Genomic DNA, 57671 nt, shown 5'->3' with positions numbered 1-57671 from the left:
AGTGAGGTGCTTGAAATGGACGGTTTTGATAAAACAATGAAGTTTAGCATTCAAGATGAAAAGCAGAGTGTCCATGTAAATGATGTACTTTTAACTGTGTATAATGCACTTCAAGAAAAAGGTTATAATCCGATTAACCAAATCGTCGGTTATTTATTAAGTGGAGATCCAGCATACATACCTCGCCATAAAGATGCACGAAGTATCATTCGCAAGCTTGAACGTGATGAGTTAATTGAAGAGCTTGTGAAGTCTTACTTGAAACATCATCGTGAGGAGTAGTTTATGCGAATATTAGGTTTAGATGTTGGTACTAAAACAGTCGGTGTTGCAATGAGCGATGAAATGGGCTGGACAGCACAAGGACTGGAAACAATCAGGATTAACGAAGAACGAGGCCACTTTGGTTTTGATCGTATTTCTGAGTTGGTAAAACAGTACAATGTGGACAAAATAGTAGTAGGTTTACCTAAAAATATGAATGGTACAATTGGCCCGCGTGGTGAAGCGTGCCAACAATTTGCAGAAAACCTGCGAAATCTGTTACAATTAGAAGTTGTAATGTGGGACGAGCGTTTGTCGACGATGGCAGCGGAACGTCTGCTCATTTCAGCTGATGTGAGCCGTAAGAAGCGAAAGCAAGTAATCGATAAGATGGCTGCAGTCGTAATCTTACAAGGATTTCTAGATAGTAAATAAGAGGTGACCAAAATGGAAGAAAATCAAATTACAATTGTAGACGAAAAAGGAAACGAACATTTATGTGAAATTATTTTCACTTTTGATGCTGAAAAATTCGGCAAAAAATCTTATGTAGTCTTCTCTCCAATCGGTGAAGTAGACGAAGATGGAGACCAAATCTTCGATGCAATGGCATACGAGCAAAGTGAAGAAGAGGGCGGAACATTACTTTCAATTGAATCTGAAGAAGAGTGGGAAATGGTACAAGAAATGTTTAACACTCTTGCTGATGAGCAAGACGAAGAGTAGTAATGTATAAAAAGGCGGACTGTGTATACAGTTCGCCTTTTTTGTATTCATATGCAAAATGACAGATTTTTTGTCGAAACTACTTAATTGTTTATAGTATAATAAGACGGGTTGTATGAAATGAGGCTTTAAATGAGTAGCTGTCACCAATTATTTAGAAATGATTGGTTTTGCTTTATGTTTGTAGGGCATTGTATAGAGGAAGTGTATATGGTCTACAATTAAATAAGGAGGAAGAATTTTGGTAGAGAATCAAGTGAAGAAGAAGCGTAGGCGCATTTTTTTAATTTCGATTATCGCACTGCTTTTAGTTTGTGGATCAGTCTATGCGTATATTTCATCTGCATTAGGACCAGTTGATAGTGGAAATAAAAAAGAGATTGAAGTAGAGATTCCAAAGGGGTCATCTACAAGTAAAATCGGTGAGATTTTAGAAGAAAAAGGTGCTGTGAACAGCGGTACAGTTTTTAGTTTTTATACGAAAGTTAAGTCGAAAAGCTTACAAGCAGGTACATATTTATTAAATCCTTCGATGAATGCTAACGATGTCATTGAACAAATGTCATCTGGCAACGTACATCGTCCGGCTCTTTATAAAGTGACGATTAAAGAAGGAGCGCAAGTAACTGAAATTGCTGAAGTGATTGCGACAGAATTAAAGTGGAATAAAGATGATGTTGTGCGTCAATTAAACGATAAAGCATTTATTCAAAAAATGCAGCAAAAGTATCCGAAGCTATTAACGGATAAAATTTTTGATAGTAACATTAAATATCCACTAGAAGGATACTTATATCCAGCAACGTATTCTTTCTATAAAAAGGATACGAAATTAGAAGAAATTGTAATCCCGATGCTTGAGAAAACAAATGCAATTATTGTTCAAAATGAGGCGAAAATGAAAGCGAAGAACTGGGATGTTCATCAACTTCTCACGTTGTCTTCACTTATTGAAGAAGAGGCCACTGGCTTTACAGATCGCCAGAAAATCTCTAGTGTTTTCTATAATCGTTTAGCGAAAGGTATGCCGCTTCAAACGGATCCGACGGTACTATACGCGCTTGGAAAGCATAAACAACGTGTATTATACGAAGACTTGAAAGTAAACTCACCGTACAATACGTATGTTGTGAAAGGGTTGCCAGTTGGACCGATTGCAAACTCTGGTAAACATTCAGTGGAAGCAGCGTTAGATCCTGCGCAAACAGATTATTATTATTTCTTAGCTGCACCAAGTGGTGAAGTGTATTATGCGAAAACATTAGAAGAACATAATGCATTAAAGCAAAAATACATTACGAAAAAACAATGAAATCGGGAGGGGTAGCGAAAAAGGTCGCACATCCCTCTTTTTTGTGGTAAAATATATCGGGTTAAAAACTGGCAGAAGAATCGTTTTTAATATCAAAACGGGACGTACAAGCTAAGGGTGAAACTGGCTTGTATTTTTATTGCATTCTATGTGTGAAAAGACAAAGGTTGACGCGTCATAGAGGCACTTCTCCATGTAAATAAGGAGGACCAATTATGGAGGATGCAGTTAACGAGTACCTATTATCATTTATTGATCCAAAAGATAAATTAATTCTTGAAATGGAAGAGTATGCAACTGAAAACCATGTGCCGATTATGGATCGACTTGGAATGGAGTTTATGCTGCAATTTTTACGTTTAATTGGACCGGAAAGTATTTTAGAACTTGGAACAGCAATCGGTTATTCTAGTATTCGTATGATGCAAGCTATTCCGAACTCTCGCATTGTGACAGTAGAGCGCAATCGTGAACGATATGAAAAGGCACTTGAATATATAGAATGTTCCTCGGTAACAGAACGTATTTCTGTTATTTACGGTGATGCTTTAGAAACGGGCGAACAAGTGAAAGAACATGGAACATTTGATGTTATTTTTATTGATGCAGCGAAAGGGCAGTACCGTCGCTTTTTTGACTTATACGAACCGTTATTAAATCCTGGTGGCGTTATTATTTCAGATAACGTTATGTACCATGGTCTTGTGACGACAAAAGAGAAAATTGAAAATAGACGTACGCGTGGTTTGATTCGTCGTATTAAGACGTACAATGAATGGCTTATGAACCATGAAGGATATGATACAACGATTTTCCCAATTGGCGATGGAGTGGCTGTAAGTAAAAAGAGAGGGTGACAAAAGTATGAAGAAACCTGAATTGTTAGTAACGCCTAGAGCGGTGGCGGATATTGAACCTCTTGTGAAAGCAGGGGCAGATGCAGTAATGGTTGGTGAACAAAAGTTTGGTTTACGTTTGGCAGGAGAGTTTTCACGTGAAGATGTGAAACAAGCTGTAAACATTGCACATGAAAATGGTGTGAAAGTATACGTTGCAATGAATGCGATGTTCCATAATGATAAAGTGGAAGAATTAACGGACTACGTTGCCTTTTTAAATGAGGTAAATGTAGATGCGATTGTTTTCGGAGATCCAGCGGTATTAATGGCTGTTCGTGAAGTTGCACCAAACATGCAACTTCACTGGAATACAGAAACGACAGCGACAAACTGGTTTACTTGTAACTATTGGGGGCAAAGAGGCGCGAAACGCGCTGTATTAGCTCGTGAGCTTAGCTTAGATGAAATTGCTGAATTAAAAGAAAATGCTGAAGTGGAACTTGAAGTACAAATTCACGGTATGACTTGCATGTTCCAATCGAAGCGTTCACTAGTAGGAAACTACTTTGAGTATCAAGGGCGTAATCTCGACATCGAAAAGAAAAAGTATGAAGAGAATATGTTCTTATACGACCCAGAACGTAATAACAAATATCCAATTTATGAAGATGAAAACGGTACTCACATTATGAGTCCAAATGATATTTGTTTCATCGATGAGTTAGAGGAACTAATCGATGCTGAAGTCGATAGCTTAAAAATTGATGGTGTCCTAAAAAGTTCTGAATACATTATTGAAGTAACGAAGAAATATCGTAAGGCGATTGATTTATGTGTAGAAGATCGTGATGCGTATTATGACGTGAAAGATGATTTATTGAAAGAGATAGAAGAAATACAACCGGTAAATCGTCCGTTAGATACAGGATTCTTCTTTAAAGAAACGGTTTACTAAACGAGGAGGGTGTAGGAAATGACTGTACAAGAAATTTCACGGGTGATCGATGGCAAACGCGTTATTGTGAAAAAACCTGAACTGTTAATCCCTGCGGGTAACTTAGAAAAATTAAAAGTAGCTATCCATTATGGGGCAGATGCTGTATATTTAGGTGGACAAGAATTTGGTCTTCGTTCTAATGCAGGTAACTTTACGCTGGAAGACATGGCAGAAGGCGTTGAATTTGCAAAGAAATATGGAGCAAAAATATACGTAACAACAAATATTTTTGCACATAATGAAAATATGGATGGGCTAGAGGAATATTTAAAAGGGATTGAAAAAGCTGGCGTAACGGGAATTATCGTTGCCGATCCGCTTATTATTGAGACATGTAAACGTGTAGCGCCTTCTGTTGAGGTGCATTTAAGTACACAACAATCACTATCCAACTGGAAAGCAGCACAGTATTGGAAAGAAGAAGGTTTACATCGTCTTGTATTAGCTCGTGAAGCAAGCTATGAAGAAATGAAAGAAATTAAAGAAAAAGTTGATATTGAAATTGAAGCATTCGTCCATGGTGCAATGTGTATCGCGTATTCAGGGAGATGTACATTAAGTAACCATATGACAGCGCGTGACTCTAACCGTGGTGGTTGTTGTCAATCTTGCCGCTGGGATTATGATTTAGTTCAAACGGTATCACAACATAAAGATGCAAAAGAGCTTCCTCTATTCCAAGAAGAAGATGCTCACTTTGCGATGAGCCCAAAAGATTTAAATTTAATCTTATCCATTCCGAAAATGATTGAAATTGGAATTGATAGCTTAAAAGTTGAAGGACGTATGAAATCTATCCATTACGTAGCGACTGTAGCAACTGTATATCGTAAAGTAATTGATGCGTATTGTGCGGATCCGGATAACTTTGAGTTTAAACAAGAATGGTTAGATGAACTTGATAAATGTGCAAATCGTGATACAGCTCCTGCATTCTTTGAAGGGGTTCCAGGACATCAAGAGCAAATGTTTGGAAATCATAGTAAGAAAACAACGTATGATTTTGCTGGTTTAGTGTTAGATTATAATGAAGAAACGGGCATCGTAACGCTTGAGCAACGTAATCACTTCAAACCAGGACATGAAGTGGAGTTCTTTGGGCCAGAAATAGAAAACTTTACGCAGACGGTGGAGAAAATTTGGGATGAGGATGGAAACGAATTAGATGCAGCGAGACATCCGTTGCAAATCGTGAAATTCAAAGTGGATCAACCAGTGTATGTGAATAATATGATGCGCAAAAACATACTTCAATAAGAAAGAGTGGTAGTCGAATGGGGACGAATAAGCCTGTTGTAATTGGAATCGCTGGTGGTTCAGGATCAGGAAAAACAAGTGTAACGAAAGCGATTTTTGACCATTTTAAAGGTCATTCCATTTTAATCTTGGAGCAAGATTATTATTACAAAGATCAAAGCCATTTACCAATGGAAGAACGTTTAAAAACAAATTACGATCATCCGTTAGCGTTTGATAATGATTTGTTAATTGACCATTTGCAGCAGTTGCTTGCATATGAGCAAGTGGAAAAGCCTATATATGACTATACATTGCATACGCGTTCAGAAAAAATTATTCCAGTTGAGCCGAAAGATGTAATTATTTTAGAAGGAATTCTTATTTTAGAAGACCCACGTCTTTGTGAGTTAATGGATATTAAGGTGTTCGTTGATACAGATGCGGACCTTCGTATTTTACGCCGCATGCAGCGCGATATTGAAGAGCGCGGTCGTACAATGGATTCAGTTATTGACCAATACGTAAACGTTGTACGACCAATGCATAATCAATTTATTGAGCCTTCTAAGAAATTTGCGGATATTATTATCCCTGAAGGTGGACAAAACCATGTTGCAATTGATATTATGGTTACAAAAATTGCAACAATTCTTGAACAAAAAGTAAATTTGTAATAGCATAGTAAAAGATATACGTTAGGAAGGGATTTTTTCCCTTCTTATCGAATACAATGAAACATGAAACCTCACCTACCAATAGGTGAGGGCATATTTATATCAACTTTCCATACATACCTTCTTTATATAAGGAAGAATTGGAGAATAAGGGGTTGTATGTGACAACTCCACTAGTGCACGTGTGCTAGAAACCTCCGCTATATATAAGCGGAGGAGTTTTCATATGGAACTCCTCTTTTTTTCAGGGGATTGGTATATAAAAGGAGTGGAAAACATGGCAACAGAAAAAACATACCCTATGACGCAAGAGGGTAAGCAAAAACTAGAGAACGAAGTTGAACAATTAAAAACAGTAAGACGTAAAGAAGTTGTAGAGCGTATTAAGATCGCACGTAGCTTCGGAGATCTTTCTGAGAACTCTGAGTATGATGCAGCGAAAGATGAGCAAGCATTCGTAGAAGGACGCATTACACAACTTGAAAATATGATCCGTAATGCGGTTATCATTGAAGACAATGGTGAAGAGTCTACAGTTGTAACATTAGGTAAAACAGTAACATTTAAAGAGTTACCAGGTGGAGACGAAGAATCGTACACAATCGTAGGTAGCGCAGAAGCTGATCCATTTGAAGGAAGAATTTCTAACGATTCTCCAATCGCAAAAAGCTTATTAGGTAAGCAAATTGGTGAGAAGGTAGCAATCCAAACACCAGGTGGAGAAATGCAAGTAGAGATTATCTCTGTAAAATAACGTAAAAATCACTCGTGTGAAAACGAGTGATTTTTTATTTGTATAAAAGGTGAAACACCTCGTCTAAACTACAATAGACGAGGTGTTTTTTATGAAAATGAAACGGAGAATTATAATTGTTTTAATTTGTTTTATGGGTGTGATTTTTTTATTACTTTGTCGTTTAATCCAAATACAGATTATTGATACGGAATCCTTTACTGATCGAAATATCAATTTGATTGAAAAAAGTGTTACGCAACGAACACAATCACTTACAGTAGATAATGGAAGAGGGCATTTTACAGATCGAAATGGTAAGGAAATTGGTGAAGAGAAATATCCAGTCTTAATTGTTTTTCCATTTTTACAAATAAAAAATGACATGTTAGAGAAAATTGCGCATATCATTGGTGTGTCGAGACAAGAAATAAGACTGCAAATGAAAAATAAGAATCAAGCATTTATATTACGAAGGGGGAATATCCCATTTCAATTAACGCTCGAGCAGATGGAGAAGGTAAATCAATTAGATATTTTAGGTATTGTAGCAGCAGAAGTTCGACTGAAGCAAACGGGAGAGGCAAGTCATTTAATTGGTGATGTGGGAGAGAATGAGCAGGAATTTCAAAAGCGTTATGGAGAAATGAAAAAAACTTCGAAACAAACGCCAATTGGTATTTCTGGATTGCAACAATCATTTGATGAATTTTTACTGACTGATGGAGAAGCGAAAGTACTATATCAAGTGGATCGACAGGGAGAACCGATTTTCGGGAAACAGGCGAAATACACTTCACCAGGAAATCCGTTTTATCCAGTTACTATTCAAACAACAATACATAAAACGTTGCAACGACGAGCAGAGAGGATTATAGATGAAAATGGAATAAAAAAAGGTGGGTTAGTATTACTAGACATAAAGAATAGTGAAGTTTTAGCAATGGTAAGTAGGCCTTCTTTACAGATGAATGATAGGAGGATATATAAAGCTACACTTGAAAATCAAATGTTAACTCCTCATTTTCCGGGGTCTGTTTTTAAAACAGTAGTTGCAGCAGCGGTAATTGATGAGAATTTGGTGCGGTTTAATCGTACATTTAACTGCAATACGGATTTATACGGTGAAAATCTTCCACAAGTTATGATGGGGTCATTAAACTTTAAGGAAAGCTTTGCTAGAAGCTGTAATCGAACGTTTGCCGTATTAGGTGATGAACTAATGCAAAAGGATAGGGATGTGTTAGAAACGTATTTAGAGGCCTTAGGAGCAAGTAAGAAGGTAGGGTGGAAAGGTTCGGTATTTCATACACCAGAATTTGAGCAATTGCCAGAAGAAAAGAGTGCTGTTATTTGGGGGAGCGAAGAAAATAAAGATAGTAGAAAAGCGATTGCTCAAACGATGGTCGGACAAAAAGATGTACGTGTGTCACCTCTAGCTATAGCGAATATGATGGCGACAATTGCTAGAGGTGGAGAGAAGATGGAAGTGAAAGCTGTGAAAAAAATAGTGTATAAAAATGGAACCGACTTTTTTATATTTGAAAATCATAAATTAAATGGGAAACAGCTTTCTTATGAAACGATGAAAAAATTACAACAGTTGTTAAGAGGCGTTGTAACGATGGAGAAAGGAACGGGAACCGCATTCCGTTCGTTGCAACTAACTGTCGCTGGAAAATCTGGGACGGCACAAACAGGAAAAGGAGAGAAGGTGAATCGCTGGTTTGCAGGTTATTTTCCATATGAAAACCCAAGATATGCTTTAGTTGTAGTTGATATAGAAACAGATAACGTAAATGTAGTTACACCAGCTTTTGCAGAAATGGTAGAAGCAATTCATCAATTAGAAATTGAAAAGTAATCTTGCAATTATTTATGAAATGTTTTCATTTCGTGAAAATATTATTGTAAATGTTCAACCTTTCTGGATTTAATGTTACAATAGCAAGTATGAAAAACTGCATGGAGGTTTGAAGAATGGCAGGAGGATCTAGATTTCAACAGAAACAACAAAAACGTCGTCAAAACGGTGTTTTAAATATTGCGATTGCTATTGTATTAGTAGCAGTAGCTATTGTAGCATATCAATTGTTTGTTCCTGGTACAAAAGAGCAAGCGTCTTCTAGTGATAAAAAAGTAACTCAGCAAACAACAAAAGAGAATAAAGTTGAGAAAGCTAAAGGTAAAGAAGAGACGAAGAAGAACGAGCAAGAGAAAGCAGAGGCTAAGAAGAAGGAAGAAGAGAAGCTAAAGGCTGAAGAAGAAAAGAAAAAAGCTGAAGAAGAAAAGAAAAAAGCTGAAGAAGAAGCGAAAGCTAACGAGAAAGAACCAGCTGAAAAAACACAGCCAAAGGCAACAGATGCGTATACGAAATCCTCTTGGAAGCCAGTAGGTACGCAGCAAGGTGGAACACCTGCGATGACGTTTAAAAAAGGTACAGCAGATTGGAATGAAATGAATCAAGCGATTTCCACTGCAATTGACGTTCCAGTAGAGCAATTAGTTATTCATAGAATCGGAAATAACGGTAAGAATAAAGCGTACGGTAATGTCCAAGATAAGCAATCAGGTAAAAAATATTATGTAAATATTGATTGGGTAGAAAATGAGGGCTGGAAACCGGTACTCGTTCAAACTCTAAACTAAAAAAGAGAGGCTCTTATGAGCCTCTCTTTTTTAGTTAGCGTAATTTCTTTAATTTAAAATGAACAACCGCACTATAATAAGGTCTTTTTCTTTCAGGATCCATAACCATTTGATGCGAGATGTGATGTACTTCGAGCATAAGTGCTTTATTATTATCAATTTGCTCACTAATTTTTTTTTCTAAAGAAGCTAAGTCCGCCGCTTCAAAAAACTCTACTTTATCTTCTAACATTTCAAAGGTAAATGACACGAAGACGACCCCTCTCCTATGTAATCACCTATAGTGTAACAAAGAAAAGAAGGAAATACTACGTACATTTCAATTGACATTTTTAGAAAGAGGGCATATTATACTGATAAAACCGATAAGAAAAAGGGGAATTTTTATGGGAACAGAATTTAATGGTTTATTTGATGAATGGGCTCATACGTACGACTCATTTGTACAAGGCGAAGATATACAATATAAAGAAGTTTTCGCCCATTATGAGGACATTTTAGAGGATGTAGTTAACAAGTCATTTGGCAACGTATTAGAATTTGGTGTTGGTACTGGCAACTTAACAAATAAATTATTACTTGCTGGTCGCACAGTTTACGGTATAGAACCGTCACGCGAAATGCGTACAATTGCAAAAGAGAAATTACCAAAAGAATTTTCAATTACAGAAGGTGATTTTCTATCATTTGAAGTCCCGAATTCAATCGATACTATCGTGAGCACTTACGCATTTCATCATTTAACAGATGATGAAAAAGACGTAGCGATTGCGAAGTATAGTCAATTGCTAAACAAAGGTGGTAAAATAGTGTTTGCTGATACGATATTTGCAGATCAAGATGCATATGATAAGACTGTTGAAACAGCAAAACAAAGAGGTTTCCATCAGTTAGCAAACGATTTGCAAACAGAATACTATACACGTATTCCGATCATGCAATCTATTTTTGAAAACAATGGCTTCCATGTAACGTTTACGAGATTAAATCATTTCGTTTGGGTAATGGAGGCAACTAAGCAATAGAAAGAGGGATTAGATTGAGAATTGCTGTAATTGGAGCAATGGAAGAAGAAGTACGTATTTTACGTGACAAATTAGAACAAGCAGAAACAGAAACTGTTGCAGGTTGTGAATTTACGAAAGGGCTATTGGCAGGACATGAAGTAATCTTGTTAAAGTCTGGTATTGGTAAAGTAAATGCAGCGATGTCAACGACAATTTTATTAGAAAAATATAAGCCTGAAAAAGTAATCAACACTGGTTCAGCTGGTGGATTCCATCATTCTCTAAATGTTGGAGATGTAGTTATTTCAACAGAAGTTCGTCACCATGACGTAGATGTAACTGCATTTAATTACGAATATGGTCAAGTACCTGGAATGCCACCTGGATTTAAAGCTGATGAGGCATTAGTTGCATTAGCTGAAAAATGTATGCAATCAGAAGAAAGTATTCAAGTTGTAAAAGGTATGATTGCAACAGGCGATTCATTTATGAGTGATCCGAACCGCGTTGCAGCCATTCGTGATAAATTTGAAGATCTTTATGCAGTAGAAATGGAAGCAGCAGCTGTTGCACAAGTATGCCACCAATATGAAGTTCCGTTTGTTATTATTCGTGCACTTTCTGATATTGCTGGTAAAGAATCAAATGTTTCATTTGATCAATTTTTAGATCAAGCAGCTCTTCATTCTACAAACTTTATCGTAAAAGTGCTAGAAGAGTTAAAGTAATGTAACAAAAAGGCAACTGTCTCATATAAAGAAAATACATACAGTTGCCTTTTCTTTATTGGCAAATAAGGGGGAGAACACGATGAATGTATATCGTGGAGTTCATGAGTTGATTGGCCATACACCAATCGTAGAAATTACTCGTTTTTCACTTCCGAAAGGAGTCCGTTTATTTGCAAAGCTTGAATTTTACAACCCAGGCGGAAGCGTTAAGGATCGTTTAGGAAGAGAATTAATCGAAGATGCGTTAGAAAAAGGGCTTGTTGCAGAGGGCGGAACAATCATTGAACCGACGGCTGGAAATACCGGCATTGGACTGGCACTTGCAGCGTTAGAACATGATTTACGCGTCATTGTTTGTGTACCAGAGAAATTTAGTATTGAAAAACAAGAATTAATGAAAGCGCTAGGTGCAAAGGTCGTGCATACACCGACTGAGCAAGGAATGACCGGCGCAATTGCAAAGGCAAAAGAATTAGTAAAGGAAATACCAAATTCATACTCTCCAAGTCAGTTTGCTAATGAAGCAAACCCTCGTGCTTATTTCAAAACACTAGGTCCTGAACTTTGGGACGCACTGAATGGAGAGATTAACATATTTGTTGCGGGTGCAGGAACTGGCGGTACGTTTATGGGAACTGCGTCTTATTTAAAAGAAAAAAATATTGATATTAAAACGGTTATTGTAGAACCAGAAGGATCTATTTTAAATGGCGGCAAAGCTGGTTCACATGAAACAGAAGGTATTGGTCTTGAATTCATTCCACCATTTTTAAAAACATCTTATTTTGATGAAATTCATACAATTTCTGATCGAAATGCATTTTTACGAGTGAAAGAATTAGCGAAAAAGGAAGGCCTTCTCGTTGGGAGCTCTTCAGGAGCAGCATTTCATGCAAGCTTACTTGAGGCAGAGAAAGCAGCACCAGGTACAAATATTGTAACGATTTTTCCTGATAGTAGTGAGCGCTATTTAAGTAAAGACATATACAAAGGATGGGAATAAAAAATGAGAGCAAAGACAAAGTTAATTCATGGTATTCGCATAGGAGAACCTTCAACTGGATCTGTAAACGTACCGATCTATCAAACGAGTACGTACAAACAAGAAGCAGTTGGTAAGCATCAAGGATATGAATATTCACGTACAGGTAACCCAACACGTGCAGCTCTAGAAGAAATGATTGCCGTATTAGAAAATGGTCATGCTGGATTTGCATTTGGTTCAGGAATGGCTGCTATTACAGCGACAATTATGTTGTTCTCAAAAGGTGATCATGTCATTTTAACAGATGATGTTTATGGCGGAACGTACCGTGTTATTACGAAAGTATTAAACCGCTTCGGTATTGAGCATACATTTGTAGATACAACAAACCTAGAGGAAGTTGTAGAAGCGATTCGTCCAAATACGAAAGCGATTTATGTGGAAACACCAACGAACCCATTACTAAAAATTACTGATATTAAGAAAATATCTACTCTTGCTAAAGAGAAAGATGTATTAACAATTATTGATAACACATTCATGACGCCATATTGGCAGTCGCCAATCTCTTTAGGAGCAGACATTGTACTTCATAGTGCAACGAAATATTTAGGAGGACATAGTGACGTAATTGCAGGCCTAGTAGTTGTAAATAGCCCGCAATTAGCAGAAGACCTTCACTTTGTACAAAACTCAACAGGAGGTATTCTTGGCCCACAAGATAGCTTCTTACTACTTCGCGGTTTAAAAACATTAGGAATTCGTATGGAAGAACATGAAACGAATTCACGCGCCATTGCTGAGTTTTTAAATAACCATCCAAAAGTAAATAAAGTATATTACCCAGGTCTTGCATCACATCAAAATCATGAATTAGCAACAGAACAAGCAAATGGATTTGGGGCTATTATTTCATTTGATGTAGATAGTGAAGAAACATTAAATAAAGTACTTGAGAAATTACAATACTTTACACTTGCTGAAAGCTTAGGAGCAGTAGAAAGTTTAATTTCTATCCCATCTCAAATGACACATGCATCAATCCCAGCAGATCGCCGCAAAGAGTTAGGAATTACAGATACATTAATTCGTATTTCAGTCGGTATTGAAGATGGTGAAGATTTAATTGAAGATTTAGCACAAGCGCTAGCATAGTAAAAATGCACTGCTAATATAGAGCAGTGCATTTTTATTACATCATTTTGTGAAATGTTTCACAAAATAGACATACACAAATGAAATAATTTCATGTATATTGAATTCATGAAATGTTACTCACGAACAAACTTGTGAAATGTTTCACAAACAATGAAATTCATGTAGGCAGGCAACTCTATTTTTTTTGCGATAATTGGGACTTATTTTGACCTATAGGGACATATAAGGACCGGAATAGTAGAATAGGAGGAAATTTACATGGTAGTCAAAGAGAAAGTTGTAAATGAAATGCAGGAAGTAAAAGAGATGATTGATTCGTTAGTAGATAACGGTCAAAAAGCTTTACAAGCATTAGAAGGTTTTACACAAGAGCAAATTGACAACATTGTTCATAAAATGGCACTAGCAGGTGTTGATCAACATATGCCGCTTGCGAAATTGGCTGTTGAAGAAACGGGTCGTGGTGTATATGAAGATAAATGCATTAAAAATATTTTTGCCACTGAATACATTTGGCATAGTATAAAGAAAGACAAGACGGTAGGAATTATTCATGAAGATCCTCATGAAGAAGTAATAGAAATTGCGGAACCGGTTGGTGTAGTAGCTGGAGTAACGCCAGTAACCAACCCAACGTCGACAACGATGTTTAAAGCATTAATCGCGATAAAAACGAGAAATCCACTTATTTTCGCATTCCATCCTTCTGCACAAAAATGTTCTATTGCAGCAGCGAAAACAGTATACGATGCTGCAGTGAAGGCTGGTGCACCAAAGCACTGCATTCAATGGATTGACAGACCTTCTGTCGAAGCAACGAAACAATTAATGAATCATGAAGGTGTTGCGCTCGTTCTAGCAACTGGAGGGGCTGGTATGGTGAAATCAGCTTATTCTACTGGAAAACCAGCGCTAGGTGTAGGTCCCGGTAATGTACCGTGTTATATAGAGAAATCAGCGCATATAAAACGAGCTGTTAATGATTTGATTTTATCGAAAACATTTGATAACGGTATGATTTGTGCATCGGAACAAGCAATCATTGCCGATAAGGAAATCTATGATGATGTTAAAACAGAAATGATTGCGAATAATTGTTACTTTGTAACAGAAGAAGAGAGAAGAAAATTAGAAAAGCTTGTTATTAATGAAAATACATGTGCAGTAAATAGTGATATTGTTGGGAAATCAGCACAGTATATTGCCGAATTAGTAGGGATTACTGTTCCGAAAAATACAAAAATGCTTGTAGCTGAAATTAAAGGAATCGGAGCAGCATATCCTTTATCTCGTGAGAAACTGAGTCCAGTATTAGCTTGTGTAAAAGCAAATTCATTAGAAGAAGGATTTACATATTGCGAAGAAATGTTGAACCTTGGTGGTTTAGGACATTCAGCAGTCATCCATTCTACAAACAAAGAAGTGCAAAAGCAATTTGGATTACACATGAAAGCTTGCCGTCTCATTGTAAATGCACCTTCATCACAAGGTGGAATAGGGGATATATATAATGGATTTATTCCATCCCTTACGCTTGGTTGTGGTTCCTACGGGAAAAACTCAGTTTCCCAAAACGTAACAGCGACTCATTTATTAAATATAAAAAGGCTGGCAAATAGAAAAAAGAATATGCAGTGGTTCAAATTACCGCCAAAAATTTATTTTGAAAAACATGCTACAGCATATTTAGCAAACATGCCTAACATTTCACGTGCATTTATTGTAACGGATCCAGGGATGGTTGAGCATGGATATGTAGATACGGTCACGCACTATTTACGTAAACATGCAAATGATGTGAAAGTTGAAGTTTTCTTCGAGGTTGAGCCAGATCCATCAGATGAAACTGTTTTTAAAGGTGCGGACATGATGAAAAGCTTTAAGCCAGATGTAATTATCGCACTTGGCGGTGGTTCAGCTATGGATGCAGCAAAAGGGATGTGGCTATTTTATGAGCACCCAGAAACAACATTCTATGGAATTAAACAGAAGTTTTTAGATATAAGAAAACGTACATGTAAGTATCCTAAATTAGGAAATAAAGCGCAATTTGTTGCCATTCCAACAACATCAGGGACGGGTTCAGAAGTGACACCATTTGCGGTTATTACAGATAAAAAAAATAATATAAAATATCCGCTTGCTGATTATGAATTAACACCAGATGTAGCGATTGTTGATCCACAATTTGTAATGACAGTACCACCTCATGTAACAGCAGATACTGGCATGGACGTATTAACACATGCAATTGAGGCATATGTGTCTGTTATGGCAAATGACTATACGGATGGTTTAGCGTTAAAAGCAATTGATCTCGTATTTAAATATTTACCGAGGGCATATAAAGATGGAAATGATGAAGAGGCGCGAGAAAAAATGCATAACGCTTCTGCGATTGCAGGGATGGCATTTGCTAATGCTTTCCTTGGTATTAATCACAGTTTAGCACATAAACTTGGACCAGAATTCCATATTCCACACGGACGCGCAAATGCAATTCTTATGCCGCATGTAGTTCGCTATAATGCTATTAAGCCAAGGAAACACGCATTGTTCCCAAAATATGAGCACTTTGTGGCAGATGAACGCTATGCACATATTGCGAGGATGCTCGGGCTTCCAGCAAGTTCAGCGGCAGAAGGTGTGGAATCACTCGTCCAAGCGATTATTGCGCTTGGAAAAAGCTTAAATATCAATATGAGTATCGCGGAACAAGGAGTTGCTAAAGAACAATTTGAAGCTGTTGTGGAAATGTTAGCAGAAAGAGCGTTTGAAGATCAGTGTACAACAGCTAATCCAAAATTGCCGCTCATTTCAGAGCTAAAAGAAGTCTATATGGAAGCGTATAAAGGCGTATAATAGATAAAAAAGAGCCGCATTTAAGTGGCTCTTTTTTACTTTGGAAAACATCTCCCAGTTTGGTTCTATTTACTTGTCTTTAAGCTTAATAGAATGTGATAAAGTGAGGATGGGAGTGATAAAGAGATGAAAGAATTACAAGGAAAAATAGCAGATTATACCCGTTTCGGACAAGTACTTTTGTCTATAAGTACATTTTTAATGATCGGTTTATTAATTCCAAGCGGAGTCAAAGATATGGTGCAGTCTTTTGTTATGATGGGGAGTATTGTTGTATTTTTAGTTCTTGCTTTTTTCTTCTTTAAGTGTGTTAGAACGATGCGTGACCAATTAGAGGAGAGCGAATATGAAGAAAATTGTTAAATAGAGCGCTACGAAAAGAAAAAATCTTTTTGTAGCGTTTTTTCGTTTTTGAAGAAAATGTATGCGGTTTATATTGACAATGATAATCTATATCAATTAAAGTATAATAGTAGTTAATGATTATCATTATCAATTAGAGGTGAAAGAATGAAAAAATCCATTACGCTGTTCACAGCGATCTTATCTATTTTTTTCTTATTACTAGGTTGCAGTGCAAAAGAAAACGAAAAAGCATCCGCCACAAAAACAGATAAAGGAACAGACAAAATCGAAATTACCGATCTCTCAGACAGAAAGATAACATTCAATAAAGTTCCTGAAAGTTTTGCGACGTTAAGTATGGGTGACATGAATGTTATCCACGCTTTAGGAGGAAAAATCGTCGGGCGTCCAGATGCAAAAATTCCCCTTCCAGAAGATTTGCAAAAAACACAAGTAATTGGAAATGCACATCAGCCAAACTTTGAACAAATTGCTAGTTTAAAGCCAGACGTACTTGTTGCTAATAATGGATTCCAAAAAAATATTCCAACGGTTGAAGGGCAAGGAACAAAAGTAATCATTTCTTCAGCCAACTCTGTAAAAGATATTCAAAAGAGTATTGAAATGTATGGAACAGTAATGAAGAAAGAAGATAAAGCAAAAGAGCTTAACCAAAAAATTAATGATCAAATGAAGAAATATGAGAAAAAGAGTGACGTTAAAGCATTGCTAGTGTATGGGGCACCAGGCACTTATTTAGCAGCATTACCAACATCTCTATCAGGGGATATTTTAGAAAAAACGGGCGGGAAAAATATCGCAGCTGGTTTTCCAGAAATGAAAGAATATCCGCAATATGCACAGCTAAGTGTAGAACGTATTATTGAAGCAAATCCAGATGTGATTTATTTAATTACACATGGAGATCCCAATAGTGTGAAAAAAGCATTTGAAGGCGAAATGATGAAAAATGAAGCATGGAAAAATTTAGATGCAGTAAAACAAAATCGTGTAGTTATTTTGCCACCAGATTTATTTGGATCAAATCCTGGGACAAAAGTTACAGAAGCGATGGAATTCATGTATAAAAGTATACAAGATGTAAGGAAATGATAAGTATGGAGAGTAGTGAAATAGTAAGAGAAAAGGAACATCCTTTTGCAAAGAAAAGATGGATAATAGCAGTTACTTTAGTCGTATTAACATTTCTAAGTCTTTTTTACGGTCTTTTCGCAGGAAGTTTATCTTTTTCTTTACGAGACATTCTAACAGGGATACAAGATGAAAGTTCGACAGTTCATCGGATTGTATGGGATCTTCGCATACCGAGAGTGCTCGTTGGGTTTATAGTAGGAACGTGTTTAGCTACATCTGGAGCATTACTGCAGGGGGTTATGAGAAACCCTCTTGCAGACCCTGGAATTATCGGGGTTTCATCTGGAGCGGGTCTTGTAGCAATTGTAATTATGATTCTATTTCCTCAGCACATGGCTTTTTTACCGCTAGGAGCGTTTTTAGGAGCTTTCATAACAGCGATGGTCATTTATGCTTTATCGTGGCAAAAAGGGGCACCGCCTTCAAGAATCGTCTTAGTAGGTGTGTCAATCAATGCATTAATTGGTGCAGCAACGTCAGCATTAATGTTATTACATAGTGACAAAGTACAATCCGTGTTACCGTGGTTAGCTGGCGGTATTGGTGGTGTGAGCTGGGCACATTTAAATATGATTATTTACTATGCAATATTCGCTATTATATTAGCTTTCTTCGGTATTAAACACATTCGAGTATTAATGCTTGGGGATGAAATGGTGAAATTATTAGGGCATAACGTGGAAAGAAGTCGGTTTTATTTAATAGTAGTAAGTACAATGTTAGCTGGAATTGCGGTTAGTGTTTCTGGTTTAATTGGATTTGTAGGTCTTGTTGTACCACATATGTTACGTTTATTAGTTGGAAATGACTATAAATATTTACTGCCATTATCATGCCTTGGCGGAGGGATATTACTTGTTTTCGCGGATGCGATAGCTCGAAGTTGGTTCGATCCAATCGAATTGCCTGTTGGTATTTTATTGTCCTTCTTAGGTGGTCCGTTCTTCTTATATTTAATTCATAGAGGAGGAAAACAACGTGATTTCCGTTAACAAAGTGTTTTACGCACATTCTGAAAGATTTCAAATGCAAAATATGAATGTACATATTAAAGCTGGAGAAATCGTTAGTTTAATCGGTCCGAATGGATCCGGGAAATCTACTTTGCTGCGTTTAATAGCACGGCTACTTAAACAAAGCGAAGGAGATATCATTTTAGATGGGACAAATATTCATACGATGAAGAGTGAGGATGTAGCGAAGCAATTAGCGATGTTACCACAAATGCATGATCATCAATTAGATTTAACAGTGAAAGAACTAATAGAGTTCGGAAGAGGTCCTCATAAATCATGGAGTAGTCGCTTAAACAAAGAAGATGAAGAAATTGTTGATTGGGCATTGTCTGTTACAAATCTTGAAGGGTATGAATATCGTCTTTTACAATCCTTATCAGGAGGAGAAAGACAACGTGCTTGGATTGCGATGACGCTAGCACAACGTACAAATGTCTTATTATTAGATGAACCAACAACCTTTTTGGATATCGTTCACCAGTTGGAAGTAATGGAACTTGTGAAACGATTAAACGAGGAGTTTGGTATGACAATTATAATGGTCTTACATGACATTAACCAAGCGGCTCAATATAGTGATCGTTTACTCGTATTAAAGCGAGGAAAGATTCAGTATGACGGTGTACCAGAAGAAGTATTATGTCAACAAATGTTTCAACATGTATTTGGCATAGAAGTAGATATTTTTCAAGGAAGCGACAAGCCATTTTTTACACCGAAACGAATTTCTAAAAAAGGAGCAGAGCGATGCAAACAGAAGAACGTATTACCACTGAATTAGTAAGAGAATTTGTTATGGCAGCTCACGGAGATTTAGAAAAAGTACAGGAACTATTGGCAGAATCGCCAAGCTTACTTCATGCCTCTTATAATTGGGGCGGCTCAGATTGGGAAAGTGCCTTAGGAGCAGCGGCCCATGTAGGACGTAAAGATATTGCACTTTATTTACTGGCAAAGGGCGCTCGGATGGATATTTTTGCAGCGGCTATGCTTGGTGAACTTGAAGTCGTACAAGCTATTTTAGTAGTACAACCAGAAGCATTATTTGCACCTGGCCCGCATGGCATTTCGCTACTTCAACATGCACGAATGGGTGGAGAAAAAGCTCAGCGTGTATTTGAATACTTAACAGTGCTTTCTTAATGACCGCAAAGTTCTTATGTGCGGTAAACTTTCCACTCAAAAGATTGGAAGGTTTACCGCCCGTTAGAACGGGATAAGTATCTAGTATATATGAAAATCCTACACCCCCTCAATTGTAGTGTTCTTAATACTAGTTATGATATGGATGCAGTAGACACTCTTTTGTCTACTGCTTTTTTTTGATATAATACATTTTTATAAGACTGAATTTTCTTTCTTTTCAGTGGCGTCTTGATAAAAATTATTTAACATTTAAGTAGTTTGAAATATATAGTTATGTAATGAGGTTCAAAATGATGGGAGTGAATAAAAGAGTGTTTCATACAGATCGTTTACAATTTCGCAAATATACAATGGATGATTTACCGTTTTATGCTTCTTTATGGGGGGATGAGAAGGTAATGCGCTATATTGGAAATGGAATGTTAAAAACATTTATGCAATGTAAAAAAAGTTTGGAGGAGAGGGTACTTCCAAATTATAAAAACGGTCTCGGTTTATTTGTAATGATTGAAAAGGAAACAGGGATACGAATTGGTCATGCAGGACTTGTCAAGCAGAAGGTAGATGGAAAAGAGGAAATTGAGATTGGCTATTGGTTACTTCCTAAGTATTGGGGGAAAGGGTATGCGAAAGAGGCTGCGGCGGCATTTCGAGACTATGGTTTTCAAGCATTACAAATGAATAAATTAATTTCACTTATTAATCCGAACCACCCAGCTTCAATATTTGTTGCTAGAAAAACAGGGCTTAGTTATGAGAAAACAACTTCATTTCATGAGATGGATGTTCTCGTTTATTCCATTAAGCGGGTTGGATGAAAAAAGGTGAATTGCATTTTTTGGAGAATGGTATATAAAAATAAAGGGGGGATTACATGTATATTTACCATAATGGACTTATTATTCGTGAGGGAACGAACGGTGTACCAGCATATGCAATTAAAACTTTATTTGAAGATGCCGGTTGGAGTAATGATAATATCCCTTCTTGGCAAATTGAAAAATTTACGATAGCATTTGAAAATTCCACATGGGCTTTCACAATTTGGGATGAAGAAGAAATGGTCGCGATGGTTAGAGTGATTTCTGATCAAATCATGGTTGCTAACATAGTAAATTTAGTTGTGAAGTGTGAGTATAGGGGAAAAGGGTTAGGTAAGAAACTTGTAGCTCTTTGTTTACAAAAGCTTCCGCATGGCGATTGGTTTGCGCATACATCCGCTAACAATTTTGATTTTTATAGAAGCTGTGGTTTTGAAGTAAGAGAGTTATCAAGAAATGGAACATGTGCGTATTATGGGTATCAAGTGGCAAAAAAGGATGGGCATCGATAAAATTATAAGGTAGTGAAGAAAAAGGATCGCTATTTTAATAATATAAACTGAACTGAGACTTATTTTGTGATAAAATAAAAGAAAATTCAGTTTATTAAACGGGGGATAAAAATGAATGTAAAAGTTGGGGATGTATTTAAATATGAAAGAAGGTTTACCGAGGAAGAAGTTTTTGAATTTGCAAATATTACAGGCGATAAAGGTAGACATCATATGGAATATGATGAGAATGGACAATTAATGGTTCATGGTCTATTGACTGCCAGCATTGGTACGAAAGTAGGAGAAGAGTTACATTACATAGCGAGGGAATTAGTAAGTGAATTTATTAGGCCAGTTTTTACAGGTGATACGATTACTTGTGAATTAACATTAACAAATATTGAGCAAATGGAAGGATATAAAAAAGTTTCAATTGAGTCCGTTTATCGCAATCAACATGAAAAGACTGTACTAGTTGGGACGAGTTATGGAATTATAAGGGAATAAAAAAGAAGCCTGTTATGAAACAGGCTTCTTTTTTATCAATTAGTAAACTCGTTTTCGATTTTCAGCATGACTAGAGATAAGTAATAACGCAGATTCTTCACCTATATTACGAACAATATGGGGAACGCACGCATTCCAGGAGAAAGAATCACCTTCTTCTACAATTGCAATATCTTCACCATGTTGAACTTCCAGTTTTCCGCGTAATACAAGATGACACTCTTCGCCTTCATGAGCATTTGGTGAGTTTTCTTTCGGGAATCCGGCAGAAATTTCTACTAAAGATAGGCGGAGACCACCTTGCTCCGCAACATGCTCAATTCTTTGTTCATCTTTACCGTATACGCTGTATTTCCGTTCTTCTTTTTTTATAATTTTCATTCGATCCTTTTGTTCTAACAGTAAATAAGGAAGGGGAACATTTAAAAAAATGGAGATTGTTTCTAAAGTTGAGATAGATGGTGATGTTTTATTATTTTCAACCTGACTCATAAAACCTTTAGAAAGACCTGTCCCTTCACAAATTTGTGCAATTGTTATGCCTTTACGTTGACGAATTTCACGAATCGCAGAACCAATATTCATAAAATCAAGCTCCTTTTTGTAAACAACTATTTGTATCATAGCAAAAAAAATATATATTTTCCCACTGAAAATGAATTGACGAATAAAAAAAAATAGTGTATGTTTTGTAATGTAAATAAAAGTTTTGTATAACAAAACACTAAAGGAGAGAAAGAAATGAATCAACATATTGGTAACTTAATTATTCGTATCGTGTTAGGGGTAACATTCTTTATGCACGGTTTAACAAAATTCCAATCAGGAATTGACAATATTGCAGGGTGGTTCACAAGCATTGGTTTACCAGGAGGACTTGCATACGGTGTAGCAACAGTTGAATTAGTTGGAGGTCTATTGTTAATTCTAGGTTTAGGTGTAAGATATATTGGATTATTATTTGCACTTGTTATGGTTGGAGCAATTGTAAAAGTGAAATGGTCAGCTGGTTTATTAGGAGATGGGAAAAATCCTGGCTTCGAATTAGAACTTGCATTATTAGCAATGGGTGCTTATTTATTTGTTGCGAAAGCTGATGGTTTTGTAGATAATTTCTTAAAAGAGAAAATGTCAAAGAAGAACTAATTTAAATGGGGGTATAACAAGATGAGCTTTCAACTTCATCCCGAAACAACACTTGGTGTTGTTCATCTATACGTATCAAATATAAAGAAATCACTAGAGTTTTATACAGAAGTATTAAGTATGAAAGTGCTAAAAGAAGAGAAAACAGTCGTTACATTTGGGAATGAAAATGAAGAACCACTCCTTATCATTGAAGAAAAGAAAGAAGCTTTACCAAAGCAAAGAGGGAGAACAGGGTTATATCATTACGCAATTTTATTACCAACCAGACAGGACTTAGCGAACATTCTTCGTCATCTTGTAGAGATGGTATATCCACTGCACGGTGGAGCCGATCATTACTTTAGTGAAGCTCTTTATTTAGCTGATCCAGATGGAAACGGGATTGAAATTTATCATGATCGCCAAAAAGAAGTTTGGCGTGATGAGAATGGAGAGCTACCATTTGTTAGTAACCCATTAGCCGGTGAAGAATTATTGCAGCAAGGAAGTGCATGGAATGGGTTCCCGGCTGGTACTGTGATGGGGCATATTCATTTACATGTAGCTGACTTAGAAGAAGCGAAACGTTTCTACGTTGATGGTCTTGGCTTTGAAGTAACAATCCCAGCTCGTAATGGAGCGTTGTTCGTATCCGCAGGTGGTTATCATCATCATATCGGTTTAAATACGTGGCAAGGTGAAGGGATACCACCACAAATGCCAAATTCCGTTGGCTTGAAATATTTCACAATTGTACTAGCGGATGAAAAACAAAAAGAGCAAGTATGTGAAAGCTTAAAAAACATTGGCAAAATTGCTACGTACAAAGATGGAATATTACAGGCCAAGGATCCATTTGGACATTGTATACATTTCAAAATAAAAGGAGAAGCCTAAAAAAGGCTTCTCTTTTTTACTTTCTTATAATTGCTTTTTCGTTTTGTAAAAATAGTTGGTCAAATTGCTTTGCAAGGTCAAAATCTAGTTTGGTTAAACCTTTTGCATTCCATGATGACAAAGTAATAATGACTGCTTTATACTGGATAAGGATAAATGGGTGGTGATTATGTTCTTCTGATAGTTTGGCGGCTTCAGAGACAAATTCGACTCCTTTTAAGTAGTCGGAAAACATATATTTTCTTTCAATCCATTTTTCATCTTTCACTGTCCATTTATCCAGCTTAACTAATTCTTCTTGTACCTCTTCATTAGTTAGTCGTAGCATCATTTTTCACATCCTTTACCTGTAGTAACGCAAGACCGTTGTTAATAAGACGTGTTACAGATTCGTCAGTTGTGAAAGTAGAAAGTTGTTGCAATAATGCCGCTGATGCTTCGTGGCCTTTATTATGTTCTAAAAGCAATTCTAAAATTTCAAGACGAAGCAACCATTCTTTCGGATGAAATTTATTTAATACTTCTTGAATAGCTATTAATTGATCAGTATGAGTATCGTGTAAAATACTATCGTTACGTATATCCCGAACTGTTTGATACATACGTTCAAGCTCATTCAGTACAAGTGGATCAGGAGTTTCTTGTACTGCTTCATTCATCGGGAAAAATGCAGCCGCATCTGCCGCTCCTGGGAACACAGAAGTGATTTGTGAGCCGACAGCCATATCAAATGCTCCCCATGAAGGATCAAATAATAAGCGATCTTTATGAGTAACTGTACAATTTATAAAGGAGATAAGAGCAATTTTTTTATCATTCTTTACAATGTCTGTTACTGTTCCTTTTACATGAATGCCGCTTGCAAAAGTAAACTCTGCACTATGTCCAATTGTAATGCCTAATGATTGTAATTGTTCTTCTGTACAATTTTCTAATGCAATATCACCATCTAGTAATCCGATTGGTGTCCCGAATCCATCGCTGTGCACAGATGTAGAATGATTTGCTAGTTGTTTATTATGAATTGCTAATGCAGTTGGTGAGCTTGTTCGTGTGTAAATAACTTCACCAGTATCATTTTTAATTGTCTCTGTAAATGTACCCGTAATTTGTAATCCACTACTTAGCTCAGTTGTAGCATGATTTTCGGAGCGGATTGCTTTTTCTAATCCTTCTGTGCCACCTGTTTTAAATGCCATCGTTGTAGAGAACTGCTCAAGTGCCTCAGTCAACTCTTCAAATGATTCACAAACAAATAGCTGTGGCTGCATTTTTGTTACGTCATAAGTTGTCCCGGTGCAAGCTTCAATTGAGAATGGAACTTTCTTTACAGCATCTGTTAAGCAATGCTTACTTTCACCGACAGAGGAAAGGAGACCAGCACCGTAAATTTTTGGATCATCTATATTACCGATTAAGCCGTATTCCACTGTCCACCAGAATAGACGTGAAATTTGTTCTGCTTCTGATAAACCGGAAACTAAGTTTTGTTTTTCGATTACAGCATTTTCAGCAACTTCAACTTCTTCAGGTGTAGAAGTCGGGCTTTCTTTTACAATCGTTAATGTACGAACAGCTTCAAAAGCCTCATGTTCTTCTTTTGTTGAGAAAGCTTTCGCTCCAATTTGTCCAAAGCGCTTCACATATTTTGCATATGTAGAATCAAGTAAAATCGGTGCGTGTCCTGCTGCTTCATGAACGATATCAGGAGCTGGTGTATACTCGATATTTTCTACTTTACGAATATCTGTTGCGATTGGTAGTAATCCGTGCCCCTGAAAATCAAAGAATGCTACGCCGGGAATAAGTCCGTCAATCGTTACGGCGCCCCAGCCGCTTGGTGCTAAACAGTCATTCATTTCTTCTACTTTTGGAATCGCATCTATATTAATACCAGATGATTGTAGTCCATTAACATAGGCGGGATGAGCAACATCTTTTAAGAAGTTATGGTTTTGTTTCATAATGTAACGCCAAACAGCGTGATTCACCGGTGTGTATTGATCATAATGCTGTGTGGATACGAATGGTTTTAAATGTGATGGAATTTCTGTTTTCTTTGTCATTTAGACATCCTCCTTTTTTTCGATAAAAATGAATACCGGTTCGTATAGATTGCACCACCTCCCTTAAATAATGTAAGCGCTTATAAAATCTTATCATAAGATTCGGAATTATTTAACAACTGTTTGTGTGAGAAATAGAAAAAGCCCCTATCGGAAAATCCGATAGGGGCGAAAAAATCGCGGTACCACCCTATTTGTAAGTGAAAAGGTACTTACATCTCAACTAATGATAACGGAAAAACTCCGTCTTTTCCTTCATGCATAAAAGCACTACGAAAAAGAAGCTCCAGAATTGTAATTCGTACTTATATATGTGCTAATTTCCACCGACCATTAGCTCTCTGAAACAGGGATATAAGATACTACTGCGATTCTTTCAACGCGTATAATATGAAGTTATTTAAAAGGGAAGGACGCAAAAAAGCCCCTATCGGAAAATCCGATAGGGACGATAAAAATCGCGGTACCACCCTATTTGTAAACAATTAATTGTTTACCACTTACTTTAAGATAACGGAAAGATCCGTCTTTCTCTTCGTGCGTAAAAAGCATTACGGGAAAGAAGCTCCAGAATTGTAATTCACGCTTGTATATGTACTGATTCGCACCAACCATCAGTTCTCTGAGACAGGGATATAAGTCGCTACTAGTATTCCTTCAAAGCCGATATATAATTCGTTCAACTAAACTATGTTTTGTATTATAAAACTATATTTAAAAGATTGTCAACAATAATTTTATTATTTCATTTCTAAATCGACGTTTAAATTAGATGTATTTCCGGCTGCATCAGTTGCTGCAATGTGGATTGTATTTTTCCCTTGTTGTAATTGATTGCGATCGAAATAAATTTCAAAGTTTTTCTCCCAATGGTTCAAGAATGCATTTTCCCATACGCCATTTCCATTAATTTCATACTGTATTGTTACTGGATGTCCTGGAGCAACCCATCCGGATTCTGTCATCCAATCTAAAAGTATATCATCTACTTTCCCTCTAATTACGAGGTTTTCTTGATCTACTTCAGGCGATAATTTCGGTGCAGTGCGGTCGACAAATACAGCTCCTGTTTGTTTCGTTTCTCCTCCAGAATTAGAAGCAACAGCTTCAATTTGGTATAAGCCATCAGGTAGAGGTGATCCATCAGTTTTCGTACCATTCCATTTGAAGGATTTATAACCTGGTGTTTCATTCTTACCTTGATGAACGATTCCTTTATATGTTACTCGGTCTTTCGTAATTAAATTAGCATGAAAAGTTACATCCTCAACTGGTGTAACTAAATAGTAATTGATAAGGTTGTCATCTAGTATTCTGTCATTATTTGGACTGAAAGTAGAATTAACGATTTCAAGGCCATCAATACGCTTGTATTCTTTCGGATCGATGCTAAATGTAAATGGAATACGCATTTCTTCAGTCTTCCCTTGCTCTTTTACATATAGATTTCCCGTATATACACCTTGTGGTAAGGAGCTATCAACAGTAATAGTAAAAGGCTTTTCGATGTTACTATTCGGTTTAATGCTAATAGAAGAAGGGAAAGAAGTCTGGACTTTTGTTTTTGTATCTAGTAATTCAATGCGAGTTGAAAAGTTTTTCTTTTTGTTAGAAAGATTTTGTAACGTAATATTTTGTGTTAATTTCACTTTGCCACTATTAGGTTTAATGAGACCGAAACTTACATTGTTTGGTTTCACTAATGCATCTGCTTTTGCTGCTTTTGGAATGTTAATTAAACCAGATCCTTGTGCCATGACAGGATATGTATTTTCATTGACATCCTTTAATGTTTTTGCAGTGTTGGCAAGAGCTGCTTTCAATTGTTCTGTCGTCCAATCAGGATGCATTTGACGCAGCAGAGCAACGGCTCCCGCTACTTGTGGCGCAGCCATACTTGTTCCGTTGTGAGATTCATAGCCACCTCTTGGTACTGTACTAGTAATTTTCACTCCAGGTGCAACTATATCAGGCTTTATGAGCCAACTTCCTTGTGATGGTCCTCTTGAACTGAAGTTACCAATAAGTTCGGTTTGGCTTGGTTGTCCAATTTTATATTTTTCTTTCGTTTTGTAATTAAATTTTTCAACTCTTCACCATTTGTATTTGATAGTTGCATAACTGGAAGAGCTACATCTTCACGTCCAAAATATTCGGGCATAATATTAATTTCTTTTTCGTTAGAAATTAGTAGCACGCCGAGAGCGCCAGCTTGTTTCGCTTGTTCTGCTTTTACTAACGTGCTCGAAGTTCCTTGTAAAACAAGGGCGAACTTCCCTTTCACATCTTGTTTAGCGTAATCGCTTGGATTACCGTAGCCAACATATACAAGCTGAGCATCGTTTCCTACTTGGAAATCTGCTTTTGATAAAGGTAATCCTTGGTAAGATTTATTGGAACCGGCTACTTGGAAGGTTGGAAATGGAATAGAAACTGTAGATGCTCCAACAGAGATGACACTACTTGCGTTACCAGGAGCGTCAACAGACCAAGGTTTTGGTCCATCATTTCCATTTGAGACGACCGCAGTAACCCCAAGCTTTGCTGCACGTTCTAACGTTAATGTTACAGGCTGATCAGGTACATTCAAATCTTGACCAAGAGATAGATTTAAAACATCGGCACCATCTTGAATAGCGCGCTCAATACCTTGAATAATATCATCGGTCGTACCAGTACCACCATCATTCATGACACGGTAAGCGAGTATAGAAGCATTCGGAGCAATCCCCTTTATTTTTCCGTTACCAGCAATAATTCCAGCAACATGGGTACCGTGGACGTTTCCATCCATCGGATCATTATCTTCATCGACTGTATCATAGCCACCGATATAATTTGCTTGTAAATCAGGGTGGGTATAGTCGACACCTGAATCGATAATAGCGACTTTCATTCCTTTTCCATCAAGGGGTTTGCCAGTTGGATCTTTTAAATTCCAAGCTTCAGGTGCACCAACTGTAGGGCCGCCAACATTTGGTGTTTCTTGATCTGCTGGGCTTTTTGTTGTTTCATGTAACTTATATGTTAAGTTCGGATAAATTGCTTTTACTTCAGGTAAAGAAGCCAAAGCAGCAATTTGATCTCCTGGGATAGAAATAGAAAACCCAGAAAATAATGTACTATATGTTTCTTTTATCGTTGCCTTCGGGCTTTTTCTTTAATTTTCTTTGTTGTATCCTCTTGTGCCTTTTTTAGTTGCGCATGGTATGATTGCACATTGCTATTTTTTAGATCCGGAGCATGCTGAATGTTACTTTGTGAAGCGAGTGGAGCATGCTGTAATTCTACAATGACAGAAATTTCTTTTGATGTTTTTGTTTCAACATTTTGCGCGATTTTGTTTTCTCCCCATTGTTCAATATTCGCTTTTAACTGTGGACTAAATTGCTTCTCTTTTTGCAGTGACTCAGCATGGGCGCTTAAAGCTCCAAAACTCGAAAAGACGAGCGCCATACTTAATAGTGTAGATGTAGTTTTTTTCATTGAAACTCCCCCTAACAAAAAGTGCCAATTTTCAGAAAATAAATATTGCATTTTTGTCGTTAATTATAGGAACGGATGTTGGCTAAACTATACATTCGACATAATTCATACCAATCCTCTTTGAATTGAAAATTTCTTGGGAAATTTTTTGGAATTATGTCGAATGGATAAAATTTGCATATAGTAAGCGGAATATGAGGAATGCTAAAGGGGGAAATGGGGGGGATATGAAAAGGTTTATAGTAAGTGGAATCGTGATTCTGTGCCTTTTTTTCTGTTCAAGTTCTATTACTAGCGCAGAAAACAATGGAGTGAAAGTTGCCTTTATTCGTAATCATAATCTATGGATTAAATTCGGTGAAAAAGAAAAACAAATTACAAAAGGAGAGTACATAACAGGGCCGAAATGGTCACATAATGGAGAATGGCTTGCATATGCAAAAGGAAAGAAGCGAAATCATTTTGAACTGTATCGGCTGAAAGATGGCAAGAAAGTTACACCATCTCAATCAGCAACATCGAATTATCAATGGTCACCAACAGAGAATATAATTGCCTTTGTATTTGCACGTACATTAAATATATTTGATGTTGAAAAAAAGAAAGCAGATTTTGAAAATGTAGCCAATGGTGCAGGTGACTATGCATGGTATCCTGATGGTAAGAAGTTTCTTGTATCATCAGAAGCGTACTTGCTTCCAACAGGATGGACAGGTGCTCAGTTATATGAAATACAAAAGGATGCAAATATGAATCCTCATAAGATGAAACATTTATATGCACTACCGAATGAGCATGATGACTTTTTAGCATTAGTTGGAAGTGGATTTAAGTGGTCGCCAGATCAAAAATGGATTTCTTTTTTGGCAGTACCAACAGCTTCTTTGTCAGCGGATAGTAATACACTTTGCTTAATTCGATCAGACGGCAGTCGTTTTGAAACAGTAGATCAAATGTTATTAAACACACAATGGTTCAAATGGGCGCCATCAAAAAATATATTAGCCTATATTGAAGGAAGCGGGAGAGTTGCTTTAGAGAATAAGCATTTAAAAATAAAAGAATTGCCGGCTCTCCAGCAAAATACATTTACTCCAAAAGGCTATGTTGATTGGGATTTCACATGGAAGAACGATAATGTAATTATCGTTTCAAGGGCAAAGGAAGCAGAGCTATCGGTCCCTCTAGAAAAAAGACCACTACCATCTTTATATGAAGTAAATAGTATAAACGATGAACAACATCAAATTACAAAGCCATCAAATAGCCAAGGCGATTATAACCCTATTTTTATTAAGAAGAGCAACCAATTAATGTGGATCCGTTCAAATCGTAAGAAAGCTGATGTATGGCTTGCTCATAGCGATGGGAAATATGAAAAGAAGTGGATTGAAAATATAGATGTGCCAGAGTGGTATTATGAGAAATGGGATTGGGAAGATGTCGTTTCGGTTAAAGACAAGTAAAAAAACCTGCCTAAAATATAATTTTTAGGCAGGTTTTTCAATGTTATTTATGTGTTTTATTTGGCTTTTTTTTCGCAGGGTTTCCGTTCCCTTGGCGCTTTCTGTTTTGTTCATCTTTTGCTTGTTTTTCATGTAATGTATCTAAAAAATCATTTGAGTTACTCATTTTTATATCTCTCCTTTTTTCATTACGTCCTAGTTACTATAACCATTTAGGAGGATAATCATGAGATAAAAGTTAAGCGCTTAGTTTTCTTCGGTAGTATACGTAAAATAGTCCATATGTAATGAATGACATAAGTAAAACTTGTAACTCTACATTTTCTTTTAAAATAGTTGCGACAGGAGCTGGTAAGTAAGGTGATGTATCGCTCGTTCCTAAACCTAACCATTTGTTTAAGAGGTTAAAGATACAAAACATGAAAACACCAGACCAGCTTGCGATAATTGCCTTCTGCTTAATTTTTGTTTCCCGTTCATCATCTGTAATCCAAGGATTAGCAGTTTTATCGCTATTAAAAAAGCCATTTATGTATCCCCATATGATCATTCCGATAAAGAAGATAATCCATTTCATATTTGTAATCCTCCTCTTCTTGTAAAAAATATTTTACATATATATAATTGTAATATTTTCCGAATATTGATGTCAAACACTTTTTACATTCTGCTTTTTAAAATAGCAGGAGTAAAGAAAAAATTAGGGAAGAAATATGTGAGACCATTTTCTAGTGAGAGGAAGAGGAGAATGAAACTTGTCTTTGTTCGGCATGGTGAAGGTGAGCATACGAAAGATTTACCATTAAGTTTACAAGCGGTGAATCCGTCATTGACGGGTGTGGGAAAGAAGCAGGCTAAATTACTTCAGTGCGATGTACCATTACAAGAAAAGGATATATTAATCGCTAGTCCTACACTTCGAACTTTACAAACTGTGGCAATGTGGAGTGCGGAAGTTGCTTGTCAAAAAATTGTTCATCCATATATATCCCCGCGTATTTTCCCTTATCGGGAATCCGCCAAAACATTGCCGTGCGATCAATTGTTAGATCGAAAGGTAATAAAAAATTTATTTCCACATTTTTCATTAGAAGAAAGTACAAATGAATTGTTATGGAATGAGGGAGTCAATATTATCTCGGAGAAGGAATTTCAGCAAATAGTAGATGAATTTCTGCACTGGTGCTATCAGTTAAGAGCAGAAAAAGTTTGTATCGTTTCACATGATGGAACAATTACAGCGTATAGGCAATATTTACAGAAAGTCGCTTTAACTAGAGCTGATTTTTTGAAAGAAACGGGTATATATGAAATGGACTTATAGGAGGGGGATTTGTAATGGAAGAGTTAGGGGGAAATGTGTACGACTTAAATGAGCAGAGAGTATACTTTGGCGTAGCGGAAATTAAGTAATATGCAAAATTGCATATTACACATATTGTGAATTTAGGGAGTTGAAACTAGTAGAATCCATTTTACATAAAGATACAAAATCACATGTTAAATCGATAGCTTATGTAGATGGAAATGTAGCACTTATGTTTACAATACGCTTATTTTACAGGCTTATTAACCATGACAAAATGTTAGAAGAAGGTGTTCAAGAAGCGAGATTAATCGATGAGGAGACACATACATTTCGATTATATAAATAGCGTGAAACACGTTTATTCTATATTCGAATAAATGTGTTTCACATTTTTTTTACACTTTTTTCAATGAAAATGATTATCACCTGTGGTATGATATGTTCAAGTTTTTACAGGTAATAAAAGTTACTATATATACGTTAGTATTTAATGTTTTGTATGTATGTCACGAATTATTCACGATTAACATTTTGAAAGTAAGTAACTAATGTTATTATATTATCTGTAACTGACTTAATTACAACTTTAGGAGGAAGATATGATTATTCAATTTTTAAGAGAAAACAAAACAGTTTCTTTTGTATTAGCGATAATTCGAGTGTATCTTGGTTACACATGGGTAATGGCTGGAATCGGTAAACTACAAGGAAAAGGCTTCGATGCAACTGGTTATTTACAAGGTGCAATTGAAAAATCTAAAGGAGCACAACCAGCTGTTCAATCTTGGTGGGCATCATTCTTACAAGATTTTGCAATTCCAAACGTTGATTTATTTAATACACTTGTGACGTGGGGAGAAATTTTAGTCGGAATTGGTTTAATTGTAGGATGTTTAACAAAAACAGCGGTCTTTTTCGGTCTTGTAATGAACTTTTCCTATATGTTTAGTGGGTCAATTGGTGTAAACCCTGAAATGGTTATCTTATCCATGTTCGTTCTTGTTTCTGGTATGAATGCTGGAAAACTTGGAATTGATGGCTTCGTTATTCCAAAAGTACTAGGATCAAAAACTCAAAAACGCCAAAAGCAAGCTGCTTAATATATGAAAACGGGTATCTCAAAAAGAGATACCCGTTTATTTTTCAGCATTTATAGGATTTTTCTCGAAGAAATCTTTTACATACCCTACAAATTCTTGTGGCTCTTGACGAAATGGAGCATGATAACCCTTTTCAATAATATGGAAAGTACTATTTTTTAAGAATTGATGATAAGTTTCGCCTTCTTTCCAAGAAACGCTACTATCATTTCTTCCCCATATAATTAAAGTTGGTTGCTTAATTTCATTTGCATTGATTTGAAGACGTCTAGGCCATAATTTCATTTTATTATAATGCTCTTCATCATTACGCTTGAATTTAACTTTTCTCTCATCATAATCTGCAATAGAAGAAACGGCACTTAAATCAGTCGACAACTTTGGTTTTGGTGAACCTTGTTTATTAACGAGAGTATGAGGGCCGCCTGTAGCATCAGTTAAAATAAGGTGGGTAACCGCTTCAGGGTATAAATATGTTAAATTAAGAGAAATTTCTCCGCCCATCGAATGTCCCAGTATTGCGAATGAGTCATACCCTAGTTTTTTCATTAACTTATAATACAAATTTGCATGAGTTGGAAAAGAATAATAAAAATCCATCGGCTTAGAGGAACGTCCGAATCCTAAAGCATCAACAGAAATAATCGTATGATTTTTTGCTAAATCTGAGTAAATCTTTTGAAAACCATCGGAGGATCCTCCAAATCCATGGATCATAAGTAAAGGTGGTTTTTCATCACCAATCTTTTTAAAGTAAATCGTTTGACCATCTATCTCTACCATTTTTTCCTCGGTAGCTAGTTTCGCTGTAATTGTATTTTTAACTTGTTTTACTTGTTCTACTGGCTTTTCTGCTGCACTACATCCTACTAATAGTGTAAGAGTAAGACAACCTACCATAAAATAGCTAAACCGCTTCAATTAGGTGTCCCCTTTCTAACATAACGCTGCATCTATCATAGCAAATAGCATATTACGATTTCCAGGAAGTTGATTACCATTCTTTATCATAAGAGGTGAAAGGAGCGTTTCCTGGAAATCTGCTGTTTGAAGAAATTGGCGGAATATGAATTGTGAGTGCGGAACATCAATGCGTATCGTCCCACTCCACGATTTACAAATCATTTCTAATAACTGAATAGCGTCTTTTTCTTTTTTTGATATAAGCGGAGTGATACATAGTACATCTCCTTTTTGTATGCATAAAGCAAAAGCATCTATTTGATTATCCCGTTCTATTTTAAAGGAGTAAGTTGCTCTCGATAGTAGCGATGAAAAAAGCTTAGAACGATATGCACCAGTCGCAGTTTGATCAAGAAAAATGAGAGATTGAAGATCGGCTTGCTGAATTTGTTTTATGGGAAAAGAATTTGTACTTATATGAGCCGCTTGTTTTTCGAAACGATGAATTGTTGTTATTGATTGAAATCCATAAGATTCATATAAGGGTTCGCCAGCTTTTGTTGAAATGAGCGTAATAGGGAGCGATGGATGAGTTACTGTTAAGCTATTGCTTAACAAAATACGGCCAATTCCTTTTCTTTGAAAATCAGGATGCACGATTAACATACCGATAGAAGAAAATCCAGGGGCAAATGAAAAGACCCCGCCCGCTGCAATAAGTTTATTCTCATGTACATAGCCAAAAATTGTGCCAATGGAAAGGTACATATGGAATTGCTCTTTCATAAAAATCTCATGCTGTAACCACCCGACTGATTTACAAAGAGAGAGTAAATCTGGAATGGAAGATTCGTCTAGTTTTACTGTTTTCATAAAGTTCACCATATTTCTATTTAAATTAGAAAAAATAAGAATAATATTACGAAATGTAAAATAATAGGTTCGTATTAAAAAAATCCAACATGTTTATATTTTTCTTTGTAAAGGGAAGTATGTTTGATATGACAAGACAAACTTATACAAATTATAACTGAAATTTACATAAGTTAACAAAAAATTTACATATAACTCATTTTCTCTTAACAGTTTTCTATTAAATTTGATAGTGGGAAATGAATAACCTAATTAGGGGGACAAGACAGTGAAAAAGTTTGTAAAAAAAGCATGGCCATTTGCAGTTGTGGCGTCGTTAGCAGTTACTTCGGTAGCAACATGGAATTTTACGCGTTCTAGTGAGGTTAATGCGGATGAGAACGGAAACAATGCAAAGATTAAAAATGTCATTGTATTAATTGGGGATGGTATGGGGCCTTCATATATGACAGCTCATCGTTATATGAAAGATAATCCAAAAACATTTGAGATGGAATCTACAGAATTTGATAAGCATCTTGTAGGAACACAAAAAACATATCCAGAAGATGAACATGAAAATATTACAGACTCTGCATCGGCAGCTACTGCGATGTCAGCAGGTATAAAAACATATAATGCAGCTATTGCAGTAGATAATGATAAAGCTGAAGTGAAAACAGTATTGGAGCAAGCGAAAGAAAAAGGGAAGTTAACGGGACTCGTTGCAACGTCTGAAATTACGCATGCAACACCAGCTGCATTCGGTGCACATGATATTAGTCGTAAAAATATGGACGCAATTGCAAATGATTACTTTGATGAGAAAATTAAAGGTAAGCATAAAATAGATGTTATGCTTGGCGGCGGTGTGAATAACTTTGTTAGAAAAGACCGCAATCTTACAGAAGAATTTAAGAAGTCTGGTTATAGTTATGTAACAGATCGTAATCAATTATTAAATGATAAAAGCGATCAAGTTCTTGGTTTATTTGCACCAGGTGGTTTAGATAAAATGATTGACCGTACTGACAAAACACCTTCATTAGAAGAGATGACAAATACCGCGATTGAGCGCTTGAACAAAAATAAAAATGGTTTCTTCTTAATGGTCGAAGGTAGTCAAATTGATTGGGCTGGACATGATAATGATATTGTCGGTGCAATGAGTGAAATGGAAGACTTCGAAAAAGCGTTTAAAGCAGCAATTGAGTTTGCGAAAAGAGATAAGAACACATTAGTTGTTGCAACTGCAGACCATGCTACTGGCGGATTATCTTTAGGTGCGAATGGGGAGTATAACTTTAAAGTAGATCCGATTAAAGCTGCGAAACGTACGCCAGACTTTATGGCAAATGAGATTGTAAAAGGTGCAAATGTAGAAGAAACATTGAAAAAGTATATTGATCTACAATTAACATCAGAAGAAATTAAAGCTGTAAATGATATAGCTCCATCAAAAGATGTAACAAAGATTGATAATGCAATTGAAGATATCTTCAATAAGCGTTCGGTTACAGGTTGGACAACGGGTGGACATACAGGTGAAGATGTGAACGTATATGCATTCGGACCAGGTAAATACTTATTCTCTGGCGTTCAAGAAAATACAAATATAGCTAAACGTGTCTTTGACATCGTTGGCGGCGGTGATCCGAATAAAGGAAGACGCTAATTATAAATGAAAGTGAGGCGAAATGCCTCACTTTTCTTTTTAGGAGATGGAAAGATGAGAGTTTTTTTAGGGAAATTAAGATTCCTTCTAGTATTTGTATTATTGCTAGTTGGGTGTCAATCTCAAGAGAATAATATAGAACAAAAATCTGCTGAAAAAACTGAGGAAAAGATACATATAACGAAAGAAGAAGAGAAATCCATTCAAGATGTTATTGAGGCATTTGTACGGACGACGAATGAAAAAAATCTTGCTGAGCATATGGAGTTATTTTCAAAGAAGATGCCTAGTGCTGAAGACTTAAAAACACAAAAGGAAGCGGCATTTCAAAAGGGAAATAAGAAAATAGAATTGGAACATATGAATATGAAAGCTCTTAAAGGTGGGCTTGTTATTGTTGAAACGGAGGAAAAAGAAGTAGATGGAGGGGTTACTCTTCAAAAGAAAATGCAGTATGCACTTGGAAAAGAAGACGAAGGGTGGAAGATTGAAGAAGTTCGTACGATAGAGAAGAAATAAAGTGAAACTTTAATCAGTGGGAGTCTTACTGCCCGCAAATAGCGGAATAAAAAAAGGTTCTCATAGGAGAGAACCTTTTTAAAGTGGTAATAAAATTTGATTTGAACATGCTTCAATGTCATCAATATCTTGACGGATTGTTGCCATCTTATTATCGAGATCTTCAGCTTTCATAGCAGCGTCATGTAGTTCATCCTTCAAATAATCAGGTATATTTCCTTCATATTTGTAGTAAAGTTTATGTTCTAAACTTGCCCAAAAGTCCATCGCAAGTGTACGTAATTGAATTTCTGCAAATACATCTTTCGTACCAGAATTTAGTAACAATGGATATTTAATAATCATATGCAAACTTTTATAGCCATTTCCTTTTGGATTGGCAATATAATCTTTTACTTCTACAATTTCCATGTCTCCACGATTTTCAATAACCCCTTTTAAATGGTAAATATCTTCTACAAAGCAACATGTAATACGGATGCCAATAATATCTTGTAATTGTGTTTGAGCATTTTCAACTGTTGGTGATAAATTTTTACGCTCAAGCTTCCTAATGATACTTTCGGGTTGTTTAAGTCTTGTTTTTATATGTTCAAACGGGTTGTAGTCTTCTAAAAATTGAGCTTCCCGGTTCATAATTTCAAATTTAGTTTTTAACTCTTCTAAAGCGAATGTATAAGGTAATACAAAAGCTTTCCAGTAGTTAACGGTTGATTGGTTATATTCCATTTATATACACACCTTTTCTTATTTACAAGTGAAGTTGTTACTATACTAAACACCAAATCATGTAGGCGCAAGCAGCAAATGATGAGATCATAAAGCGATATTTAGTTTTCATCTTTTCAACCCCTTTCAAATGAAATTATATATGAATAAACGTCATTGTTAGTAATTTCATTATGTACAATACTTATAGTAATAGATTCATGTGAAATTCGTATGAACTAATTGTTTCAGTTTTTTGTCTTTTTGCTAATGACTTTTGGTTTTGTTTGTTATAATTACCTTAAATTGTAATGAAGGAGAGGGTATGATGAATCAAACAGATAATGAATGAATTCTTTAAAAAGCATTTACCGATGTTAAAATATAATAATTTAGTTGGCATTACGATTGATAAATCAACCAATGAATTAATTGGTTTTATAAAACTGACAGACGATAAAGAAGTAAAACAAATACTGTCTAGAGAGGAATGTTTACAAAAAGCACTTCAATTTTTAGAACGAGTTATTCCAGATGTGACACAATATCTCCGTCTTTGGGAAGAACGTGAAGAAGCAGAAGATGGGATTGAAAGATTTACCTTTTCCGTATATATGAATGGTATTCCAGCAGAGTATAACCAATTTAGGGTCAATATCAATACAGAAAATGGTGCTGTGATGCACTACTCAGGAGAATCTAGCAACTTTATAAAAGAAGTGCTCACATATGAAACAACACTAAAAGTAACAAAAGAAAAAGTGTTAGAAATATACAAAGAGGCCATCCGAGTTAAATTAGAATGGTATATAGATAATGATGCAGAGGAAACGGTATATCAATTACTGTATAAACAAACGACGGGTGAAAATTATAAAGAGCCTTTCGAGTGTAGTCGAGAAATTCGTTATATTGATGCCCACACTGGGGAAAAGATTTGGAGTAAATAAGTCTTTAAATAGGGAAAAAGGTCTTCGAGAGAAGACCTTTTTTAGAAAGAACGATTATTCTTCGCATGTATCAATTTTGTATAACCACTTCTGTACACTGGCAGGTGGTCCTTCTGTTCTCCACTTTGTTGTACACATGCCGCAAGAACAGTGAACTTTTCCTTTTGCAAAAATACCGACAATTTCAGGAGTATATCCCCATGCGTGTTTTGCAATATTCATCTTTCGGCGCATTGTACGCTGACGTTGGTGTCTTGTATAAGCACGTGTTCTTTCAAATTTCATATTTGTAATCCCTCCTTGTAGTACAAGCAGCTTGCAAGAGCGTACAAGGAGTTCATCTCTTACAAGCTACTCTGGTACAAGAAGGTAATAAAATGTTTCACATTTTAACCTCCTATCTTTTGTTTAAGTATATGTAACGAAGCTTTATGCGACAAATATCATGCTTAAAAACATGTTGGAATGATATCGTACAGACACAAACAACCTCATGCCCACATACACATAGTAAAGACCACTATTTTGGCGGAGGTGAAAGGTTTGAGTCTATTCGCCGCAATTGGATATATGGTTCGAGAAGTGTTTGTATTTGTTTCTTATGTGAAGAACAATGCGTTTCCGCAGCCGTTATCATCAGATGATGAGAGAAAGTACTTAGAGTTAATGGAGCAAGGTGATGCTCAAGCGAGAAATCTTTTAATTGAACATAATTTACGGCTTGTAGCTCATATTGTTAAGAAATTTGAAAACACTGGTGAAGATGCAGAAGATTTAATTTCAATTGGTACCATTGGGCTTATTAAAGCGATTGAAAGCTATTCAGCAGGGAAAGGAACTAAGCTTGCAACATATGCAGCGCGCTGTATCGAAAATGAAATTTTGATGCATTTACGTGTGCTGAAGAAAACGAAAAAAGACGTTTCACTTCATGATCCAATCGGGCAAGATAAAGAGGGTAATGAAATATCGCTTATTGATATATTAAAATCAGAATCTGAAGATGTAATTGATATGATTCAGCTTAGTATGGAGTTAGAAAAAATTAAAGAGTATATCGATATTTTAGACGAACGAGAGAAAGAAGTAATTGTGAAGCGTTTTGGACTTGGGCTTGATAAAGAGAAAACACAGAGGGAGATTGCGAAGGCACTTGGTATTTCAAGAAGCTACGTATCGCGAATTGAAAAGCGTGCTTTAATGAAAATGTTCCACGAATTTGTGCGGGCTGAGAAAGAGAAAAAAGCAAAAGAATAATGTATATTGTAGGCAGCTACACTTTAAAAGTGGCTGCTTTTCTTTCGGGAAAACGGAAAGAAAACGAGCTGCTCTCAGAAGAAATACATGTTCACTGTTGAAAATGGTGGGTTCTATCTGTAATATTAGAAGGTGCTAAACAATTTAAGAATAAAAATTATACTTAGTTTTTCTTCGTGTATAACGAGACGGCTCCATTCTATATGTGGGAATAAGAACCAATTTTACATATGATATAGAGAGAAAAGAAGGGGAAACTAAAGTTATAGGCTGATTAGGAGGTTTCGTAATTTGCGACGGACATTATATCGACTTATGATCGAACTTACAAATGGTCGTTTTACTTCTTATATATTACGTAAATTTGCACAATCTCGTTTGAGCTCTATCATTATTCCATCATATGCGAAAGTTTTTCAAATTAATCAAGATGAGATGGAAAAGGGTTTGAAGGAATATCGAACATTGCATGATTTATTTACACGTAGGCTAAAAGAAGGAAAGCGTAGTATTGATACTGATGCATCGAGTATCGTTAGTCCTGTTGATGGTGTTTTTGCTGATCAAGGTCCTATTGAGGATACAAAAACATTCGATATAAAAGGAAAGCGTTATTCAATTGTGGATATGCTAGGTAATGAAGAGCGTGCAAAGCGATATGCAGGCGGTACATATATGGTAATTTATTTGAGTCCAAGTCATTATCATCGTATTCATAGTCCGCTCTCTGGGTCTGTGACTGAAAGATTTGTACTCGGCAGAAAATCATATCCGGTAAATGCAGCGGGTATGGAGTATGGGAAAGAACCATTGTCAAAAAATTATCGCTCTGTTACAGAAGTAAATAGTGAAGGCGAACATATGGCGCTTGTAAAAGTAGGTGCTATGTTTGTTAATAGTATCGAGCTCCTTCATGAAAGAAGTACTGTTCAAAAAGGTGAAGAGATGGCATACTTTACATTTGGCTCAACAGTTGTTTTATTATTTGAAAAAGATATGATTGAAGCAGTGCAGGAATTGACAAGTGGGCAAGAGCTGCGTCTTGGTGAAAAAATTGCAACCCGAGTATCTCATAAGTAAAGAAAAGATTTTATAATATACTTATGAAGCTCTAATTAAGAAATGTGGACAAAGATGCTTGATGAAGAAATCCCCTAGATGGGAGTACTTGTTTATTCGAGAGCCATCGCAGGATGGCTCTTTTTACAGGTCAATCAGCAATCTATATGTACTCAAGAAGATTTGACGAGCTTGTCCTCTAACGAGCGTCTAATAATTTCTTGTTTTATAAGTAAAATGAAGTCGGGATTTAATTTTAGTTCTTTTGCTTTATAATAAGACTCAGTGAGTAAATCAGTAGATAACTGTTCCATATGTTTTGTTTTCAAGGTGAGTCACCTCCTAATAATATAAGGATTGATTCGTTGTTGCATTTAATGTACCAAAAAAATATGACAGTCACAAACAAGAGGTTATCCACATACCTCAGTGGATAAAATGTGTATAGAATGTTAGTAAATTCCAAATTGACTGAAAAATTAATGTGGAAAGTGTGTACAAGTTTATCCACAGGTTATCTATCGAAAAATGCTGTCGAAAAATTTTATGAAAAATCCTCAAAGAGGTGAAAGAAATTGAAGTTATTTTTACCAAATGAATATGTGAAAAATGTATATCATGTTCAAGCAGAAGATTTGAAAAAACGTGGAATTAAAGGAGTTATCACTGATTTAGATAACACTTTAATTGAATGGGATCGTCCAAACGCAACACCACAGCTTGAAGAGTGGTTTTTGAAAATGAAAGAAAATGATATTCAAGTAACGGTCGTTTCAAATAATAACGAGCAACGCGTTAAAGAATTCGCTGATCCATTAGGTATTCCGTTTATTCATAGTGCGCGCAAACCGTTTGTTCGCGCATTTAAGCGTGCGATACACGAGATGCACCTGCAGCCAGATGAAGTTGTAGTAATTGGAGATCAGTTACTAACGGATGTGCTCGGTGGGAATCGTGTGGGACTTCATACAATTTTAGTTGTACCGGTAGCGCAAACGGACGGATTGGTGACACGCTTTAATCGAAAAATTGAACGAAGAATTATGAGAAACATGAAGAAAAAAGGCTTAATTAACTGGGAGGAATAAAGTTTGACTGAAACAATTAAATGTATTGGTTGCGGTGTAGAAATTCAAACAGAAAATAAAAATGAAGTAGGATACGCTCCTGTATCATCTTTAGAAAAAGAACAAGTAATTTGCCAACGTTGTTTTCGTTTGAAACATTATAACGAAATTCAAGATGTATCTTTAACAGATGATGATTTCCTTCGTATTTTGAACGGAATTGGACAATCAGACGCACTAGTGGTTAAAATCGTAGATATTTTCGATTTCAATGGTAGCTGGTTACCGGGCTTACATCGTTTTGTAGGGAACAATAAAGTATTACTTGTAGGGAATAAGGCTGACTTAATTCCAAAGTCAGTTAAGCATGATAAAGTAAAACATTGGATGCGCTATAGTGCAAAGCAACTTGGTTTAAAACCAGAAGATGTCTTTTTGATTAGTGCAGCTAAAGGACAAGGAATCACTGAACTTGCTGATGCAATTGAGCATTACCGCGAAGGTAAAGATGTTTATGTTGTTGGATGTACGAATGTTGGTAAATCAACATTTATTAATCGTATGATTAAAGAGTTTAGTGATGAGACTGAGAATGTAATTACAACATCACATTTCCCAGGAACAACGCTTGATTTAATTGATATCCCATTAGACGAAACATCATCTTTATACGATACACCAGGTATTATTAATCATCATCAAATGGCGCATTATGTTGGGAAACAAAGCTTAAAGCTTATTACACCGACTACAGAAGTTAAGCCAATGGTATTCCAATTAAATGAAGAACAAACATTATTCTTTGGTGGATTAGCACGATTTGATTATGTAAGTGGAGGCCGTCGTGCATTTACTTGTCATTTCTCAAACCGTTTAACAATCCATCGTACAAAGCTTGAAAAGGCTGATGAATTGTACGAAAGACACGCTGGAGAATTATTGAATCCACCGACACCGGAAGAATTAGAAAATATGCCTGAGTTTGTGAAATATGAATTTAATATTCGTGAGCCAAAAACGGATGTTGTATTCTCTGGATTGGGCTGGGTTACTGTAAATGAATCAGGGGCGAAAATTGTTGCTCATGTACCAAAGGGAGTAAGTGTTTCATTACGTAAATCTTTAATTTAATATGGAGAGGGATTTATGAAACAATTATATGGTGTAATCGGAAATCCAATTGGACATTCATTATCACCCGTTATGCATAACGATGCATTTGAACACTTGAATATGGATGCCCATTATCATGCGTTTCTTGTAGAAGAAGAAGCGCTAGGGGAAGCAGTAAAAGGTTTGAAAGCATTAGGTATTTCAGGATTTAATGTAACGACTCCACATAAAGTTGCAATTATGGAGTACTTGGATGAGGTTGCCCCGTTAGCAAGGCAAATCGGTGCGGTAAATACAGTAGTACATCGAGATGGAAAATTGATTGGGTATAATACAGATGGAATTGGTTTTGTTCGTGCCCTGCAGTCAATTAGTGAAGATCCACTTCAAGAGAAACGTATTTTATTAATCGGTGCAGGTGGTGCTAGCCGAGCTATTTACTTCTCGCTTGCAGATGTAGGCGTGAAAGAAATTGATATTGCTAATCGTACGAGAGATAAGGCGGAAAATCTTATCGCTGGGTGCATGGCAAATGTTAATTCACATGCTCTATCGTTAGAATGTGCAGCAGAAAATCAAGGGGAATATGATATTATCATCCAAACAACAACGATAGGTATGCATCCACATGTTGCGTATACGCCGCTCGAAATTCGTTCATTGAAACAAGGAACGATTGTTTCTGATATTATTTATAATCCATTTGAGACGAAAATTTTAGGCGATGCGAAAGAACAAGGTGCAATAATTCAAAATGGAATCGATATGTTCGTTTATCAAGGTGCACTTGCATTTGAAATGTGGACAGGGTGTGTGCCGAATATTGATAGAATGAAACAATTAGTAATGAGAGAGCTTGGAGGCTAATTATATGTTAACAGGAAAACAAAAAAGATTTTTACGTGCAAAGGCACATCATTTAACACCGATTTTTCAAGTTGGAAAAGGTGGCGTGAATGAAAATATGGTGAAACAAATTGGAGAAGCATTAGAAGTTCGTGAACTATTTAAAGTGAGCGTATTACAAAACTGTGAATTTGATCGTAGTGAAGTTGCAGAAGAGCTTGCACAAGGTGCACGAGCTGAAATCGTTCAAGTAATCGGAAGCACAATTGTTTTATACAAAGAATCAAGAGAAAATAAGCAGATTAAGCTTCCTCGATAAAAGATATACGTGAGTTATTTCGTAGTGGACGCTTGATATGTAGAAAGCGAAACCAATTGAACTTTTATTAACAGTGGGCTCTCTTCGAATATGTATGGGGAGAGTTGCTGTATGTAAAAGGAAGGAGTGTTTCTTTTGAGAAAAATTGGCATTATTGGTGGCACGTTTGATCCGCCTCATAATGGGCATTTGTTAATTGCAAATGAAGTGTATCATGCTTTAGGGTTGGAAGAGGTATGGTTTTTGCCGAATCAGATTCCACCGCACAAGCAAGGACGTAACATTACGAGTGTGAAAAATCGATTAAACATGCTGCAAATAGCGACTGAGGAAGAAGCATACTTTTCAATTTGTTTAGAAGAGCTAGACAGAGAAGGCCCATCTTATACGTACGACACTATGGTACAATTAACGGAGAAGTATCCGGATGTGCAGTTTCACTTTATTATTGGCGGAGACATGGTTGAGTATTTGCCGAAGTGGTATAACATTGAAAAGTTACTTAAGCTTGTGACTTTCGTTGGAGTTGCAAGACCAGGTTACACATTACATACGCCTTATGATATCGTAAAAGTGGAAATTCCGGAGTTTGCAGTTTCTTCTTCTCTGTTACGTGAGAGATATATGACGAAGAAAACGTGCAAATATTTACTCCCCGAAAAAGTACAGGTATATATCGAGAGGAATGGGTTGTATGAATCGTGAGGAAGCACTTAGTATTGTCAAACAACAAATGCATGAAAAACGTTATATACACACGGTTGGTGTAATGGAAACAGCGATTGAACTTGCCCGGTTATATGGTGTAGATGAGAAAAAGGCAGAGACGGCTGCTATATTTCACGATTATGCAAAATGTAGAGCGATTCCAGAAATGGAAGAGATTATTAAGAGAGAAGCTTTGCCAAAGGATCTACTGCACTATAATAAAGAGTTATGGCATGCACCTGTTGGGGCATACTTAGTAGAAAAAGAAGTAGGCATTACTGATCTTGAAATTCTACAAGCTATTACATATCATACAAGTGGTCATGAAAAAATGACGATGTTAGATAAAGTTATTTATGTAGCAGATTACATTGAACCCGGACGTAAGTTTCCTGGTGTGGAAGAAGCGAGGAAACTCGCATATAAAGATATAAATCAAGCTTTACTGTTTGCTTTAAAGCGAACAATTCAATTTTTAATGGAAAAAGATCAAACGATTTATCCATTAACATTCCAAACATACAATGCAGTTATCAAGGAGGAAATTAATAAATGAAAGATAAAGAGTTATTAGTATTAGCGGCAAAAGCAGCTGATGATAAGAGAGCAGAAGATATGGTTGTACTAAATATGCAAGGTATTTCACCGATTGCAGACTATTTTATTATTTGTCACGGAAATTCAGACAAGCAAGTACAAGCAATTGCACGTGAAATTAAAGCGAAGGCACATGAGTTCGAAATTAACGTACAACGTATGGAAGGCTTTGATGAAGCGCGTTGGGTTTTAGTAGACCTTGGTGATGTGGTTGCTCATGTATTCCATAAAGATGAGCGTAATCACTATAATTTAGAGCGTCTATGGGGCGATGTGCCGCGTGAAGATATTGCAGATGAGCTAGATCAATGAAATACGAACAATTTGCTTTGCTGTATGACGAACTGATGAATGATGTCCCTTATGATAAATGGGTGGAATTCACAGAGGAAAGTTTGCAACAGGCATCTATGAAAGAGGCAAAAATTCTTGACGTAGCATGTGGAACTGGTAACGTAACACTTCCGCTTGTACGAAAAGGTTATGATTTAATTGGTGTAGATCTTTCGGAAGAAATGTTAACTGTCGCACAGCAAAAATTGGGGGGAGAAGGTTATTTTATTCCTTTTTACCAACAAGACATGAGAGAGCTCGATGTTCCTGGTGAATTTGATTGTGTGACAATCTTTTGTGACTCATTAAATTATGTATTGCAAGAAGATGGAGTGCAAGAAACATTTAGAAGAGTTTTCCACCATTTACGTCAGGATGGCTTGTTTTTATTCGATGTACACTCTTTATATAAAATACATCATGTATTTCAAAATGAAACATATACAGTGAATGGCGAAGAAATATCACTTATTTGGAACTGCTTCCCTGGAGAAGAATCAGATAGTGTGGAACATGATTTGACATTCTTTGTACAAGATTCAGAAGAAGATGTGTACCATCGTTTTGACGAATGTCACGTGCAGCGTGCATATTCGGTTGAAGTGTTAACAAAATGGCTTGAAGAAGCTGGGTTTACAGTACTTCGCGTCACAGGTGACTTTGAACGAATTGAAGTGACAGAACAAACAGAGCGCATCTTTTTTATGGCGAAGAAGAATGGATAAAACAAAAGCAACCGATAAGGTTGCTTTTGTTTTATAGAAAAGATGTAGTTTTAGTTCTAGAAAAATAAAAAGATGATATGTGTAAAGTGTAAAAATGCTAGTTTTAGTGAAAATATAGCATGAAAAAGATAAGTATTAATAAAAAGGGTTTGGGATTATGGTGGCGTATTTATTATGTGTGTTTATTGAATTGCTGCTCAACGCATTTTAAATCTTCATCAAATTTCTCATGTGTCCGTTCGATTAATTTATGAAACATATCCCCAACGTGCTCTTCTAAAATACGAATACCTTCTCCTGTAACACCGCCTTTAACGCATACCTTTTCTTGTAAAGTAGGTAATGTAAAAATTTCTTTTTCAAGTAATTTCCCCATTCCAATGACCATTTCACTTACTAAAGTAGTGGCTTCTTCGTGTGTAATATTTGTTTTATCTACAGCAGCGTTAATGAAACATTGTAATAAATAACTAAAAAAAGCAGGGCCACAGCTTGCTATATCAGATGAAACGCGCGTTATATCTTCTTCTATAACAAGGGGAGTAGAAATGTTTTTGAATAGACGAAGTAGTTTTTGTTGCCATTCTTCAGAGCAGTTATTTCCAAAGGTAAATAGTGATGCACCAGATAAGGCGCGGTTTGTGATGCTTGGAATGATACGAGCGACGTGGCAAGGTATAAGTGTTTCTAATTGTGATGGAGATATGGGGCTTGTGATAGAAACTAAGCAATTTTCGTCTGAAAAATAGTCAGCGTATTTTTGTAGAATAGGGTATATATCTATTGGTTTTACGCAAATGAAAATAAGCTGGGATTGTTCGATTACCTCTTGGATTGTTTTGGCTACATGAACAGAAGGGTATTTTTCTTTTATATGATATGCTTTGGCAGGCGTCCGATTAATAATAGTAAGGCACGAAGGTTTGACAGCACGGGTTTCTAAAAATGCATCGATTAGTATATTCCCCATGTTCCCTGTCCCTATAATTCCTATGTTCAATGTTTCATCCCTCCTTCGTAACAGCTTTCTCCTAAACAATATGAATGATGTTATAAATTTATGATTAGAGGTGTAAAATGATGTGGGATTTTTCGAAAAAATGGTTGGGATTAGTGGTTATTATTGGCACTTTGATTTTTCTTTTTTTCTGGAAAACGAATCAGCAAACAGAGCAATCGCTCATTACAACGGAAGTTCAAGCGAAAGATGTGGAGAAAAAAAGTAAACCGAAAGTATTGGATACAAAAGAACAGAAAAAAATAATTATAATTGATGTGAAAGGGGCGGTTGTAAGAGAAGGTGTGTATGAAATGAAAGAGGGGGACCGAGCGAAGGATGCCGTTGAAAAGGCGGGTGGTTTTTTACTAGAAGCAGATGTGAAGAAGGTGAATTTAGCGCAAATTGTACAAGATCAAATGATCCTTTATGTACCGAATAAAAATGAGCAAGTACAAGAGGTGGCCGCTTTTTCAAAGGGCGAGGCAAAGATTCAAATAAACGCAGCTTCTAAAGAGCAACTTGAAAAAATTACAGGCATTGGTTCTCGGAAGGCAGAAAGTATTTTGAAATACCGAGAAGAACACGGTCCGTTTCAGAAAATAGAAGATTTATTAGAAATTGATGGGATTGGTGCGAAGTCTTTAGAGAAAATAAAAGATCAAATTATTATTCCGTAAAAGATTGACGAAGTTTTTCTTTTTTCGCTACACTACAAGTAGACAAAAAAGAAGGTGAAAAATATGGAACGAATTTCATGGGATCAATATTTTATGACGCAAAGCCATCTACTATCTTTACGTAGTACATGTACAAGGCTTGCAGTAGGAGCGACAATCGTTCGTGATAAACGAATTATTGCTGGTGGATATAACGGTTCAATTAAAGGTGGTGTACATTGTATAGACGATGGTTGCTATGTCATTGATAATCATTGTGTTCGTACAATTCATGCGGAAATGAATGCTTTATTGCAATGTGCGAAGTTTGGTGCAAAAACAGAGGAAGCGGAAATTTATGTCACACATTTTCCTTGTTTGCAGTGCTGTAAGGCGATTATTCAAAGTGGTGTTACAGCAGTTTATTATGCACAGGATTATAAAAATCATCCGTATGCCGTAGAGTTATTTGAACAGGCGAGTGTAACAGTGAAGCACGTTCCGCTAGAATATGATATTACATCGCTAGAGGAACAAGAGCGTCATTTGCAGCTAAAGGAATTATTCGCAGCTTTAGAAAAAGATAATTTATCAATGGAAGAATTACAGCGTGTATTCACTAAAGCGAAAATGATGCTATAAGGAGTGAGTATGAGTTGAATGGACAATGGGGCTATGTTGCAATCTCGTTTATAATTGGGATTGCAATTACCTTTTCCACGTCGCATTTGTTGACTGCTTGTTGTTTCGTTTGTTATGTTTTATTTTGTTTATATCGTACTTCGCGTAAAACCTTCATTTTTTGTATGATAGCGTGTTTTAGTAGCGCTATGTACACCACATATGTTCAGAGTTTAAATAAGCCGCTAGGGGAGTCCTATGAAGTTACACGAGGGGTCGTGCAAAATACACCTCTAATTAATGGGGATCGTCTTTCTTTTCAAATTGAAGATCAGAATAAAAACTTAGTGCAGTTAAATTATAAAATACAATCTGCTTCGGAAAAGAAGCGGTTGCAACAATTACATGCAGGTATATCGTGTGCATTTAAAGGGGAGGTGAAAGAACCACAAACTGCCCGGAATTTTCATGTTTTTGATTATCGTAATTATTTATATCAGCAAAAAATACATTTTATATTTGATGTGACATACATTTCTGAATGCCAAAAAACATCGTTGTCACTCGTGCACTGGATTTTTCTTCTCAGGCAACAAACAATCTCGAAAGTTACAGAAATGTTCCCAGAACAATCAGGTGCATTTATGAACGCATTATTATTTGGAGATCGACAACAAATGACGTTTGAAGTAGAAGAGCAATATCAACAATTTGGTCTTATACATTTGTTGGCAATTTCAGGATCGCATATCGTATTATTAATGGTTATAATGTATTTTGTTTTACTAAGAAGTGGTGTGACGAAAGAGACAGCAACAGTATGCCTTATAGTTTGCATTCCTCTATATATGATCGTAGCTGGGGCGTCGCCATCTGTTGTGAGGGCTTCTATAACAGGAGTTTTATTGTTGGTAGCTTTCATGTGCTCTATTCGCTTATCTAGTCTAGACGCCTTAAGTATAACAGCTATATGTATGCTTATATACGATCCGTATCTTATTTTCAACATTGGATTTCAATTCTCATTTGTAGGTAGTTTTGCTTTACTACTATCTGCGCCGATATTATTAGGGCGTAGTAATGGAGTAGTTCGAAATTCTATTTACATTTCTATAATTTCACAGCTCGCTAGTACCCCCATCTTGTTATATCATTTTGGTTATTTTTCTCCTTATAGCATTTTCCTCAATCTTATATATGTTCCTTTTCTATCCATTATTGTATTGCCGTGTAGCATTATTATTCTTATATGTATGCCGGTTATTCCATTTTTCGCAAAAGGAATTGCATATGTACTTTCATTATGTTTAACCATTTCTAATGACTTTCTAAGTTACTGTGAAAGTTTCCCTTTCATCCGACTTACTTTTGGTCAAACTCCTTTATTTCTTGTGGCTATATATTGTTTTAGTATCGTTAGTATATTTGTGATTTGGGAAAGAGTAATAACGAAAAAAATCTTGTGCATAGTTGTGGGTGTGTTTCTTTTTATTAGTACTTGTCATTATGTATATCCATATTTTCGCGAAAGTGGGAGTGTTACATTTCTTGATGTTGGACAGGGAGATGCAATATTAATTCGTCTTCCGTACGATAAAGAGGTTTATCTTATTGATACAGGAGGAGCCCTTCCTTTCAAGAAGGAAGCGTGGCAACAGAAAAAGCATGAATTTTCTGTTGGGCATGATATTCTTGTTCCTTTTTTACAAAAAGAAGGTATAAAAACGATTGATAAATTAATTGTAACGCATGGAGATGCGGATCATATAGGTGCTGCGCTGGATTTGCTGTCATCTATTATTGTAAAAGAAGTTGTATTTGGGAGAAAGGAACAAGATGCTGTATTGGAAAAAGTGGTGAAGAAAAAGGCGTTAGAAAAGAGCATGAAGATAAGTGTAGTAGGAGAAGGGGAAGGTTGGAGGGTAAATGAAGCGGAATTTTTCATATTAGCTCCAAAGGGGAAAGAAAAGGGAGAAAATGACTCTTCGATTGTACTATGGGCCAGACTAGGGGGACTAACATGGCTATTTACGGGTGATTTAGAAGAAGAAGGGGAAAAGTTTATAGTATCGACATATCCTGATTTGCGGGCTAATATTTTAAAAGTTGCTCACCATGGGAGTAAAACATCGTCTACAAATCCTTTTTTAAGCCTTGTACAGCCTAGTGTAGCGATTATTTCTGTGGGAGAGCGTAATAGGTATGGGCACCCGCATAAGGAAGTTATAGAGCGTTTTAAGAAGATGGGTATTGATATATGGCGTACGGATAAGCAAGGGGCTATTTCCTATGTTTTTAATGGAGAAAAAGGAACCTTTCAAAGTAAAATCACATATGATGAAACACATAGAAGATGAAAAAAGAAGACTGCCGTTAAGCAGCAGCCTTTAAGAACCGATGAATTTAATAACAGTTGCAATAATGAAAAGTGTTGCGAAAAAACCAAATGAGACGATAAATCCTACCCCTGAATCAATAGCGTCATTGCGTTTACTTTGAACGTTTTGTTCAAAATCATTCATTTAGAATCCCTCCCCAACATTCCATTTTAGTATAAAATATTGTCAGAAAAAAATCTACAATTTCCATGTGAAGCGAAATAGAGTATTTCTACACTTCTTCTAGTTAGCTAAGTAGCGTGAATTTTTCATTTCCAATCATGTTAACAGTTGGCACTTATACTAAGGTTATTATTGTAAATAATAAAGGGAAGGTGATTACCGCACACCAATAAGAAATCCGGGGCTTATTGCGTGGCGTTTTATATAAATAAAGGGGCGGGTTATAAAGCTCGTCCCTTTGTACTTGTAAAACAAAAGCTAGGGCATTAGTATAAATATATATTGCCAAGTTAGGGAGTAGGAAAAAATATGAGTGATATACATAAGAAGATTAAAAAGAAACAGTTCGCTCCGTTGTATGTACTGTATGGAACGGAAGCCTATTTTATAAATGAAACGATAAAGCTTATTACAACGGAAGCGCTTGAGGAGGAAGATCGAGAGTTTAATGTTGTGACATACGATTTGGAAGAAGCGTATTTAGAAGATGTAGTTGAGGATGCGCATACGCTTCCTTTTTTTGGAGAGCGTAAAGTTATATTAATAAAATCACCATTATTTTTAACGGCACAAAAAGAAAAATTAGAACAAAATATAAAAATTTTAGAAGAATATATTGGGGAGCCATCCCCTTTTTCTATTCTTGTTTTTGTTGCGCCTTATGAAAAATTAGACGAACGAAAAAAAATTACAAAACTATTAAAGAAAACAGCGGATGTAATAGAAGCAAATGCGATGCAAGTGCAGGATGTTCAGAAGTGGATTGTTTCCCGTGCGGATGAGGTGCATGTGCATATTGATAATGCAGCTGTTAGTTTGTTGTTAGAGCTTGTGGGAAGTAATGTAACAATGTTGGCGAAGGAAATGGACAAGTTAACGTTATACGTCGGTATGGGCGGAGAAATTACGCCAAAACTTGTCACGGAACTTGTGCCGAAATCTGTTGAGCAAAATGTGTTTGCTTTAACAGAAAAAGTGGTGAAAAAAGATATCGCTGGTGCGATGCAAATTTTAGACGGATTATTTACACAGCAGGAAGAACCAATTAAACTGCTCGCGTTATTAGTAAGTCAATTCCGCTTGCTCCATCAAGTGAAAGAATTACAACAGCGTGGTTACGGACAAAATCAAATTGCTTCCCATATTGGTGTGCACCCGTACCGGGTAAAGTTGGCGATGAATCAAACGAAGTTTTTCTCTTTTGAAGAATTAAAAAAAGTTATTATAGAATTAGCGGAAGCTGATTATAGTATGAAGACTGGAAAGATGGATAAGAAACTTGTGCTTGAGTTTTTCTTAATGCGGTTAAATCATATGTAGTAACACAAAAAAGTTCACGTACTAAATACGTGAACTTTTTTGTGTATATAAAAAACGATCCGAATGGATCGTTTTTTAAACGCCTTACGCGTTTACTTGTTTCGCTAAGCGAGATTTTTGACGAGCTGCAGCGTTTTGGTGGATAAGACCTTTACGAGCTGCTTTGTCAAGTTTTTTAGAAGCAGTTTTGAAAGCTTCTTTAGCATTTTCAAGATCGTTATTAGTAACTAAAGTTTCTACAGTTTTAACAGCAGTACGCATGTCAGACTTGATAGAAGCGTTATGTGAACGACGCTCTTCGCTAAGTTTAGCGCGTTTGATAGCAGATTTGATGTTTGCCATACTTTTCACCTCCCTGGTGCAATCGAATGACTCGATTCTTACATAGAACAAGTGATATTTTATCAAACGGTGAAGAGAATTGCAATAGTATATCAATGAAATTTCACGTAAAGGAAAGAATGACCTAATATAACTTGGGGAAATCTAACGATATTTACTATGAATTACGGAGGAGATACGATGAAAGAACCATTAGATTTAAGTAAATATAGTGTTAGAACTGACCTTGCTGTAGAGGCGCACCAAATGCTGCAAGAGCGCCAAGAAGAACAAAAAGGGATACAGGGAGTTATTGTAAAAGAGAGGGAAGAAGAGGGCGTTACAATTACAAAAGTAACTATTGATGAAATTGCATCTGAGTCGATGGGGAAAAAACCTGGGAATTATTTAACTCTTGAGGTGCAAGGTATACGACAACAAGATACGGAACTTCAGCAAAAAGTAGAGCGTATTTTTGCAAAAGAATTTTCTTATTTCTTAGAAGAGGTTGGTGTTTCAAAAGAAGCGAGTTGTTTAATCGTCGGGCTTGGGAATTGGAATGTAACGCCGGATGCACTCGGACCGATAGTTGTAGAGAACGTACTGGTGACGAGACATTTGTTTAAATTGCAGCCTGAAAGTGTGGAAGAGGGTTTTAGACCTGTTAGTGCGATTCGTCCAGGGGTAATGGGGATTACAGGAATCGAAACGAGCGATGTCATTTACGGAATTATTGAAAAGACAAAACCAGACTTTGTCATCGCAATTGATGCATTAGCTGCGCGTTCTATTGAACGAGTAAATAGTACGATACAAATTTCTGATACAGGAATTCATCCAGGATCTGGTGTTGGGAATAAGCGTAAGGAACTAAGTAAAGAAACATTAGGTATTCCTGTTATCGCAATTGGTGTGCCAACTGTGGTAGATGCCGTTTCGATTACGAGTGATACAATTGATTTTATTTTGAAACATTTTGGCCGGGAACTGAAAGAAGGAAACAAACCATCACGCTCTTTATTACCAGCTGGTTTTACATTTGGAGAAAAGAAAAAATTAATAGAAGAAGATATGCCAGATGAAAAGAGTCGAAATATGTTTTTAGGGGCTATTGGTACGTTAGAAGAAGAAGAAAAGAGAAAGTTGATTTATGAAGTGTTATCTCCTCTTGGTCATAATTTAATGGTAACCCCAAAAGAAGTAGATGCGTTTATTGAGGATATGGCAAATGTAATAGCAAGTGGTTTAAATGCAGCACTGCATCATCAGATTGATCAAGATAACACAGGGGCCTATACACATTGATGGAAAGAGGCAGAAATAGTTTGAGTCGATTTACGCTGTTATGTATATGCGGTACAGTCTTATGCTTGCTTATGATGATAGCTGGAGTGGCACTCGCTAATCATGGTCTGAAAAGTATGAAGGGGTATCGTCAGCTGTCATATGAACAAATTGCTCATATGACAGGAACAGAAGGCGCTGGGGCTGAATCAGAAATTTCGAGAGATACGTTTTCGGCTATTGAAAAACAAAAACAGTTAGAAAGCTTAAGAAGTTTTAATGTTGTAGAAGGTATCGGTATGGCGATAGCAAGTGTTGCTCGTGATATGACAAAGTTTGGGACGGATATAGTGGTTGGGGCAATAAAAGGGATTTTTAGTTAAGGATAGCAGGAAGGACGGTTGTCTTATTGGTTTGTAAGAGAGTCGTCCTTTAATTTGAAAAAGGTTTGTCTCTTATGGTTTGTTCGCATAAGATATAGATAGAGTGATTTGTATTGTAAGCAGCACGAGTTTTCATTGAATCTTTGCTGCTCTATTGATATAATCAGTGCTAGTGTATATTGGCGAGACTATTAGGAGTTGAGAACATAGATGAATAAAGAAGAAAGAGCAAAAAGACAGTCCAAAATTCGTAACTTCTCCATCATTGCTCACATTGACCACGGGAAATCAACGTTGGCAGACCGTATTTTGGAGAAAACAAACGCGTTGGCACAGCGCGAAATGAAGGCGCAATTGCTTGACTCTATGGAGTTGGAGCGTGAGCGTGGTATTACAATTAAATTAAATGCAGTACAACTAACGTATAAAGCGAAAGACGGTGAAGAGTATATTCTTCACTTAATCGATACTCCAGGACACGTCGACTTTACGTACGAAGTATCTCGTAGTTTAGCGGCTTGTGAAGGTGCAATTCTTGTTGTGGATGCAGCGCAAGGAATTGAGGCGCAAACATTAGCGAACGTATATTTAGCGCTTGATAATAATTTAGAAATCTTACCAGTTATTAATAAAATCGACTTACCAAGTGCAGACCCAGAACGCGTACGTCAAGAGGTAGAAGATGTAATTGGTTTAGATGCATCGGAAGCTGTACTTGCTTCAGCGAAAGCTGGCATTGGTATTGAAGATATTTTAGAACAAATCGTTGAAAAGGTACCAGCTCCAACAGGTGATTCAGAAGAGCCGTTACAATGTATGATTTTCGATTCTTTATATGATCCGTACCGTGGTGTAATTGCATATATCCGTGTTGTAAATGGAACGGTAAAAGTTGGCGATAAAGTACGTATGATGGCAACTGGAAAAGAATTTGAAGTAACAGAAGTAGGTGTGTTTACACCGAAAACAACGCAACGTGACGAGTTAACAGTAGGTGATGTAGGTTTCTTAGCAGCATCTATTAAAAACGTAGGAGATACACGCGTAGGTGATACGATTACACATGCAAAGCGTCCAGCTGCAGGGCCGTTAAAAGGGTATCGTAAATTAAATCCAATGGTATTCTGTGGTTTATATCCAATCGATTCTGCACGTTATAACGACTTACGTGATGCGTTAGAAAAACTAGAATTGAATGATTCTGCTCTTGAATTTGAGCCTGAAACATCTCAAGCTTTAGGTTTTGGTTTCCGTTGTGGTTTCTTAGGTCTGCTTCACATGGAGATTATTCAAGAACGTATTGAACGTGAATTCAAGATTGACTTAATTACAACAGCGCCAAGCGTTATTTATAAAGTGTATTTAACAAACGGTGAAGATCTTATTGTTGATAATCCATCTAATATGCCAGATCCACAGGCTATCGATCGTGTAGAAGAGCCGTTTGTGAAGGCTGCAATTATGGTTCCGAATGACTATGTTGGAGCTGTAATGGAAATTTGCCAAGGGAAACGTGGAACGTTTATTGATATGCAATATTTAGATGAAACACGTGTTACATTGACATATGAAATCCCGTTATCAGAAATCGTATATGATTTCTTCGATCAATTGAAATCAAATACGAAAGGATATGCATCATTTGACTACGAGTTAATTGGTTATAAACCATCTAAGCTTGTGAAAATGGATATTCTTTTAAATAATGAACAAGTGGATGCTTTATCATTTATTGTACATCGTGATTCAGCGTATGACCGTGGTAAAGTAATTGTAGAGAAATTACAGAAATTAATTCCAAGACAACAGTTTGAAGTGCCAATTCAGGCGACTATCGGAAATAAAGTTGTATCTCGTTCTACAATTAAGGCGATGCGTAAAAACGTACTTGCAAAATGTTACGGTGGTGACATTTCTCGTAAGCGTAAACTTCTTGATAAGCAAAAAGAAGGTAAAAAACGTATGAAGTCTGTTGGTTCTGTAGAAGTGCCGCAAGAAGCGTTCATGGCTGTACTGAAAATGGATGATAACTAATAGAGTGAACTATAATTAGTGGGGATTTTTCTATTCTTCGCTAATTATTAGCCCGCACCAATTGTGATAAAAAAAGAAGCCGTTCGTTCGGCTTCTTTTTTTATATGCTACTTTTTAGACATCTTAGCATCTCTCATTTACAATAGTGAGAGAGCTTTTTAGTGATTGATATAGAGTTAGGAGACTATTAATGTCCGAAAATATTCGAAAAGATATTCGAGAGAAAATACAAAAAGGTAATTTTAATTGCGAAAAGGAACTGACGCTTTCTATTATTAGTGGGAAGTGGAAAGTTGTGATATTGTGGCACTTAGGTGTGGAAGGTCCGCATCGTTTTAGTGAATTACAACGTCTGTTCCCGAGCATTTCTCATAAAGTGTTGTCAAATCAATTGAAAGAGTTAATGGAGGACGGGATTGTTGATCGAACAGTATACCCGGAAATTCCTCCGCGAGTTGAGTACTATATGACGGAATTAGGTATGTCGCTTTTACCGATCGTTGAAATGATGTATGATTGGGGAAAAATGCGAATGGAACAAATTCGTAACACTTTATAAAAGTAAAGGACCCTCCGGAACGCGGAGGTTTTCTTTTTAGAAAGGTAGGAGTTATATTTGGTACAAGCTGCATATATTCATATTCCATTTTGTCAGCATATTTGTCACTATTGTGATTTTAATAAAGTATTTATTGAACGCCAACCGGTTGATCAATACTTACAATATTTAGAGAAAGAAATAATAAAT

Annotated in this window: 63 protein-coding genes, 4 pseudogenes and 2 other annotated features; of the genes and pseudogenes, 52 read left to right on the top strand and 15 right to left on the bottom strand. The window is 36.3% G+C overall.

The features are described from left to right. Window positions 1-15: 15 nt before the first annotated feature. From V7038_RS13675 to V7038_RS13625, 11 genes are all read left to right on the top strand, one after another. Complete coding sequence (locus V7038_RS13675) at window positions 16-282, top strand: IreB family regulatory phosphoprotein (protein ID WP_002111976.1); 267 nt, start codon at window positions 16-18, stop codon at window positions 280-282. A 3-nt stretch (window positions 283-285) separates the two neighbouring features. After that, the gene (ruvX, locus tag V7038_RS13670; RefSeq protein ID WP_001221204.1) at window positions 286-699 is read left to right on the top strand and encodes a Holliday junction resolvase RuvX; all 414 of its coding nucleotides are present in this window, start codon (window positions 286-288) and stop codon (window positions 697-699) included. Window positions 700-711: 12 nt separating this feature from the next. Next, window positions 712-990, top strand: coding sequence for a DUF1292 domain-containing protein (locus V7038_RS13665; RefSeq protein WP_002111975.1), 279 nt, complete (start codon window positions 712-714; stop codon window positions 988-990). Window positions 991-1231: 241 nt separating this feature from the next. Further along, window positions 1232-2302, top strand: coding sequence for an endolytic transglycosylase MltG (mltG, locus tag V7038_RS13660; protein WP_002111972.1), 1071 nt, complete (start codon window positions 1232-1234; stop codon window positions 2300-2302). A 215-nt stretch (window positions 2303-2517) separates the two neighbouring features. Next, window positions 2518-3159, top strand: coding sequence for an O-methyltransferase (locus tag V7038_RS13655; RefSeq protein WP_002111971.1), 642 nt, complete (start codon window positions 2518-2520; stop codon window positions 3157-3159). Window positions 3160-3166: 7 nt separating this feature from the next. After that, window positions 3167-4096 carry a peptidase U32 family protein gene (locus V7038_RS13650; protein ID WP_016106210.1) on the top strand — a complete coding sequence of 310 codons (930 nt, stop codon included), beginning with the start codon at window positions 3167-3169 and terminating at the stop codon, window positions 4094-4096. A gap of 18 nt (window positions 4097-4114) precedes the next feature. Beyond that, window positions 4115-5395, top strand: coding sequence for a peptidase U32 family protein (locus V7038_RS13645; RefSeq protein WP_002111968.1), 1281 nt, complete (start codon window positions 4115-4117; stop codon window positions 5393-5395). A 17-nt stretch (window positions 5396-5412) separates the two neighbouring features. Continuing rightward, window positions 5413-6051: a uridine kinase gene (gene udk / locus V7038_RS13640; protein WP_002015274.1), complete on the top strand. Its 639-nt coding sequence runs from the start codon at window positions 5413-5415 to the stop codon at window positions 6049-6051. A 277-nt stretch (window positions 6052-6328) separates the two neighbouring features. Further along, a complete protein-coding gene (greA, locus tag V7038_RS13635) occupies window positions 6329-6805 on the top strand; it encodes a transcription elongation factor GreA (protein WP_070170580.1) in 477 nt (158 codons plus the stop codon). Between the two features lie 91 nt (window positions 6806-6896). Continuing rightward, window positions 6897-8648 carry a peptidoglycan D,D-transpeptidase FtsI family protein gene (locus tag V7038_RS13630; protein WP_070146901.1) on the top strand — a complete coding sequence of 584 codons (1752 nt, stop codon included), beginning with the start codon at window positions 6897-6899 and terminating at the stop codon, window positions 8646-8648. A 116-nt stretch (window positions 8649-8764) separates the two neighbouring features. Next, a complete protein-coding gene (locus V7038_RS13625; protein ID WP_002111963.1) occupies window positions 8765-9433 on the top strand; it encodes a YrrS family protein in 669 nt (222 codons plus the stop codon). Window positions 9434-9467: 34 nt separating this feature from the next. On the opposite strand, the gene V7038_RS13620 is transcribed toward V7038_RS13625, so the two are convergent. After that, window positions 9468-9683 carry a YrzA family protein gene (locus V7038_RS13620; protein WP_002111962.1) on the bottom strand — a complete coding sequence of 72 codons (216 nt, stop codon included), beginning with the start codon at window positions 9681-9683 and terminating at the stop codon, window positions 9468-9470. Window positions 9684-9819: 136 nt separating this feature from the next. Between V7038_RS13620 and V7038_RS13615 the strand changes: the two genes are divergently transcribed. The 13 genes from V7038_RS13615 (at window position 9820) to V7038_RS13555 (ending at window position 21660) form a co-directional block, all read left to right on the top strand. Next, complete coding sequence (locus V7038_RS13615; RefSeq protein ID WP_002111961.1) at window positions 9820-10458, top strand: class I SAM-dependent DNA methyltransferase; 639 nt, start codon at window positions 9820-9822, stop codon at window positions 10456-10458. 14 nt (window positions 10459-10472) lie between these two features. After that, on the top strand, window positions 10473-11168 hold the full coding sequence (gene mtnN, locus V7038_RS13610) for a 5'-methylthioadenosine/S-adenosylhomocysteine nucleosidase (RefSeq protein ID WP_002199294.1): 696 nt from the start codon (window positions 10473-10475) through the stop codon (window positions 11166-11168). An 82-nt stretch (window positions 11169-11250) separates the two neighbouring features. Then, entirely contained in the window at window positions 11251-12174 is a 924-nt protein-coding gene (locus V7038_RS13605; RefSeq protein WP_002111959.1) for an O-acetylserine dependent cystathionine beta-synthase, read from the top strand. A gap of 3 nt (window positions 12175-12177) precedes the next feature. Beyond that, on the top strand, window positions 12178-13311 hold the full coding sequence (locus V7038_RS13600; RefSeq protein ID WP_335470522.1) for a bifunctional cystathionine gamma-lyase/homocysteine desulfhydrase: 1134 nt from the start codon (window positions 12178-12180) through the stop codon (window positions 13309-13311). Between the two features lie 261 nt (window positions 13312-13572). After that, window positions 13573-16176: a bifunctional acetaldehyde-CoA/alcohol dehydrogenase gene (gene adhE, locus V7038_RS13595; protein ID WP_335470520.1), complete on the top strand. Its 2604-nt coding sequence runs from the start codon at window positions 13573-13575 to the stop codon at window positions 16174-16176. 126 nt (window positions 16177-16302) lie between these two features. Further along, the gene (locus V7038_RS13590; protein ID WP_002111956.1) at window positions 16303-16539 is read left to right on the top strand and encodes a YrhC family protein; all 237 of its coding nucleotides are present in this window, start codon (window positions 16303-16305) and stop codon (window positions 16537-16539) included. A gap of 147 nt (window positions 16540-16686) precedes the next feature. Next, complete coding sequence (locus V7038_RS13585) at window positions 16687-17634, top strand: ABC transporter substrate-binding protein (protein ID WP_335470518.1); 948 nt, start codon at window positions 16687-16689, stop codon at window positions 17632-17634. 5 nt (window positions 17635-17639) lie between these two features. Then, window positions 17640-18668: a FecCD family ABC transporter permease gene (locus V7038_RS13580; RefSeq protein ID WP_070146961.1), complete on the top strand. Its 1029-nt coding sequence runs from the start codon at window positions 17640-17642 to the stop codon at window positions 18666-18668. Next, window positions 18655-19473, top strand: a complete 819-nt coding sequence (locus tag V7038_RS13575) for an ABC transporter ATP-binding protein (protein WP_335470514.1) — start codon at window positions 18655-18657, stop codon at window positions 19471-19473. Before V7038_RS13580 ends, V7038_RS13575 begins: the two co-directional genes overlap by 14 nt. After that, complete coding sequence (locus tag V7038_RS13570) at window positions 19440-19835, top strand: ankyrin repeat domain-containing protein (protein WP_002111951.1); 396 nt, start codon at window positions 19440-19442, stop codon at window positions 19833-19835. The genes V7038_RS13575 and V7038_RS13570 overlap by 34 nt, the downstream gene beginning before the upstream one ends. A gap of 293 nt (window positions 19836-20128) precedes the next feature. Then, entirely contained in the window at window positions 20129-20656 is a 528-nt protein-coding gene (locus V7038_RS13565) for a GNAT family N-acetyltransferase (protein ID WP_002111949.1), read from the top strand. A gap of 56 nt (window positions 20657-20712) precedes the next feature. Further along, window positions 20713-21171, top strand: a complete 459-nt coding sequence (locus V7038_RS13560; RefSeq protein WP_002111948.1) for a GNAT family N-acetyltransferase — start codon at window positions 20713-20715, stop codon at window positions 21169-21171. A 111-nt stretch (window positions 21172-21282) separates the two neighbouring features. Beyond that, window positions 21283-21660 (top strand): MaoC/PaaZ C-terminal domain-containing protein, encoded by a 378-nt coding sequence (locus V7038_RS13555; protein ID WP_002111947.1) that lies wholly within the window; start codon window positions 21283-21285, stop codon window positions 21658-21660. A 39-nt stretch (window positions 21661-21699) separates the two neighbouring features. Here V7038_RS13555 and V7038_RS13550 read toward each other — a convergent pair whose 3' ends face one another. Further along, complete coding sequence (locus tag V7038_RS13550) at window positions 21700-22245, bottom strand: helix-turn-helix domain-containing protein (RefSeq protein WP_002160413.1); 546 nt, start codon at window positions 22243-22245, stop codon at window positions 21700-21702. Window positions 22246-22401: 156 nt separating this feature from the next. Here V7038_RS13550 and V7038_RS13545 point away from each other — a divergent pair, with 156 nt between their 5' ends. After that, window positions 22402-22806 (top strand): DoxX family protein, encoded by a 405-nt coding sequence (locus tag V7038_RS13545; RefSeq protein WP_001071557.1) that lies wholly within the window; start codon window positions 22402-22404, stop codon window positions 22804-22806. 21 nt (window positions 22807-22827) lie between these two features. Beyond that, the gene (locus tag V7038_RS13540) at window positions 22828-23685 is read left to right on the top strand and encodes a VOC family protein (RefSeq protein WP_002111945.1); all 858 of its coding nucleotides are present in this window, start codon (window positions 22828-22830) and stop codon (window positions 23683-23685) included. Between the two features lie 16 nt (window positions 23686-23701). Here V7038_RS13540 and V7038_RS13535 read toward each other — a convergent pair whose 3' ends face one another. From V7038_RS13535 to V7038_RS13525, 3 genes and pseudogenes are all read right to left on the bottom strand, one after another. Then, a complete protein-coding gene (locus V7038_RS13535; protein WP_002111944.1) occupies window positions 23702-24016 on the bottom strand; it encodes a 4a-hydroxytetrahydrobiopterin dehydratase in 315 nt (104 codons plus the stop codon). After that, window positions 23997-25751, bottom strand: a complete 1755-nt coding sequence (locus V7038_RS13530; RefSeq protein ID WP_070146898.1) for an aromatic amino acid hydroxylase — start codon at window positions 25749-25751, stop codon at window positions 23997-23999. The genes V7038_RS13535 and V7038_RS13530 overlap by 20 nt, the downstream gene beginning before the upstream one ends. Before the next feature lie 161 nt (window positions 25752-25912). Further along, window positions 25913-26140, bottom strand: a binding site (T-box leader). Window positions 26141-26192: 52 nt separating this feature from the next. Beyond that, window positions 26193-26421, bottom strand: a binding site (T-box leader). A 70-nt stretch (window positions 26422-26491) separates the two neighbouring features. Beyond that, a pseudogene (locus V7038_RS13525) lies at window positions 26492-29237 on the bottom strand (S8 family serine peptidase). A gap of 227 nt (window positions 29238-29464) precedes the next feature. Between V7038_RS13525 and V7038_RS13520 the strand changes: the two are divergent. After that, window positions 29465-30703 (top strand): TolB family protein, encoded by a 1239-nt coding sequence (locus V7038_RS13520; protein WP_070146896.1) that lies wholly within the window; start codon window positions 29465-29467, stop codon window positions 30701-30703. 43 nt (window positions 30704-30746) lie between these two features. Here V7038_RS13520 and V7038_RS13515 read toward each other — a convergent pair whose 3' ends face one another. Both V7038_RS13515 and V7038_RS13510 read right to left on the bottom strand, forming a co-directional pair. Next, window positions 30747-30869, bottom strand: coding sequence for a DUF4023 domain-containing protein (locus V7038_RS13515; RefSeq protein WP_000071861.1), 123 nt, complete (start codon window positions 30867-30869; stop codon window positions 30747-30749). Between the two features lie 72 nt (window positions 30870-30941). Then, window positions 30942-31280 (bottom strand): phosphoglycerate mutase, encoded by a 339-nt coding sequence (locus tag V7038_RS13510; protein ID WP_070146895.1) that lies wholly within the window; start codon window positions 31278-31280, stop codon window positions 30942-30944. A 171-nt stretch (window positions 31281-31451) separates the two neighbouring features. Here V7038_RS13510 and V7038_RS13505 point away from each other — a divergent pair, with 171 nt between their 5' ends. The 3 genes and pseudogenes from V7038_RS13505 to V7038_RS13495 all read left to right on the top strand — a co-directional run bounded on the left by V7038_RS13505 (window position 31452) and on the right by V7038_RS13495 (window position 33112). Further along, the gene (locus tag V7038_RS13505) at window positions 31452-32027 is read left to right on the top strand and encodes a histidine phosphatase family protein (RefSeq protein WP_070146894.1); all 576 of its coding nucleotides are present in this window, start codon (window positions 31452-31454) and stop codon (window positions 32025-32027) included. A 2-nt stretch (window positions 32028-32029) separates the two neighbouring features. After that, window positions 32030-32358: pseudogene (locus tag V7038_RS13500) on the top strand (delta-aminolevulinic acid dehydratase); the annotation flags it as partial. Between the two features lie 253 nt (window positions 32359-32611). Further along, window positions 32612-33112, top strand: a complete 501-nt coding sequence (locus V7038_RS13495; RefSeq protein WP_070146893.1) for a DoxX family protein — start codon at window positions 32612-32614, stop codon at window positions 33110-33112. 36 nt (window positions 33113-33148) lie between these two features. Here V7038_RS13495 and V7038_RS13490 read toward each other — a convergent pair whose 3' ends face one another. Both V7038_RS13490 and V7038_RS13485 read right to left on the bottom strand, forming a co-directional pair. Next, a complete protein-coding gene (locus V7038_RS13490) occupies window positions 33149-34033 on the bottom strand; it encodes an alpha/beta fold hydrolase (RefSeq protein ID WP_070146892.1) in 885 nt (294 codons plus the stop codon). Window positions 34034-34048: 15 nt separating this feature from the next. Beyond that, window positions 34049-34888, bottom strand: coding sequence for a GNAT family N-acetyltransferase (locus V7038_RS13485; protein ID WP_335470506.1), 840 nt, complete (start codon window positions 34886-34888; stop codon window positions 34049-34051). Window positions 34889-35156: 268 nt separating this feature from the next. Between V7038_RS13485 and V7038_RS13480 the strand changes: the two genes are divergently transcribed. Then, window positions 35157-36542, top strand: a complete 1386-nt coding sequence (locus V7038_RS13480; protein ID WP_335470504.1) for an alkaline phosphatase — start codon at window positions 35157-35159, stop codon at window positions 36540-36542. A 54-nt stretch (window positions 36543-36596) separates the two neighbouring features. Next, complete coding sequence (locus tag V7038_RS13475; protein ID WP_070146889.1) at window positions 36597-37061, top strand: hypothetical protein; 465 nt, start codon at window positions 36597-36599, stop codon at window positions 37059-37061. A gap of 78 nt (window positions 37062-37139) precedes the next feature. On the opposite strand, the gene V7038_RS13470 is transcribed toward V7038_RS13475, so the two are convergent. Further along, complete coding sequence (locus V7038_RS13470) at window positions 37140-37790, bottom strand: GTP pyrophosphokinase (RefSeq protein ID WP_002111928.1); 651 nt, start codon at window positions 37788-37790, stop codon at window positions 37140-37142. A 320-nt stretch (window positions 37791-38110) separates the two neighbouring features. On the opposite strand from V7038_RS13470, the pseudogene V7038_RS13465 reads away from it, so the two are divergent. Next, window positions 38111-38719 (top strand): annotated as a pseudogene (locus tag V7038_RS13465) (YcdB/YcdC domain-containing protein); the annotation flags it as partial. A gap of 54 nt (window positions 38720-38773) precedes the next feature. On the opposite strand, the gene V7038_RS13460 reads toward V7038_RS13465, so the two are convergent. Then, window positions 38774-39004 (bottom strand): hypothetical protein, encoded by a 231-nt coding sequence (locus tag V7038_RS13460; RefSeq protein WP_002111926.1) that lies wholly within the window; start codon window positions 39002-39004, stop codon window positions 38774-38776. A gap of 258 nt (window positions 39005-39262) precedes the next feature. Here V7038_RS13460 and sigK point away from each other — a divergent pair, with 258 nt between their 5' ends. Further along, window positions 39263-39976, top strand: coding sequence for an RNA polymerase sporulation sigma factor SigK (sigK, locus tag V7038_RS13455; protein ID WP_000051382.1), 714 nt, complete (start codon window positions 39263-39265; stop codon window positions 39974-39976). Window positions 39977-40267: 291 nt separating this feature from the next. Further along, complete coding sequence (locus V7038_RS13450) at window positions 40268-41056, top strand: phosphatidylserine decarboxylase (protein ID WP_002145683.1); 789 nt, start codon at window positions 40268-40270, stop codon at window positions 41054-41056. 152 nt (window positions 41057-41208) lie between these two features. Here the strand turns inward: V7038_RS13450 and V7038_RS13445 are convergent, their stop codons facing one another. After that, the gene (locus V7038_RS13445; RefSeq protein WP_002015226.1) at window positions 41209-41364 is read right to left on the bottom strand and encodes a sporulation histidine kinase inhibitor Sda; all 156 of its coding nucleotides are present in this window, start codon (window positions 41362-41364) and stop codon (window positions 41209-41211) included. Window positions 41365-41610: 246 nt separating this feature from the next. On the opposite strand from V7038_RS13445, the gene V7038_RS13440 reads away from it, so the two are divergent. The 8 genes from V7038_RS13440 to V7038_RS13405 all read left to right on the top strand — a co-directional run bounded on the left by V7038_RS13440 (window position 41611) and on the right by V7038_RS13405 (window position 46743). Next, window positions 41611-42123 carry a YqeG family HAD IIIA-type phosphatase gene (locus V7038_RS13440; protein ID WP_002111923.1) on the top strand — a complete coding sequence of 171 codons (513 nt, stop codon included), beginning with the start codon at window positions 41611-41613 and terminating at the stop codon, window positions 42121-42123. Between the two features lie 3 nt (window positions 42124-42126). Next, window positions 42127-43233 carry a ribosome biogenesis GTPase YqeH gene (yqeH, locus tag V7038_RS13435; protein WP_002111922.1) on the top strand — a complete coding sequence of 369 codons (1107 nt, stop codon included), beginning with the start codon at window positions 42127-42129 and terminating at the stop codon, window positions 43231-43233. Between the two features lie 15 nt (window positions 43234-43248). Continuing rightward, window positions 43249-44082 carry a shikimate dehydrogenase gene (aroE, locus tag V7038_RS13430; RefSeq protein ID WP_002111921.1) on the top strand — a complete coding sequence of 278 codons (834 nt, stop codon included), beginning with the start codon at window positions 43249-43251 and terminating at the stop codon, window positions 44080-44082. Between the two features lie 4 nt (window positions 44083-44086). Further along, window positions 44087-44380 carry a ribosome assembly RNA-binding protein YhbY gene (yhbY, locus tag V7038_RS13425; RefSeq protein WP_002015220.1) on the top strand — a complete coding sequence of 98 codons (294 nt, stop codon included), beginning with the start codon at window positions 44087-44089 and terminating at the stop codon, window positions 44378-44380. A 135-nt stretch (window positions 44381-44515) separates the two neighbouring features. Further along, window positions 44516-45085, top strand: a complete 570-nt coding sequence (locus V7038_RS13420) for a nicotinate-nucleotide adenylyltransferase (protein WP_002111920.1) — start codon at window positions 44516-44518, stop codon at window positions 45083-45085. Continuing rightward, on the top strand, window positions 45075-45644 hold the full coding sequence (yqeK, locus tag V7038_RS13415) for a bis(5'-nucleosyl)-tetraphosphatase (symmetrical) YqeK (protein WP_002111918.1): 570 nt from the start codon (window positions 45075-45077) through the stop codon (window positions 45642-45644). Before V7038_RS13420 ends, yqeK begins: the two co-directional genes overlap by 11 nt. Next, window positions 45641-45997, top strand: a complete 357-nt coding sequence (gene rsfS / locus V7038_RS13410; protein WP_000653209.1) for a ribosome silencing factor — start codon at window positions 45641-45643, stop codon at window positions 45995-45997. The genes yqeK and rsfS overlap by 4 nt, the downstream gene beginning before the upstream one ends. After that, window positions 45994-46743: a class I SAM-dependent DNA methyltransferase gene (locus V7038_RS13405; protein WP_002111917.1), complete on the top strand. Its 750-nt coding sequence runs from the start codon at window positions 45994-45996 to the stop codon at window positions 46741-46743. Before rsfS ends, V7038_RS13405 begins: the two co-directional genes overlap by 4 nt. Before the next feature lie 172 nt (window positions 46744-46915). On the opposite strand, the gene comER is transcribed toward V7038_RS13405, so the two are convergent. Beyond that, complete coding sequence (comER, locus tag V7038_RS13400) at window positions 46916-47743, bottom strand: late competence protein ComER (RefSeq protein WP_070146888.1); 828 nt, start codon at window positions 47741-47743, stop codon at window positions 46916-46918. A 77-nt stretch (window positions 47744-47820) separates the two neighbouring features. Between comER and V7038_RS13395 the strand changes: the two genes are divergently transcribed. The 3 genes from V7038_RS13395 to V7038_RS13385 all read left to right on the top strand — a co-directional run bounded on the left by V7038_RS13395 (window position 47821) and on the right by V7038_RS13385 (window position 51377). Then, window positions 47821-48420 carry a helix-hairpin-helix domain-containing protein gene (locus tag V7038_RS13395; protein ID WP_335470499.1) on the top strand — a complete coding sequence of 200 codons (600 nt, stop codon included), beginning with the start codon at window positions 47821-47823 and terminating at the stop codon, window positions 48418-48420. 63 nt (window positions 48421-48483) lie between these two features. Continuing rightward, a complete protein-coding gene (locus V7038_RS13390) occupies window positions 48484-49041 on the top strand; it encodes a ComE operon protein 2 (RefSeq protein ID WP_002088698.1) in 558 nt (185 codons plus the stop codon). 14 nt (window positions 49042-49055) lie between these two features. Continuing rightward, window positions 49056-51377 (top strand): DNA internalization-related competence protein ComEC/Rec2, encoded by a 2322-nt coding sequence (locus tag V7038_RS13385; RefSeq protein ID WP_335470497.1) that lies wholly within the window; start codon window positions 49056-49058, stop codon window positions 51375-51377. A 30-nt stretch (window positions 51378-51407) separates the two neighbouring features. On the opposite strand, the gene V7038_RS13380 is transcribed toward V7038_RS13385, so the two are convergent. Beyond that, a complete protein-coding gene (locus tag V7038_RS13380) occupies window positions 51408-51542 on the bottom strand; it encodes a YqzM family protein (RefSeq protein WP_000997609.1) in 135 nt (44 codons plus the stop codon). A 348-nt stretch (window positions 51543-51890) separates the two neighbouring features. On the opposite strand from V7038_RS13380, the gene holA reads away from it, so the two are divergent. Further along, entirely contained in the window at window positions 51891-52901 is a 1011-nt protein-coding gene (holA, locus tag V7038_RS13375; RefSeq protein WP_002034073.1) for a DNA polymerase III subunit delta, read from the top strand. Between the two features lie 84 nt (window positions 52902-52985). On the opposite strand, the gene rpsT is transcribed toward holA, so the two are convergent. After that, window positions 52986-53243: a 30S ribosomal protein S20 gene (gene rpsT, locus V7038_RS13370; RefSeq protein WP_002088694.1), complete on the bottom strand. Its 258-nt coding sequence runs from the start codon at window positions 53241-53243 to the stop codon at window positions 52986-52988. Between the two features lie 180 nt (window positions 53244-53423). Between rpsT and gpr the strand changes: the two genes are divergently transcribed. From gpr to V7038_RS13345, 5 genes and pseudogenes are all read left to right on the top strand, one after another. After that, window positions 53424-54527, top strand: a complete 1104-nt coding sequence (gene gpr / locus V7038_RS13365; protein WP_335470495.1) for a GPR endopeptidase — start codon at window positions 53424-53426, stop codon at window positions 54525-54527. Continuing rightward, on the top strand, window positions 54527-54889 hold the full coding sequence (locus tag V7038_RS13360) for a YqxA family protein (RefSeq protein WP_002199322.1): 363 nt from the start codon (window positions 54527-54529) through the stop codon (window positions 54887-54889). The genes gpr and V7038_RS13360 overlap by 1 nt, the downstream gene beginning before the upstream one ends. Before the next feature lie 210 nt (window positions 54890-55099). Further along, window positions 55100-56923: an elongation factor 4 gene (gene lepA, locus V7038_RS13355; RefSeq protein ID WP_002111909.1), complete on the top strand. Its 1824-nt coding sequence runs from the start codon at window positions 55100-55102 to the stop codon at window positions 56921-56923. 190 nt (window positions 56924-57113) lie between these two features. Next, window positions 57114-57482, top strand: a complete 369-nt coding sequence (locus tag V7038_RS13350; RefSeq protein ID WP_002111908.1) for a winged helix-turn-helix transcriptional regulator — start codon at window positions 57114-57116, stop codon at window positions 57480-57482. Between the two features lie 57 nt (window positions 57483-57539). Beyond that, window positions 57540-57671, top strand: a pseudogene (locus V7038_RS13345) (radical SAM family heme chaperone HemW); the annotation flags it as partial.

It is taken from the genome of Bacillus sp. JJ783, assembly GCF_036963225.1.
GTDB classification, from domain to species: Bacteria; Bacillota; Bacilli; order Bacillales; family Bacillaceae_G; genus Bacillus_A; species Bacillus_A cereus_U.
This window is presented reverse-complemented; position numbering and strand designations above follow the sequence as displayed.

Coding starts and splice junctions, on each gene's coding strand:
- V7038_RS13515 (WP_000071861.1), bottom strand. CDS start 30,869: ATGAGTAACTCAAATGATTTTTTAGATACATTACATGAAAAACAAGCA.
- V7038_RS13550 (WP_002160413.1), bottom strand. CDS start 22,245: ATGAATATTGGTTCTGCGATTCGTGAAATTCGTCAACGTAAAGGCATA.
- V7038_RS13650 (WP_016106210.1), top strand. CDS start 3,167: ATGAAGAAACCTGAATTGTTAGTAACGCCTAGAGCGGTGGCGGATATT.
- V7038_RS13625 (WP_002111963.1), top strand. CDS start 8,765: ATGGCAGGAGGATCTAGATTTCAACAGAAACAACAAAAACGTCGTCAA.
- yqeK (WP_002111918.1), top strand. CDS start 45,075: ATGAATCGTGAGGAAGCACTTAGTATTGTCAAACAACAAATGCATGAA.
- V7038_RS13555 (WP_002111947.1), top strand. CDS start 21,283: ATGAATGTAAAAGTTGGGGATGTATTTAAATATGAAAGAAGGTTTACC.
- aroE (WP_002111921.1), top strand. CDS start 43,249: ATGAAACAATTATATGGTGTAATCGGAAATCCAATTGGACATTCATTA.
- V7038_RS13540 (WP_002111945.1), top strand. CDS start 22,828: ATGAGCTTTCAACTTCATCCCGAAACAACACTTGGTGTTGTTCATCTA.
- V7038_RS13585 (WP_335470518.1), top strand. CDS start 16,687: ATGAAAAAATCCATTACGCTGTTCACAGCGATCTTATCTATTTTTTTC.
- V7038_RS13560 (WP_002111948.1), top strand. CDS start 20,713: ATGTATATTTACCATAATGGACTTATTATTCGTGAGGGAACGAACGGT.
- adhE (WP_335470520.1), top strand. CDS start 13,573: ATGGTAGTCAAAGAGAAAGTTGTAAATGAAATGCAGGAAGTAAAAGAG.
- V7038_RS13565 (WP_002111949.1), top strand. CDS start 20,129: ATGATGGGAGTGAATAAAAGAGTGTTTCATACAGATCGTTTACAATTT.
- V7038_RS13380 (WP_000997609.1), bottom strand. CDS start 51,542: ATGAATGATTTTGAACAAAACGTTCAAAGTAAACGCAATGACGCTATT.
- V7038_RS13390 (WP_002088698.1), top strand. CDS start 48,484: ATGGAACGAATTTCATGGGATCAATATTTTATGACGCAAAGCCATCTA.
- V7038_RS13645 (WP_002111968.1), top strand. CDS start 4,115: ATGACTGTACAAGAAATTTCACGGGTGATCGATGGCAAACGCGTTATT.
- V7038_RS13470 (WP_002111928.1), bottom strand. CDS start 37,790: ATGGAATATAACCAATCAACCGTTAACTACTGGAAAGCTTTTGTATTA.
- V7038_RS13630 (WP_070146901.1), top strand. CDS start 6,897: ATGAAAATGAAACGGAGAATTATAATTGTTTTAATTTGTTTTATGGGT.
- rsfS (WP_000653209.1), top strand. CDS start 45,641: ATGAAAGATAAAGAGTTATTAGTATTAGCGGCAAAAGCAGCTGATGAT.
- V7038_RS13530 (WP_070146898.1), bottom strand. CDS start 25,751: ATGACAAAGAAAACAGAAATTCCATCACATTTAAAACCATTCGTATCC.
- rpsT (WP_002088694.1), bottom strand. CDS start 53,243: ATGGCAAACATCAAATCTGCTATCAAACGCGCTAAACTTAGCGAAGAG.
- V7038_RS13485 (WP_335470506.1), bottom strand. CDS start 34,888: ATGAAAACAGTAAAACTAGACGAATCTTCCATTCCAGATTTACTCTCT.
- V7038_RS13475 (WP_070146889.1), top strand. CDS start 36,597: ATGAGAGTTTTTTTAGGGAAATTAAGATTCCTTCTAGTATTTGTATTA.
- yhbY (WP_002015220.1), top strand. CDS start 44,087: ATGTTAACAGGAAAACAAAAAAGATTTTTACGTGCAAAGGCACATCAT.
- V7038_RS13615 (WP_002111961.1), top strand. CDS start 9,820: ATGGGAACAGAATTTAATGGTTTATTTGATGAATGGGCTCATACGTAC.
- V7038_RS13405 (WP_002111917.1), top strand. CDS start 45,994: ATGAAATACGAACAATTTGCTTTGCTGTATGACGAACTGATGAATGAT.
- ruvX (WP_001221204.1), top strand. CDS start 286: ATGCGAATATTAGGTTTAGATGTTGGTACTAAAACAGTCGGTGTTGCA.
- V7038_RS13395 (WP_335470499.1), top strand. CDS start 47,821: ATGATGTGGGATTTTTCGAAAAAATGGTTGGGATTAGTGGTTATTATT.
- greA (WP_070170580.1), top strand. CDS start 6,329: ATGGCAACAGAAAAAACATACCCTATGACGCAAGAGGGTAAGCAAAAA.
- V7038_RS13580 (WP_070146961.1), top strand. CDS start 17,640: ATGGAGAGTAGTGAAATAGTAAGAGAAAAGGAACATCCTTTTGCAAAG.
- V7038_RS13675 (WP_002111976.1), top strand. CDS start 16: ATGGACGGTTTTGATAAAACAATGAAGTTTAGCATTCAAGATGAAAAG.
- V7038_RS13460 (WP_002111926.1), bottom strand. CDS start 39,004: ATGAAATTTGAAAGAACACGTGCTTATACAAGACACCAACGTCAGCGT.
- V7038_RS13655 (WP_002111971.1), top strand. CDS start 2,518: ATGGAGGATGCAGTTAACGAGTACCTATTATCATTTATTGATCCAAAA.
- V7038_RS13350 (WP_002111908.1), top strand. CDS start 57,114: ATGTCCGAAAATATTCGAAAAGATATTCGAGAGAAAATACAAAAAGGT.
- V7038_RS13570 (WP_002111951.1), top strand. CDS start 19,440: ATGCAAACAGAAGAACGTATTACCACTGAATTAGTAAGAGAATTTGTT.
- udk (WP_002015274.1), top strand. CDS start 5,413: ATGGGGACGAATAAGCCTGTTGTAATTGGAATCGCTGGTGGTTCAGGA.
- V7038_RS13545 (WP_001071557.1), top strand. CDS start 22,402: ATGAATCAACATATTGGTAACTTAATTATTCGTATCGTGTTAGGGGTA.
- V7038_RS13520 (WP_070146896.1), top strand. CDS start 29,465: ATGAAAAGGTTTATAGTAAGTGGAATCGTGATTCTGTGCCTTTTTTTC.
- holA (WP_002034073.1), top strand. CDS start 51,891: ATGAGTGATATACATAAGAAGATTAAAAAGAAACAGTTCGCTCCGTTG.
- lepA (WP_002111909.1), top strand. CDS start 55,100: ATGAATAAAGAAGAAAGAGCAAAAAGACAGTCCAAAATTCGTAACTTC.
- V7038_RS13510 (WP_070146895.1), bottom strand. CDS start 31,280: ATGAAATGGATTATCTTCTTTATCGGAATGATCATATGGGGATACATA.
- V7038_RS13360 (WP_002199322.1), top strand. CDS start 54,527: ATGGAAAGAGGCAGAAATAGTTTGAGTCGATTTACGCTGTTATGTATA.
- V7038_RS13605 (WP_002111959.1), top strand. CDS start 11,251: ATGAATGTATATCGTGGAGTTCATGAGTTGATTGGCCATACACCAATC.
- V7038_RS13505 (WP_070146894.1), top strand. CDS start 31,452: ATGAAACTTGTCTTTGTTCGGCATGGTGAAGGTGAGCATACGAAAGAT.
- gpr (WP_335470495.1), top strand. CDS start 53,424: ATGAAAGAACCATTAGATTTAAGTAAATATAGTGTTAGAACTGACCTT.
- V7038_RS13590 (WP_002111956.1), top strand. CDS start 16,303: ATGAAAGAATTACAAGGAAAAATAGCAGATTATACCCGTTTCGGACAA.
- V7038_RS13665 (WP_002111975.1), top strand. CDS start 712: ATGGAAGAAAATCAAATTACAATTGTAGACGAAAAAGGAAACGAACAT.
- V7038_RS13495 (WP_070146893.1), top strand. CDS start 32,612: ATGATTATTCAATTTTTAAGAGAAAACAAAACAGTTTCTTTTGTATTA.
- V7038_RS13535 (WP_002111944.1), bottom strand. CDS start 24,016: ATGATGCTACGACTAACTAATGAAGAGGTACAAGAAGAATTAGTTAAG.
- V7038_RS13600 (WP_335470522.1), top strand. CDS start 12,178: ATGAGAGCAAAGACAAAGTTAATTCATGGTATTCGCATAGGAGAACCT.